The following is a 56,241-nucleotide window of genomic DNA, read 5'->3' as shown; positions in this document are numbered from 1 at the left end:
TTAGCAGGCCAGACCCAGCCCCACTCGAGGGCGACCTCATTTTGTTCAGATCCCGGTACCTTCTTGGCGGCATGGTTGATGCCATCCTTGAACACGCCGGTGTAAATCCAGCAGCCACCGGAGGTGGAGCCGTCGTTCTTCATCTCCACGAAGGTCGGCAGTAGCTCGCCCTTCTTAGGACCATCGAGGTAGTAGCCGTTGATCTCCTTGAGGATCTCCTCGGAGTCTGGCTCACCTTCCTCGTTTTCGGTGTAATCCCAGGTGATCTTCTGAACCGGAAGATCGCGCGGATCGGTGGAGTCGGCCAAGCGCTCCTTGATCTTCTTACCCAGCTGGTAGAAGAACCACAGGTCACTGGTGGCCTCACCCGGCGGGGTGACCGCCTGGAAACGCCACTGCAGCATGCGCTGGGTCTGGGTGAAGGTGCCGGCCTTTTCCACGTGGGTAGCTGCTGGCATGAGGAAGACCTCGGTACCGATTTCCTCGGTCTTCAACTCGCCGTTTTTAATCTCTGGCGAGTCCTTCCAGAAGCTGGCGGTCTCGATTTCTTGGAAGTCACGAACGACCAGCCACTTCAGCGCAGCCAGACCACGGCGCTGCATACCGCCGTTGGACTGTGCCACCGCTGGGTTTTGACCGAAGACGATGTAGCCCTCAACCTCATGCTCGAGCATGGCCATCAAGGTCTCATACGTCGAGTGCGCACCAGAAATGCGCGGCATGAGGTTATAACCCCACTCGTTTTCCGCCGTAGCGGCATCGCCCCAATAAGACTTCATGAGCGATACGGCATAGTTCTCGCCTATCTGCCAGAAGCCCTTCTGATCTTCCTTGCGGAAGGTATTGACGTAATCCTTCCAGCTCTGCAGGTTAACGTGCGGCATCGGCAGGTAGCCCGGCAGCGAGTTAAACAGCGTCGGGATATCCGTGGAGCCTTGGATGGAAGCGTGGCCACGCAACGCCATGATGCCGGAGCCCGGGCGGCCGACGTTGCCCATCAGCAGTTGCAAGATAGCAGCGGTACGGATGAACTGAGCGCCCAGCGTGTGCTGGGTAAAGCCCAAGGCATAGGCAAAGCAGGTGGTGCGATCCGGCTTGGAGTTATCCGCGATGGAATTAGCCAAGTAGTAGAAGTCTTCCTGCGAAATACCACAGGTCTCTTCCACCAGCTCCGGGGTGTAACGGGAGTAGTGCCGCTTGAGAATCTGGAACACCGAATTCGGGTGCTGCAGAGTCTCGTCCTTCTCCACGTTCCACGAGGAGCCTTCCGGCTTACGGACGTACTGCCACGAGTCGGTAACGTACTTGCCGGTCTCTGGGTCATAGCCAGAGAACAGGCCATCCAAGTCCTCGGTGTCCTGGTAATCAGGCGAAATGATCGAGGAAGCGTTGGTGTACGAGACCACGTAGTCGTGGAAATAAAGCTCGTTGTCGAGCATGTACTTGATGATGGCGCCAAGCAGCACCACGTCAGTACCACCGCGAATGCCGATGTGGCGGTTCGCGAAAGCCGAAGTACGGGTATAGCGCGGATCCACGTGGATGATGCGCGCGCCGCGCTTCTTGGCCTCAACTACCCACTGGAAGCCCACTGGGTGGCATTCAGCCATGTTAGAACCCTCAATGACAATGCAGTCCGCATTTGCCATATCCTGCAGCGGTTGGGTTGCGCCGCCACGGCCAAACGAAGTTCCCAAACTGGGAACGGTGGCAGAGTGTCAAATACGAGCCTGATTTTCGACCTGTATCGCGCCGGTGGCGGTAAACAGCTTCTTAATCAGGTAGTTCTCTTCGTTGTCCAAGGTCGCACCGCCCAGACCGGCGATACCCATGGTGCGGTTGAGGGTTCGGCCCTCTTCGTCGGTGTCCTGCCAGTGCGCCTTGCGGGATGCCACAAAGCGATCGGCAATCATGTCCATGGCGGTCTCGGTATCGAGGTACTCCCACTCGGTGGAGTAAGGCGCACGGTACTTGATCTTAGTCAGACGCGTAGCAGAATTAATAAGCTGCTCGGAGGCAGAGCCCTTCGGGCAAAGGCGGCCGCGCGAGATCGGAGAATCTGGATCGCCTTCAACCTGAATGACTTTGTTGTCCTTGACATAAACGCGCTGGGCACAGCCCACCGCACAATAAGGACAGACAGACTGCACGACGCGGTCCGCTTCAACGGTCCTGCCGTGGAGCTCTTTGCTCTTCTTCGACTGGGTGCTGAGATCCCTGCCGAAGGCGTCCTTGGAACGCACCTGGCGCACTACTGGCCAGTTGAGAGGACTAAATTTAGACATACAGTCAAAAGTAGTGTGCCCCATTGCCTAAATCTAGAAAGGCGTGCCTAACTTAGGACCTTCAGTTCTGGAACAATCAGCCGCCCTACAACGTTGACCAAGATATGGCTAACCCAACGCATTTCGAACTCAAAGTCCCAGGCGGCAAGCTCCTTGTCGTAGACATCGAGATCACCGACGGCACTATCTCCTCCGCGCAGGTCTCGGGTGATTTCTTCCTTGAGCCGGAAGAGGCCTTCGAGGCTCTCGGCCCCACGCTGGAGGGCTCCAAGGTTTCTGATTCCACGCAAGAGATCACCGCGCGGCTCGATGCAGCACTCGCCAAGATTGAGGCGGAGCATCCTGTAGCCCTCCACGGCTTTTCCACCCACGATCTGGCCGTGGCCGTCAAACGCGCAACGTCGGGCGGCACCGACTTTACGGACCACCAATGGGAGATCCTCCAGCCCGGCGTGCTGCCTACCCCGGTGAACGTGGCGCTCGACGAGGTCATCCTCAACGAGGTAGCTGAGGGCAAACGTGGTCCGACGCTGCGTTTCTGGGAGTGGGACGACAAAGCGGTCGTGTTCGGCTCCTACCAGTCCTATGCCAACGAGCTGGACCAGGAGGGCGTCGACAAGCATGGCATCACCCCGGTCCGCCGCATGTCCGGTGGTGGCGCGATGTTCATGGAAGGCGGCAACTGCATTACCTATTCCATCTATGCGCCTGAGTCCCTGGTAGCCGGTTACTCCTACGAGGCTTCTTATGCCTACCTCGACCAGTGGGTGCTTGCTGCACTGGCCAAGCATGGTGTGAACGCCTGGTACGTGCCGATCAACGACATCACCTCCGATGGAGGAAAGATCGGCGGTGCCGCACAGAAGCGTCGCGCGGGCGCGGTGCTCCACCACACCACGATGAGCTACAACATCGACGCGGACAAGATGATGAAAGTCCTTCGCATCGGCAAGGTGAAGGTCTCCTCGAAGGGGCTTTCCTCCGCCAAAAAGCGCGTGGACCCGCTGCGCCGCCAGACCGGCGTGGCGCGCGAGGAGATCATCGAGACCATGGCCCGCGAGTTCGCCACTCGCTACGGCGCCAAGGACGCCGCGCTTTCCGACGCCACCCTTGCCGAGGCCGAGCGTCTCGTTTCCGAAAAATACTCCACCGAGGAGTGGACGAAGCGAATTCCGTAACTCTTTCGCTACTCAACTCAGAGCTCTAAAGCAGCCCGGCGAAATCGCAGTTCCCGCTCAGCGGCATAGAGCGGGGAACCTGCGACCCCTAGAGCTGATAGATCGACCCGCTGGGCAGCCTCCAGCACTTTTCCATTGAGCCTATCTATCACCACAGAGTTAAGCCCCAGAAAAGCGGCAAAATTATCCCAATGCGTACGCTTAAGTCCCTTGGACTTCCCGTCCACAGCCAGCGCCATTGTCTTGTCGCCATAGAGTATCGTGCACGGCACGTCGTAAGCGGGGGCTACCACCCACTGACCAGAAGGCCGTTGCAATAGGGAAATATTTTTGGCGTGCAGATCTCCGTTTCCTGTAAGCCACGCATACAGAAACTGGATATAGATGGCGCGCGCTGCAGCAAGCGGCGACGACGCTTTTTCGATGAGCGCTTCAGCCACCTCTTCTGCCGAGATTCGATATTTATCTGCTGGAGGTATGCCAACGATCTGCGCTGCATCTTCCAGCGCTAAGCGCCGAACCTCCCCGGCACTATCCACGTAACGATCGAACCTTGTCACCCATAACCCCTGGGTACCTTTGCAATCGTAAACAATTGATGCTTGGGCAACCGGAATTTTCAGATTCCTCATGGCATCTAAATGCACCCATTCGTTTTTTACGAGCCCTGGGTAAGCATCCGGATTCAGCTTCAAAAGCCCGCCACCTGTGGCGCTATTTAGTGGATTAGTAATCATTGCGTCAGATGCTTTGATTTGAACACCCGGAAGTGAATGCGGGTCTACACGGTCGATAAGTTCATCGAAGTCCATCTCGTCAAAGTTCCGCACTTCGGCTTTTGGCGACGGCTCCAGTTTCTTTCCATGCGCTACTATCTGCACATCTCCCGGAGTATCAATACCTACGGTCAGTAAAAGTGTTAGTTCGTCATCGAGGGAGGTCTTTGCTGCTCTTTGCAACACGATCAATCGATGCCCCTCAGGTAACAAACCGGAAAAGAATGGCGGAAGCGCTCCGCTCCCTTCGCCCCTGACTTCCCCGCGATCCGGCAGCCCTAGCGAGACAGAAGGCCCAGCGTATTCATCGCGGTAGCGAAATTCGACGCCTCCGCCGGTACGTGAAAGCTGTCCTACAAGCACTCCGGACTTATAGACGTCAGCGCTAACAACATTCTTAAAGTCCTCCGCATTAGTCGTCATGCGTTCACAACCTCAACACGCAGCCCCACTGCGCTGAGCAGTTCTAACACGGTGGAAAAGCTTGCTTTTCCGGTCCCCAGCTCCACATCTCGGACCGTTCTGTCGCTCACTCCCACCAACTCGCCCAATTCTTCCTGAGTCAATTGATACGACTTTCGGTTTTCCCGCAGTGCGGTCCCGAGCTCAGTCAACCAGCCATCGATGCGATTCATATCGGAAATATCCTTCCCTTTTACGCTTTTCAAACTCTAGAATAGCCTCGAAATCACAAAACAGGAAGCATTTTTCCGATTTATCCATTTCCCCCGACATTCTCTTCATCCCGGCAAGTTTTCGGAAGGATATTTCCCTTTCAAATAGCCCAAACCACCACGCGACCCGAAGGCCGACGGAACGCCCTTGCGTACCCGGGCGCCCCAACTATGAGTCCGGGCCCACAATAGTTGCACGGGAATTTATAAACGTCGTACAGTGTTGATGTCATTAGTGAACCGATCAGTCCATAGTCGATGGACTAGACAGTTCAAATACATACAAAGTTGTCTACAACGCCGAACTCTCACGAGTTCGAAGTAAAAGGAATTTTCGTGTCTCAACCACAAACGCAATCACGGAAACTGCCCAGCTGGGTAACCGGCTTCGGCGCGCAGGTTATCGCGGGCCTTATCATCGGCCTGATCCTGGGATTTATCGCTTCCAAAATGGACGCTAGCCTGCCGGCCGACGATGAGAAGGGCTCCTGGCTCACCCAAACCCTCACCGGCGTGGGCAGCGCTTATGTCCAGCTGCTCAAGGTGATGGTCCCGCCGCTGATCTTCGCGGCCGTTGTTACCTCCGTGGCTAACCTGCGCAAGGTGGCCAACGCCGCCTCGCTCGCGATTTCCACCTTGGTGTGGTTCGCAATTACCGCCTTCTTCTCCGTCATCAGCGGCATCGTCGTTGCCCTCGTGCTGCGCCCTGGCGTTGGCACCACTGTCGATGCAGCGAGCGCAGCGGAGCCGTCCCACGTCGGTTCGTGGACGGCCTTCCTGCAGCAGCTCATCCCCTCGAACTTCATTGGTATGAAGGCTTCCTTCGACGAGGGCGAGGTTTCCCTGGGCTTCGGAGCCCTTCAGCTGCTGGTTATCTCCCTGGCGCTGGGCATTGCCGCCGTGAAGGCCGGCAAGGCAGCCGACCCATTCCTGCGCTTTACCGAGTCCTTCCTCAAGGTCATCCAGGTTGTCCTGTGGTGGATCATCCGCTTGGCGCCGGTTGGCACCGCAGCCCTCATCGGTAAGGCAGTGGCCACCTACGGCTGGGACGCACTGGGTTCCCTGGGCAAGTTCGTGCTCGCGATGTACGTAGGCCTGGCAATCGTCATCGGCGTGGTTTACCCGGCAGTTCTTGCCTTCAACAAGATTCCGGTCATGGGCTTTTACAAGCGCGTCTGGCCAGTGTTCTCCTTGGGTTTTGTCACTCGTTCCTCCATGGGCGTGATGCCGGTGACCGAGCGCTACACTGAGCAGGCAATGGGCGTTCCGCGCGAATACGCTTCCTTCGCCATCCCGCTGGGCGCTACCACCAAGATGGACGGCTGCGCTTCGGTCTACCCTGCTATCGCCGCCATCTTCATCGCTCAGTTCTACAACATTGACTTGACGTTGACGCAGTACCTACTCATCATCTTCGTGTCCGTCATCGGCTCTGCTGCTACCGCGGGCACCACGGGCGCAACCGTCATGTTGACCCTGACCCTATCCACCCTGGGCCTGCCTTTGGCCGGCGTTGGTCTGCTGCTGGCAATCGAGCCAATCATCGATATGGGTCGCACCGCCGTGAACGTTACCGGCCAGGCACTGTGCGCCACCATCGTCGCCAAGCGCGCCGGCATCCAGAACCAAGAGGTGTGGGACGCAGCCGAGCACGGCGTATCCGGCTTGATGGAGTCCGAAGAGCGCGAATCCGTCAACGCCTAAGAAACTTAAGTATTAACGCAGGGAGGCATCTCACTGAGTGGGGTGCCTTCTTCGTTTTGCTTCGGTTACTCTCGATGCCGGTCAGACTCGGTCAGTGCCGGTCGGCGGTGGGTTGTGTGCTAGTCGACGATCGCCCCAAGAAAGGCCGCCATGGCAGGTGCCAGGTGGACGGCCTGTTCGTTAGTGAGTACCGCGCCTTTGAGGGAACCCACACCAGAGATAGCGTCGAAGTCGAGGCCGCGGAAGTCCACGTCTTTCATCTGCGCCGCATCCACCCGCAGGGTCCGAGCACGGCAGCCCCGGAAGGCCACGCGTTGGGCCTGCACCTGGGACAAATCGACTTCGTCGAATACGCAGTCTTCAAAGAGGACATCCCGCAATGTTCCACCAGAATGGTTAGTCCAGGCGAACTTGCACCCGCTGAACTTCACCGAAAAGAAGTCCGCTTCACCGAAGTCTGCAGCGCCAAAGCGGGAATCAGCCACCTCGACGTCGCGAAGCACGGTGCGCGCCATCCTCCATCCTGGCGCATCGAGGCCGGTCAGCTCGCACTCGGTGAAAGTGGATGAGGAAAGGTCGATTCCATCGAGTGAGGAATCAGCAACCATGCACCCAGTCAGTGACATCCCTTGAAGGTTGCGCTCAAACTCGCCGGAGAACCACTCGTTTTCAAACACTCCCCTCGCGTCCAGCCCCAGGCCTTCCCGCACTTCCAGGTGCAATGAAGATAGTTGGGGCGCTTGGACGATCCGGCGAGTCACTGCTTACTTCCTTGTTGGTCGTGTTTTATTCATTTACGCGTTGCGTTCTATAGGTGCAAGCTTACGCAGCACCAACTCCGGCATCCACAAACGTGTCCCGATTGTGCGGGCAAGCATCCAGACAAGAACAAGAAGGGCTGCAACTGCCGCGAAGACAGCAGCAACGCGGAGGCTCACAAAGTCGCGGGATCGACTGGGACGCTGATCGATTGTGCAGGAAGATAAGGGCGCAACAAGGCTAGGAGGCCAAAGTGGCGCTTGTTGAGCAGTGGATTGAACAGGCTTCGTGCGCTGATCTGAAGGTCCGGCTCAGCAGTCAGCAACGCTTGGTACACCGGCCACTGCTCCTCATCCGACGCTACGGAGTGAACCAAATGAACCCATACGGTTTCGCCAAAGCGATTGACAGCGTTGGGATCGGCGCCTGCAGCGATGAGCTTTTCGATGACTGGGGCGTCCTGCGCGCAGAGCTCTGGGTTGTCCGCCAGCTCCGGCAGCAGCTTGGTTGGCGGTGCCCAACCGAACTCAAGCATCGCCGTGAGAGCCTCAACTCTTTCGGCAGTATCACGGACACGCGATGCATCGAAAAATACGGCTTCCGGGTCATGGCTCGCCCAGTCGATAGTGTCAACGAAAGTCATTACTGTGCCTCCTGGAGTTGAATCACGAGCCAATCGGGAATCCATTCCGCGGTGCGCGGGAAAGTCTCTATGTCGGCCGCCCACTGCTGCGGGCTAGGTTGTACCGACCATGCCGGGCGGTAAGCAAAGTTAGGTCTGAGGACAAAACCGTTAGGTCCTGGCTTACCGTGCAGCGAGAGCCACGCTCCACGGGGATCGTCTTTGCAATAGCGGGCATCCAAGAATTCGGCACGCTTGCCTGCTGGCAGTTCCCCACTGACCTCGTAGATTTCGCCGCATGCACGAAGTACGAACTCTGGCAGGTCGGCGTCGATGGTGCCGTAGTAAGGCTCCTCTTGGCTGTTAACAGGCGTGGCAGGAGCAACGCCGTATTTTTCTTCGGCCCACTGACGCGCGGATTCGAGTTGAGTGCGGGCCTGGAGACGCAGCTCATCCACCTCTTGCGCGGAAAGGCTCTTGCCATCGATGATGATGCCATGTTCGGCAGGAGCGAAGTCGATGAGCTCTCTCATCGTCATCTGCAACTGTGCTCCCCTGAAAGGCGCGATGTCTAGGGTATGCGCCTCCAGATGCGGTAGCTTTTTGCGGCTGCGAATCTTGAGCTGGAGCGGACGCGGCTTTGCTAGCGCCACTCCGACCAACGGGGCAAAATTGAAAGTATCGGGCTTTTTCATGGCAGTCTCCTGTCGCGTATAACTACAAAGCCGTTGACCATGTGCCGCCTAGTGTAAATAACTACTGTGACGTCCGCCTCAGGAGTTTCCGCACTGAAGTTTCACGCTGCGCAAAGCGCTAAGAAACGGCTGTGTTGCATCAGCCGCAGACCGAGGAGCTAAGCAGTGGCAGCCGTAACGTGCACTGTTTCGCCGTATGCGCGCCGACCATGCACGAAGTAGTACAGCACCGTCGCCAAGGCCACGGTTGCGGCGAGCACCCAATACATAGCGGAGTAGCCCAGCGCAGAAATCAGCATGCCCAAGACCACGGGGCCAAAGCCGATTCCGATGTCGAGGAGTAAGAAGAGCGTCGAAATACCCGCGCCCATCTCGTGCGGAGCCACGAGGCGCACGGCCACCGCTTGCGCCGCCGGCATGATGGAGCCATAGCCCAAGCCAACCAAAGCACCCGCGATGACGACCTCCCAGTCAGCTACTGCGATAGCAAGCACCACGAGACCAATCATGAACGAAGCGAGCGCACCGTAGAAGATGACGTTATCGCCGTGGCGGTCCTGGACACGGCCCAAGACAAAGCGCATCGCGAGGCTAACAATCGCATAAGCAATGAAGAAGAAGCTGGCGCCCGTCGCCAGGTCGGACGCGTCAGCATAAGCGTTGAGGTACGTGATGATGCCTGCATAAGCAACGCCGATGAGAAGCATGAAGAAGCCAAAGGGTGCGACCGCCGGGTGGACGATGTTGGCCAGGCTAAAGGTCACGCTGGGGCGCTCCTGCGTAGGAATCTTGAGTGCCAGTGCCAAAGCCACGGCACATACCGTGAGGCTGAGCACCACAACGAAGATGGTGTTGTAGCCACTCGCACCGACGATAGCCAGTCCTGCCGCCGGGCCAAAAGCGGTGGCAAGGGTAGTTCCCAAGGCAAAGTAGCCCGTACCCTCAGCACGGCGATGTTCAGGAATGACGGACTGCGCCACGGCCATGACGGCAGTCGACGCCACCGCATACCCCAGGCCATGAATGATGCGCACGACGATAAGCAGTGCCAACGAGTGCGCAACAAAATACGCGGCACATGCCACGGTCACGAGAACCAACGAGACCAAGAGGGACTTTTTACGTCCTGCCGCATCAACCAGATATCCCGAGAACAGTCGCGCAATGGTCGCACCGACCACGAAGGAGCTGGAGGCAAAGCCGCCCGCCGTGTCTGATGCACCAAACTGTTGCACCGCATACAAAGCCATGATCGTCACCAACAGGTAAAAGACCATGAATTGGGCAAAATTAACCAGCCATGCAAAGACGAATGTTGGGGTGATGAGTTTCTGCTCAGCGGACGTAGGAAACACCTTCTTGAAGCATATGGAGTTAAAATCAACCCTAAAACGGTATCAGACCCTTAATCGGCACATGGCACTAGCTGGGCAGCAGAGCGGCCACCTCGGCGTCGGAAAGCACTGCATCTTCAAAGTTTTTTAGGGTCTCCTCCGCGTTGAATTCCACGCCAATAAGCACAACTTCCGAGCCTGGGGTCACTCCATTTTGCGCCCAGAGTGAAGCGGGCTGAATCTGCAGGTTTGGCCCTGCCTGCTGCCAGGCGTGGGCAACGCGCAGATCCGTGTCGATCCAGCAATACCCCTTGGAGCGGACCAACCCGGTACTCGCGCGCAGCGCCTTGAGCAGTCGCTCACGATTGAACGGCCTATCGGAGCGAAAGACCACGGAAGAAATCCCGTACTCCTCAGTCTCCGGTGTGTGCGGATTGGCCAGTTCCTCGGCATAGCCGTGATAGGTCGCGGCGGTAGCGGGGTTATAAAGGGCGGCATCGAGAATGAGCTCGGTAGCGATGACGCCGTTGGTCACTGGCACCACCTTTGCGCGGCGGTTCATAGCCTTGACGGTAGCGATGACCCGCTCGGTCTCCTCCGCGTCGACGAGATCGGTCTTGGTAATCAAGATAAGGTCGGCGAACTCAACCTGGTCCACTAAAAGGTCCGCGATGGTCCGGTCATCTTCCGGAGTCGCTTCGATTCCCTGTGAGACAAGGCTGCGGCCCCGCCGGAGCTGGTCCATGAACGTGGAAGCATCGACCAAAGAAACCATGGTATCAATGTTCGCGTAGTCCTGCAGCTTGAAGCCGTCTTCAAATTCCCACTCAAAAGTGGCGGCAACCGGCATCGGCTCGGAGATGCCGGTCGACTCAATGATGATCTGGTCATATTTGCCTGACCTTGCAAGGCGCGCAACCGAGTCGATGAGGTCCTCACGCAGGGTGCAACAGATGCAGCCGTTGGACAGCTCCACGAAACGGTCTTCGCCGCGTTCGAGGTGGCCCTCCCCTGCAACGAGCGCCGCGTCGATATTGACCTCGGAGAAGTCGTTGACGATGACGGCGAGCTTGCGGCCTTCACGGTTAGCCAGCAGGTGATTGAGCACGGTGGTCTTGCCGCTGCCCAGGAATCCAGAAAGAACAGTCACGGGTGTAGTCATTCCGCAAATGATAATGGTTTTCAATTACGGAGACAACTACGCCCTAACCGAAGACCCTCCGCGTGTAATCAGAACCAAAGCGCCACTGCGGGTCCAGTTCCTCACGCAGGGCACAGAACTCGTCGAAGCGTGGATACAGCGCGGAGAAGTCTGCCCGCGTCAAGGTGTTCATCTTGCCCCAGTGCGGGCGGCCGCCGGCAGCCTTCAGAATGGGCTCCACCTTTGGCAAGTATTCATATGGGTTTTTGAAACGCGGGACATGGAACGCGATGTACATCGACTCGCGGCCGTTGGCGGTAGACAGCGCGACGTCGTCAGGTGCCGTGGTGCGTAGCTCCAGCGGGAAAGCAATCTGCCAGCCCTGTGCATCAATAAAACGTCGGATTTCTCGCACCGCTTCAGGCCCGTCCGCCAGTGGTCGACTTCGCAGGAGTGCGGATGGGTGAGCGCCGCGGACCGATGACCACGCCGGGAAGGTGCAAGGTGCAGTCAATGTCGATGGCCACTCGCATGCCCGGCGCGAGGAGGTCGAGCAGCTCCACGGAGTCCACCATGACCGTAATCGCTTCCCGTGCACCAGCGTCGGCACCTAACCACGCCAAGGCCGGACGGTGAACGCTGGGATAAGCCACGACGATATCGCGAAACCCTTCCTCGTAGAGGTGCAATGCCTCGGGAACGCTAAACCCCAGGATCCCTTGGTAGCCGTCGTGCTCGAAAGCCCGGTGCAACGCGGCGACGCTGCGCAACGACTTTGACGCCACGCGGATGGGAAGCCCACCCGCACGCGTCACCATTTGTTCCGCGTTGAAGTCGAAAGCGGCAATGTCAATGACACCAAGAGGGGCAGCCGCCTCGCCGGCCCTGACGAGTGGCGCGATAGTTTCCCGGAGCTGCGGGCTCGGAATTTTTGAAAGCGTTGCCATAAAGTAATGCTACTCACACTCGCACCATGATTGCGATACATATCACAATCAATTTCTGGCACTATAGACTCCATGAAAACCTTCACTAGTGCTCATCTCCCGCCGCGCGTCTCTGATTTCCTGGCCACCAACCCGGTAGGCGACGTGCGCGGTTCCGGCGCTCAACACACAGCACTCATGCCGTTTACAGGCGAAGAGCTTTTCTCCTTCCCCACGGCCACGCCCAAGGACGTCGCCGCTGCCGTCACCACCGCACGGGCCGGGGTGGGCCACGGCAATCGCGGGCGCATACTGCTCAAGCTCCACGACCTAATCCGGAAACATGAAGAGCTCATCCTCGACCTCATTCAGGCTGAGAACGGCAAGTCCCGCTCGCACGCCTACGACGAGGTGATGGACCTCTATAGCTGCGCGCGCTTTTATGGCGTGAACATACGCAAGGCCTTTGGTCCGGAGCGTCATCCCGGCGCGTTGCCGGTGCTCACCAAGACGCGCACCCAGCACTACCCACTGGGCGTCGTGGGGCTCATCTCCCCGTGGAACTATCCGCTTTCCTTGGGCGTGGGCGACGTTCTGGCGGCGCTTTCTGCTGGCAACTCTGTGGTTCACAAGCCTGATTCCCAGACCACGCTGACGGCAATCTTGGTCCGCCGGCTGGCGATTGAAGCCGGCCTTCCGGAGGCTGCTTGGCAGCTAGTACCGGGCAACGGCGCGGAGGTGGGCGACGCCTTGGTCCCCCTCGTCGACGGTCTTTCCTTTACCGGTTCCACCAAGGTGGGCAAGTCCATTGCTGCCCAGGCGGCCGGACGTCTCATCCCCACAATGTTGGAGCTCGGCGGTAAGAATCCAATGCTGGTGCTTGACGACGCTCCCCTTGAGCCCACCGCTCGCGGCGCCGTACGCACGGCCTTCTCGTCCTCGGGCCAACTGTGCATGTCCGCCGAACGTGCCTACGTGCACACGGACATTTATAAGGACTTCCTCGTTGCGCTTAAAAAGGCCCTCGATAAACAGACTCTGGGCGCAGCGTTCTCCGATGCCGCAACTATCGGCTCCCTGACTTCGCAAAAGCAGCTCGACTCCGTCCAAGCTCATGTGCGCGACACTGTGGACAAGGGCGCAACGATTGTCTACGGCGGAAAGCATCGCCCGGAACTCGGTCCGTTTTTCTTTGAGCCCACGGTGCTCACTGGGGTAACGCAGGAAATGGAGCTCTTCGCTAACGAGACCTTCGGCCCAGTGTTGGCTGTGTACGAGGTCGATTCTGATGCTGCTGCCATCCACGCAGCAAATGACACGAACTACGGCCTATGCGCCTCAGTGTGGTCGGGCAGCTCCCGCCACGGCTGGGAGGTTGCTTCCCAGCTGGAAGCCGGCATGGTCAATATCAACGAGGGCTTTGCCGCAGCATATGGTTCTATTGCCGCCCCGGGTGGCGGCGTAAAGGAGTCCGGCCTCAATCACCGCCACGGTATTACCGGCATGCGCTTGTGGGCAAATGAGCGCACCGTAGCCGAGCAAAAGCTGCACCCGCTGGCGCCCTCAGAGCTACTGCCGCCGCAGCGCTTCCAGAAGCTCATCACCACGGGCATGGCGGCCATGAAGGCGCTGCGCTTGTAGCAGCATCAAGAAAGTCCGAATAAAGTTTAAGCAATGCTCCATCTAACGCTGCCTGAACTTCGCGCCCGCCGCCTCATCGCCCAGGGCCTGGCCCCTTCGGCGGCGCGCCCAGCCACCACTTCACCGCTGGCTGCGGCCGAACACCTCATGGCAGTCCAAGGGCAGAACTATGCCGCGGGCGTGCGCGCGCTGGCCCTGCGCAGCACCCAAGGATCCGCAGCGCCAGACGATGCCGCAGTGCTCAACGCCATCGATGAGTTCCAGGTCGTGCGCTGTTGGCCGCAGCGCGGCACGGTCCACTTCATGCCTGCTGCCGACGTGCGTTGGATGTCCCGCCTGCTCTATCCCCGTGTCGCGCGCAGCCAGCAAGCCCGGCGCCCAGGGTTGGGCCTCGACGAAGACCTGTTTAACCGCGCACACGCCGCACTTCACGACGCCGCCCTTAAAAGCACGACGCCGACTCTAACCCGCGCCGAGGCCTACGAGATCTTCCGGTCAGTTGGCATCGCTCCGGATGGCGGCCGTGGATCGCACCTGCTGCGCGCATTCGGTGGCGCGGGCGACCTCGTCCAAGGACCGAAGCACGGCAAGCAGGAAACGTTCATGCACGTCGATGTCCTCCCCGTCGAGCAACGTCAACCGGAGGAGCCGCTCCGCGAGCTAGCACTGCGCTACGTCAATGGACATGGTCCGGTGAGTGCCGCCGACCTAGCTTGGTGGACCATGCTCGCCAAAGGCCAAGCAGCCAAGGCCCTCGAAAACTCCGGATTGGTGCGGGCTGAGCACGAGGGCGAAACCTTCTGGCTCAGCCCATGGCAGCAGGACGTGACCGCAGAGGAAATCTCGGTCGCATTGGCGCTGCGGCTCGAGCTTCCCGCCTTCGACGAATACTTGTTGGGCTACGCCAACAAGGAGTGGATTCTGCCCGATGAATTACGCCCAGATATTCTCACCAAGAACGGGCTTAGCTGGCCGTGGGTGATGGAAAACGGTATGGCCGTGGCTAGCCTGCGTGAACCCGCTTAAGGCATGCGCAAGATGCGGCGATGCACCGTGCCGGCGGGCTCGACGTGGATGAACACTTCGGCGCCTGAGAAAACCTCGTCGATGTTGTCCTCGATGCGATCCGCGATGTCGTGGGCCGCAAGAACTGTCCACTCGCCAGGCACGTCCATGGTGAGATAGACCAAGCGCTGGCGGCCCGATGCGATGGTACGACGGGACGTGAACAACACGTCGAATTCATCCTCAAGCTCAGCAAGTCGCGCATCAAGCTCAGCGTGCTCTTCCTTGGGCAAGGACTCGGAAAGCAGGCTGCTCAAGGATTCTTTGAGCAGCTTGTAACCGGTCCACAGGATGTTGATGCCCACTGCAAAAGCGACCATCGGATCGAGCCACAGCCAGTCCGTCAGGGCAACCAGCGCGATGCCCACGAGGACGCCAACAGAGGTCCACACGTCAGTCAGCAAGTGATGGCCGTCAGCTTGAAGCGTTGCCGAACGATATTTCTTGCCCGCTTTCAGCAACGCCAGACCGACAGCCAGATTAAGGACCGAAGCTAGCGTCGAAAGCGCCAAACCAATGCCTGGCTGTTCCAAAGGCTGGGGGTTGAGCAAGCGCAATGCAGAGGTATAAATGATGAGTGCTGCGGCGACGAAGATCATCGCGCCCTCTACCAACGCGGAAACATATTCGGCCTTGCCGTGGCCGAATTGGTGGTTCGCGTCAGCCGGCTTCGCAGCAATGCGAAGGGCGATGAAGCCCACTACTGCAGCAACGAGGTTGACTCCGGATTCCAAAGCGTCAGACAGGAAGCCGACGGAGCCAGTAAGCATGGCCGCAAGGACCTTTAAAACAATGGTGAGAACAGCCGTCGCGATGGACAGCTTCATGAAACGCTCAAGCAGGAGCTGCTCGGAAGGAAGTGCCATACAGATACCTTCGGTTAGTTTGGCGCCAACCGAGCATCCAACAACGGGGACAATCGGTCGACGTAAGAACTACGGACCGAAGGTCTCGCTCACTCACGAATTTCGCAAGCTGGGTGGCCGGGCGCAAAGGCACCAGTATGTCGACCATCCATCCGCCGCCATGGGAGGCCGCGGAGGAGCTACTCCCCTTCAGGAGGTTTTAGGTTAGCAAGCCGCCAAGTTGCCAACAACTCGGCGGCTCAAGCAATGCTGAGACTACAGCTTTAATCTCAGGCGAGCGCTAGCCGCCAATCTTGAAGTCGCAGACGTCGCCGTCCTGCATGATGTATTCCTTGCCTTCTTGACGGACCTTGCCCTCAGCACGGGCAGTGGCCATATCGCCGGCGGCATCCAGGTCATCGAAGGAGACGATCTCAGCCTTAATGAACTTCTTTTCAAAGTCGGTGTGGATGACGCCTGCTGCGGCAGGAGCTGCCGCGCCCTGTTTGATGGTCCAGGCACGCGCTTCCTTCGGGCCTGCGGTCAGGTAGGTCTGCAGGCCGAGGGTGGCAAAACCTGCTTTAGCCAGAGTTGCCAGGCCAGGCTCGGTCTGGCCGACGGACTCGAGCAGTTCCATTGCCTCTTCCTCGTCGAGCTCAAGCAGCTCGGTCTCAGTCTGTGCATCGAGGAACACGCACTCTGCTGGGGCGACGAGCTCGGCGAGCTCGGCCTTCTTCGCGTCGTCGGTAAGCACTGCTTCATCGGAGTTGAACACGTACAGGAACGGCTTCGCCGTCATCAAGTGAAGCTCACGAACCAGTGCGAGGTCGATCTCGCCATTCTTGGAAGCGGCGAAGAGCGTGCGGTCATCCTCCAGGATTTCCTGTGCCTTCTTGGTGGCCTCGACGGTCTCAGCCAGCTCCTTGTTCTTGCGTGCTTCCTTCTCCAGTCGCGGCAAAGCCTTCTCGATGGTCTGCAGATCCGCCAGGATGAGCTCGGTGTTAATCACGGAAATATCGTGGGCGGGATCGACCTTGCCATCGACGTGGATGACATTGTCATCGGCAAAGGCGCGCACGACCTGGCAGATAGCATCTGCCTCACGGATGTTGGCAAGGAAGGCGTTACCCATGCCTTCACCCTTGGATGCGCCTTCGACGATTCCGGCGATGTCCACGAAGGACACGGTCGCCGGCAGGATGCGCTCGGAGCTAAAGATCTCCGCCAAGCGGTTAAGGCGGTGATCCGGTAACTCAACGAGGCCGACGTTCGGCTCGATGGTGGCGAACGGGTAGTTCGCTGCCAGAATGTCAGAACGGGTCAGGGCATTAAACAGCGTGGACTTGCCAACGTTAGGCAGGCCGACGATTCCAAGTGTAAGACTCACAGGGGCAATCCTAACGCACCCAAGGTTTTTTAAGGCAAGATGGTGGGGTGAGTTCTCATTCGCCTTCCTCATCATCCACGCCGCCATCCGGTCACCACTCGGATCCGGACCACGCTGGGCTCGGCGATCGTTTTGACGAGTCTGTTGATGCCGCAGCGCTTGACGACGTCTCCCCTCACCCACCCGGAGACCAAGTCGACCGTTCCGTTGTAGTCGGCGAGGTAATTAAGTCTGCTTCCCTATGGGCACTGCGTCTATTCGTCATGTGTCTTTTCCTTTATGCACTCTTCCGCATCGCAGGCAACCTCTGGCGCGGCATCCTGCCTATCCTGTTGGCTCTCATCATCTGCACAGTTTTGGCTCCGATCACCCGGTGGCTGCGCCGCCACCATGTGCCAAGTTCGCTAGCAGCGGCGTTGACGATCTTAGTTTCCTTCAGCGCACTGGGCGCGCTGTTTCTTTTCATCGCGCCGAATTTCGTGCGGCAATCCCAAACGCTTTATTTGCAAACAGCCAACGGCATTCAGGCACTGCGCCTATGGGTCCAGCAGCCGCCGCTGAATCTCAATGAGGATCAGATCGGCACCTACATCGATGAGATCGCCGCCTGGGCACAAAAGCAGGCCGGCACCATTGCAGGATCCGTGTTCAACGGTATTGGGCAGGCAACCAACATCATCGTGACCTTGATGGTGGTTTTGGTCTTGACCTTCTTCTTCCTGAAGGACGGTCACCGCTTCCTGCCATGGCTGCGCGAAGCCACGGGCCGGCGCACCGGTTGGCATTTGACGGAACTGCTCACCCGAGGCTGGAACACACTGGGCGGTTTCGTGCGTGCCCAGGCGCTCGTATCGCTAGTCGACGCCATCTTCATCGGCATTGGCCTGGCCATCATCGGGGTCCCGCTGGCACTAACGCTGGCCATCATCACCTTCGTTGCGGGCTTTATTCCTTTCGTTGGCGCTATCGTCGCGGGCGCGCTTTCGGTGACCATCGCCTTGGTCTCCCTGGGAATCACCAAAGCACTGTTGGTCTTGGCGCTCGTGCTTTTGGTCCAGCAGCTTGAGGGCAACGTGCTCTCCCCCTGGTTGCAATCTAAGGCGATGAACCTGCACCCCGTCGTTGTGCTGACTTCCGTCACTGTGGGCTCTGCTCTCTTTAACCTCGTGGGTGCGTTCTTGGCTGTGCCAGCGGCCGCGATGTTCGCTGTGGCGTATCGCTACTTCCAGGACATGATGATGCTGCAGTCTGGCGAGAAAACCGCAGAGGATATGCATTTTGCCACGGTGGCAGGCTTCCTCATTGGCCGCTATACCCAAGAGCAGGGCGATCATAAGCGGGAGGCCTGGTTGGCGATGCCGGACCACGCCGCCCCGGAGGCCGTACCTGCCGATGTTGCTAATCACGGCAATAGTCCGCACCTCGACGCCGCGGTCGATATGGATGCCCGCCCTACTGGTAAGGGCGAGGGAGAAGCACCTGCTTCCCGCGGCACGCAGATGCGCGTTGTTCGAGGTGGCGTGCAAAAGGCTATGTCGCGCGTCGAACATCTGTTGCATCCACGCCGCGAAGATTAGGCCAAGACAAACGGCAATGTCCGGAGCACGTGCTTAGGTGGTGGCTATGTCTACCACCTTGCCCGTGCTTTTGTTATTTCTAGGTCTTTTCATCGGCGCCATTTTGGGCTGGCTGCTGCGCGAATACCGCAGCAATTCCGCGCGCCCCAGCGATGAGCATCGCGCGCTACAGGAATCGCAACGCCGGCAAGCGGAGCTTGCGCCTTTAGAGAAAGCTATGGACCGCTTGGGATTCAAACTGCAGGAATTAGAGGAAGACCGCGCCACTGCCCTAGCAGCATTATCAAGTCAAGTCCAGGCTGTTACCCGGACTTCATCCAGGCTGACAGATCGCACTGACAAGCTCGTGGGCGCTCTGCGTTCCCCAAACGTCCGCGGCCGCTGGGGCGAGATGCAACTAGAACGCGTCGTGGAAATCGGCGGCATGACCAAACACGTGGATTTCGATTCCCAGGTAACAGCAACACTCAACGGAAAATCCGTACGCCCCGACCTCGTAGTGCATCTAGCAGGTGGGCGCAACATCGCTGTCGATGCCAAAGTGCCGTTTTCTTCTTATTTGGACGCAATGGACACCGAAGATCCAGAGGAGCACGCAGGTTACCTCCGCCGGCACGCACACCTGTTACGCAACCATGTTCAAGCGCTCTCCCATCGCGATTACATTGAGGCCTTCTCTCCCACTCCTGAGTTCGTAGTGCTCTTCGTCCCGGCGGATCCGTTCCTAGACGCCGCATTGAGCATCGATCCTGAGCTGCTCGAGTTCGCCTTCGGGCGCAACATCGTCATCGCCACGCCAAGCACACTTTTTGCGCTCCTGCGCACTGTGGCGCTGGGATGGCGGCACGAAGACATTTCCGAGAAAGCACGTGAGGTGCAACGTCTTGGCCGCGAGCTCTATGCGCGGCTAGGTACTCTCAACGAGCACTATGAGAAAGTCGGCCGCAGCCTTGAAAAAGCAGTCGAAGCATTCAACTCCAGTCTCGGCTCCTTGGATTTACGCGTGGGGGTTACTGCACGCAGGCTCTACGAGCTGGAGATTCCGGCACGCACCGATAAAGAGTCGATCTCCCCCGCGCCCCATCGAGGCAGAACCGCGGCACCTACGCTTTGGGGAATAGCTGCATTTACCTCCTTCATGGAAATAAATTTCGCCACATTCGGGCGAAGATATAACGATAAGCCCAGCCAACGCTGTAGAATCTTCCGGCGTGTCACTTGCCAAAAATCGAAACCACCGAGCCGCGCGTGAAACTTCCGCCGCTGCGCACGAGCTGCCGCTAGCCAAGGGTCTCCTTGGCCTAGTAGCCACGTTCGTCGTAGCCGCACTGATCACGATTGCCGTGGGTTCGATTGGTTGGCTATTCTTCATCATCTCCGCGGCCGGTGCGCTGGCAGTCACCTGCTTCGCCCGCCTGCGCAGCTTGTACCTCCTAGTTGTCAGCATTCCAGTTCTGTTTACGGTCGCGATTGTGTTGACCTCCTGGGTGCTGTCCATTCAAGCCGCGCCAAAAGGCACATCGCCGTTCTCGAACACGTCACTGCTTTCCGCAGCGTTCCCTTTCATCCAGCGTTTCCCCTGGTTGCTCATCGTATTTTTGTTGTGCGCCGCTCTTGCCGTGGTCCGTCTATGGCGACACAAGAACTTGGCTCGAACCCGCGACGCCAAGGCACAGGTTGCCCGTCGCGCGGAGCAAAAAACCAATGAGCGCACTACCAACGAGCGTCTTTCCGTTGCCGAGCTTATAGCTCGTAACCGCCGTGATGCAGAAGGCTCAGGTGAAGCACTTCCCCAGAGTTCGCCGCGCCGCCGTACCCGTGCCCGCGAGTTGGACCGTGAGGTTCGTCGCCGCCGCCAGGCTGAAGAACGCGAGCAGCAAGCCCGAGAGCGCGTGGAAAAGAGCCGCTCAAGCAGTGAGGAGCTCAAGCGCGCACACGACGAGCGCGTGGCTCAAGCACGCTCCTACCGCGAGGCACGTGAGGCCCGCGAGCGGGGTACCACAGCTAGCTCCGCGGAGTACGACGATTCCGACTTCGCACCGCGCCGCCCCGACCCCGCACGCCGTGCTGGCGATGTAGATGAATCCCACGAAGCCGAAACCACCAATCCTAAGGCGTCCAAGGCAAAGCCAAAGTCCTCGTTCTTGGAAGACAATCTCTACGACGAAGACTAGTTCACCGCGCAAACCAGCTCGAATACTAGTTATCAATAAAGCACCCAGGGCAGCCATTTACTGATCTGAGTGCTTTTCTTTTGTTGTGGCTTAGGAGGGCCCCTTAAGCCTTTGGGGCCTGCGACGTGCGCGCCGGACGCAGCTCACGTGGCAGAGAGAACTGGATAGTCTCGGTGGAAGTGGTAACTTGCTCAACGTTGCTGTAACCACGCTCGTCGAGGAACTCGAGCACCTCGCGCACGAGCAACTCAGGTACAGAAGCACCACAGGTAACACCGACGGTCTCGATGCCTTCGAGCCACGCCTCATCGATCTCGCGGGCGAAGTCGACGAGGTGGGAAGCCTTGGCTCCTGCCTCTAGCGCCACCTCAACTAGGCGCACGGAGTTCGAGGAATTCTTCGAGCCCACCACAATCATCAAATCGCACTTCGGAGCAATATTCTTCACCGACTCCTGGCGGTTCTGGGTGGCGTAGCAGATGTCGTCTGAAGGCGGATTCTCGAGGTGCGGGAAGCGCTCGCGCAGCTTATTCACAATAGTGATGGTCTCATCCACCGAGAGGGTGGTCTGGGATAGCCAGATGAGCTTTTCATCTTGCAGGGACTCAGGCAGCTTGTCGACGCCCTCGATGCCATCCACCAAGTGGGTGACCTCAGGAGCTTCGCCGGCGGTGCCTTCGACCTCTTCGTGGCCTTCGTGGCCCACCAACAAGATGTGGTAGCCATCTCGCTGGAAACGGCGCGCCTCGTTATGCACCTTGGTCACCAGCGGGCAAGTTGCATCAAGGGTCAGCTGCTTGCGGCCTTCAGCCTCCTCACGCACCGCCGGGGCGATACCGTGTGCGGAAAAGACGAGGTGCGCGCCCTCGGGCGCTTCGGATGCTTCCTCGACGAAGATGACGCCGCGCTCAGCTAGCGATTCCACGACGTAGCGGTTGTGGACAATCTGCTTGCGCACGTAAATCGGTGCGCCGTACTTCTCAAGTGCCTTCTCCACGGTCTCAACTGCGCGATCAACACCGGCACAATAACCGCGCGGTGCTGCCAGGAGAACATTCTTGCCAGTCTCAGTCATGCTTTCCAGCGTATCTAAAACTGCTTTGAAACAGTAGATTGGGCCGCTTTGCAAAGGCAATGGGTGGCCTATTTCTGGCGTGGACAGCAATGTGACTTCGCTCGAACTTTCCCTGGCCCGCTGACCTTTAAATTTGCCCAAGCTGGCTGACCCCGAAGACCACATGTCCGGGCTGGGCAATAGACTAAGTGGCAATCCACTGCTGCATAGAAAGGCTGCTTTGTGAATCAACCAGCAAACTCTGCGGAGACGCCCTGGCCCGTAAGCCAGGTCAATGACCAGGTCAAGGGCTGGATCGAGCGTCTCGGGTTCTTGTGGGTCGAAGGCCAATTAACCCAGATCAACGTCAAGCGCTCTTGGAAACTTTCCTACCTCACTTTGCGCGACGTCGAGCAGGAAAAGTCCGTGCAGCTAACGTGCCCTACTGACATGGTCTTGAAAATGCCCACGCCTTTAAAAGACGGTGACCGCGTGGTGGTCTACAGCAAGCCCGCCTTTTATGCCGGCCGCGGCTCCTTTTCATTGTGGACCACTGAGATTCGCCACGTCGGCGTCGGTGATTTGCTAGCACGCATTGAGATGCTGCGCCAACAGCTTGCTGCTGAAGGGCTCTTCGATCCTTCGCGCAAGTTGGCGCTGCCCTACCTACCTAACAAGGTAGGGCTTATCACCGGCCGCGGCTCCGCTGCTGAACGTGACGTGCTAGCCGTGGCAAAGGACCGTTGGCCGGCAGTGCAATTCCGCGTCATTAATACCGCGGTGCAGGGAGCGAACACCGTTCCAGAGGTTATCAACGCGTTGGAAACCCTCGACGAGGATCCAGAAGTAGACGTCATCATCATCGCCCGTGGCGGCGGTTCTGTCGAAGACCTTCTTCCTTTCTCCGAAGAGGCACTACAGCGCGCAGTTGCCAGCGCACGCACTCCGGTGGTCTCTGCTATTGGCCATGAGCCAGACAATCCAGTGCTCGACAATATTGCAGACCTCCGCGCCGCCACTCCTACTGACGCCGCAAAACGAGTAGTGCCATCAGTTGCTGAGGAATACGCATTGGTGGATGAAGCGCGTTCCCGCATGGCAGCTGCACTGCGTGGTTGGGTCGAAAGGGAAAGGCGCGGGCTGGAAAATATTCGTTCACGCCCCGTGCTTGCGGATCCAATGACGCCGATCAACGCACGCCGTGATGAGCTTGAGCGCTCCCGCGCGTTGATGAAGCGCGAGGTCACCTACTTGCTCGAGCGGGAAAGGAACAAGGTCACTGCCCTGCGCGCACAGGTCTCGGCTCTCGGCCCGTCGGCCACCTTGGAACGCGGCTATGCCATCGTCCAAGTCGTGCCGCGTGATGGCTCGGGCCCAGAGGTTGTGACTTCCTACGAGCAATCACCACCCGGCTCGCAGTTGCGTATCCGCGTCGGTGATGGCTCGATTACCGCAGCGGCAATGGCTGCCAAACCGGCTGACTAACAAACTTCAGTAATCATTCAGTGCTAAAGCGCTTAAAAATATAGACCCGAAGCCAAAGACTTAACTAAAGGAGCAGACATGAACGAGACAATCGGTACCGGTACTCCCGGACAGGACGCATTCCCGCCAGTAGAGGAACTAACTTACGAGCAGGCTCGCGATGAGCTCATTGAAACCGTCAAGATTCTTGAGCTCGGCCAGATGGGCCTCGACGAGTCGCTGAAGTACTGGGAGCGCGGTGAAGCGCTGGCAAAGGCCTGTGAGGCCCACCTTGACGGCGCTGCGCGTCGTGTCGAGAAGGCACTAGATAGTGCCGATAACTCCGAAGATGCCACAGACGCAGAAAACGCATCATCCAACGAAGGAGAGTACTAATGCAGATTTACGGCTACCCAGGTGAGCGCGTGGACTTCGTATCAAAGTCCGGCTCTGCCGGTTCCCTGCTCTTTGGCGATCCACGCCATCTTGCAGAGGAGTTTTTCGGCACGCCGCATACGGCAAGCACTGATGAGATCTCCTATTACTCTGGCTCCATCGTGCTGTGCTTTAAAGAAGGCCGTCTCCGCGAGGTAAAAATCTACCCGCAGAACTCCAAGCGCGAACGAGTCGACGTCTACGTTGCTAAGCAGCGCCTGAGCGGCCTAGACGAAGAAACCCTCGCCCAAACGGTAGAAACCGCGGGCGAGGGTGTCCAGGTCGAGTTTGCAGACGGCCTTTACTCAGCCACCTTCAGCTAAGGCTGCTGAGAGGTCGGTGCTGTTGCACCGTCCTCCTGCGCACCAGCCTCGGCTGCCCCGTCGTCATTCACGTGCAGAACCGGCGCCTTGGCGAATGCCTCGATGGTGGTCTCGTAATCCGCTTCAGAGGCGGAGCCGGACAATACCAAGCGGGAGTCGCCTAAATCTGTGATCCATAGTGGCCGAACATTAGCGTCGTCGCTTTCTAGGATCTTGACCTTCTTGCCGGCCACCTCACGCTCGGATTCGTTGGCACGGTAGTTGGAGTCATAGCCTTTCTCCGCCTCTTCAATAGAGACTTGGGTCTGCGTAGACTCCACATAGCCTTCATCAGCAGTCAGCCAGCTCACCACGGAGGCGTTCTCCCCCGCCACAGCGGAGCGACGCGCGGCAGTAGGCGCCCAGCCTTCGGGCATCTGTGGGTTACGGATTACTGCCCCCGTAGCGCGTGCTTCCATCTCTAGGAACGTCGTGGCATCGACATCCTGGACAGGCCCCTTCTTTGTCTCCGGGTTCACGCTACACAAGCCGGTAGCTCCCACAACAAGGAGCATGGCGATGACGGTCACGCCGAGAGACAAAATAATATCCCGGGCGCCCTCAAAAATCTTGGGTTTCTCTTCTGCTGCCACGCGTCCAGTATTCCACGTACCCAAGCGCACAACGAAAAGCCGGGGCGAACTCAAATTCTTATGCTGCGAATTTTCTACTTCACTGCCCCCGGGATCGGGCAAAGCCCTCAATCGGGGGCACCAACCTGTCTAAAAATCCATTCAAAAGTGCAAGAATAGGAAACAGTGCCCTGGAAGGTTCCAGCGGCGAGACAGAAAGAGAATGGAAGGCAGCCTAAACACATGTCCGAAAACACTTCTTACATGCCAGATCGCAACCTCGCTATGGAGCTGGTTCGCGTCACTGAGGCCGCAGCTTTGGCCTCCGGCCGCTGGGTAGGCCGTGGCAAGAAGAATGAGGGCGATGGCGCAGCTGTGGATGCAATGCGCAAGCTCATCAACTCCGTCGCAATGAACGGCGTTGTGGTCATCGGCGAGGGCGAAAAGGACGAAGCCCCGATGCTGTTCAATGGCGAAGAAGTGGGCACCGGCGAGGGCGCTGCAATGGACATCGCAGTTGACCCGGTCGACGGCACCCGCCTGATGGCAGAGGGCCGTCCGAACGCTATTTCCGTCATCGCTGCCGCAGAGCGTGGCACCATGTATGACCCGTCCGCCGTCTTCTACATGAACAAGATTGCTGTCGGCCCAGCTGGCGTCGGCGCAATCGACATCAACCAGTCCGTTGAGTGGAACATCAACTCCGTCGCTAAGAAGCTCGGCATCAAGGCTGCCGACCTCACCGTCGTTGTACTGGACCGCCCGCGCCACCAGGACCTTATCGATCAGATCCGCGCTGCCGGCGCAAAGGTTCGCCTCATCATGGACGGCGACGTCGCAGGCGCAATCGCTACCTGCCAAGATTCCAACTCCATCGACATGATGATGGGCATCGGCGGCACCCCTGAGGGCATCATCACCGCTTGCGCCATGAAGTGCATGGGCGGCGAAATCCAGGGCAAACTATGGCCGAAGGACGAGGAAGAAGCCGAAAAAGCTCGCCAGGCTGGCCACGACTTGGACCGCGTTCTGGGCACCGACGATCTGGTTTCCTCCGATAACTGCTACTTCGCTGCTACCGGCGTTACCAACGGTGACATGCTGCGCGGTGTTTCCTACCGTGCAAACGGCGCCACTACCCGTTCCCTGGTTATGCGCTCCAAGTCCGGCACCATCCGCTACATCGATTCCGTACACAAGCTGGCCAAGCTGCAGGAGTACTCCGTTATTGATTACTCCAACGCAGCGGATGCCTAAAGGTTTTTAAAGACCCGCTTTTGTATTTGGTGCACGCCCTTTTCAGCATGGACGTGCACCTTGCACATTCACACGCTTTTTAGTCCATACTGGTTTTAGTGAGGCGTGACTTCCAGCACCATTATGGTGCCGGTTGATACAAATCTTATTATTGCGTTTACTGCCGGAAGGGACACGTTAGTCCGACTCCCTCCCGACACAATCGCTAAATGAACATCTTTATTCAACACATAATTTTGAGGTGGATTTCATGACTGAGTACCGCATTGAATACGACACCATGGGTGAAGTGAAGGTTCCTGTTGATGCTCTGTGGCGCGCACAGACCCAGCGTGCTGTAGAAAACTTCCCGATTTCCGGCCGCGGGCTTGAGGCCGCTCAGATTCGCGCTTTGGGCCTGCTGAAGGCAGCTTGCGCACAGGTCAACAAGGATTCCGGCACGCTCGATGCGGACAAGGCTGACGCAATCATCGCTGCAGCGAAGGAAATCGCTGAGGGCAAGCACGACGATGCTTTCCCAATCGACGTCTTCCAGACCGGCTCTGGCACCTCCTCCAACATGAACACCAACGAGGTCATCGCCTCGATCGCCCACAACAACGGCGTAGAGATTCACCCCAATGACCACGTGAACATGGGTCAGTCCTCCAACGACACCTTCCCTACCGCAACCCACGTTGCGGCCACCGAGGCAGCTGTCAACGACCTCATCCCAGGCCTGAAGGTGCTGCACGAGTCCCTGAGCGCCAAGGCCAAGGAATTCGCGGACGTCGTTAAGTCCGGCCGCACCCACCTGATGGACGCAACCCCGATCACCCTAGGCCAAGAGTTCGGTGGCTACGCACGCCAGATCGAGCTCGGTATCGAGCGCATCGAGGCCACCCTGCCACGCCTGGGCGAGCTGGCTATCGGCGGCACCGCAACCGGCACCGGCCTGAACACCTCGGCTGACTTCGGTGCAAAGGTCACCGAAGAGCTCAAGAAGCTCACTGGCGTTGAGCAGCTCAAGGAAGCAGAGAACCACTTCGAGGCTCAGGCGGCGCGCGACGGACTCGTTGAGTTCTCCGGAGCAATGCGCACCGTTGCGGTATCCCTGAACAAGATTGCCAATGATATCCGCATGATGGGCTCCGGCCCACTGACCGGCCTGGCAGAAATCCACCTGAAGGATCTGCAGCCAGGTTCCTCCATCATGCCGGGCAAGGTTAACCCGGTTCTGTGCGAGGCAGCCACCATGGTTTCCGCACAGGTCATCGGCAACGACGCTGCCGTTGCATTCGGCGGCGCCAACGGCCACTTCGAGCTGAACGTGTTCATCCCGGTCATGGCACGCAACGTCCTTGAGTCCGCTCGCCTGCTGGCTAACGTCTCCCGCGTCTTCGCTGAGAAGTGCGTCGACGGCATCGAGGCTAACGAGGAGCGTATGAAGAAGTTCGCTGAGTCCTCTACCTCCATCGTTACCCCGCTGAACTCCAAGATCGGCTACGAGAATGCAGCGAAGGCTGCTAAGCACGCACTGCACGAGAAGATCACCGTCCGCGAGGCCGTCATTGACCTGGGCTTCGTCGACGGCGAGAACCTCACCGAGGAAGAGCTGGATGAGCGCCTCAACGTCTTGTCCATGACCAACCGCGAGCGTGACAGCTTCTAAGCTTTCCACCTAGCGGTACTTTCAAGCAGTACTTTTTAGCCTCCCACTGCCTTGCCGCTCGGGCACCCACCCGAGTGCATGACAGCGGGAGGCTTTTCGCTACCCCAAAAGCATTTGTGACCAAGCGCACTGAAGGTACCTCAGGGACTCAAAAATCACGAAGTTTGCACTTGGTGCAAACTTGCACCGGGTGTAATGTTGCACAGCGTGCAAGAAGAAATGTCACTACGCGAGCAGAAGCGACTCAAGACGCGACTGCGTATCGAAGACGCCGCCACTTCCCTAGTGGACAAGCGAGGCTTCGCCGCAGTCACCATTGAGGAGATCTGCGAAAAAGCCGGGATTTCAAGGCGCACATTCTTTAACTACTTCGATTCCAAAGACTCCGCAGTCTTGGGCGCCCCTAGCGCACTATTTTCCCAAGACCAACGAGCATATTTCCTTGACACTCCAACTGAAAACCTCCTGCGTTTGACCGTGGAACTCGTCATTTCCCATTTGGACGGGCACCACGCCGACAAAACAATTGCAGCAAGGCGGCGCCGCATAGCAAGCGACCCAGATGCTGCCGCGGCGTCGTTTAGCCGCAAACGCGCAAAGTCAACCGAGATTGCAGAACTCATCACGCTTCGCCTCAAGCAAGAACCGCAGCTACAGCTCATGCCAGAAGTTGCGCCAGAGACAGAAGCATTACTCATCGGAGCCACCGTTAGAGAAGCGCTTTGGATTGCCACCGCTTCCCCCGAAATCAGCTGCGAACAACCATTTGAGCAAAAGTTCAATGATGCACTCGCACTCGTTATCACTTTCACGAAAGGACTGAAATGGTAGATACCGCCAAGTCGCCGACTAACAACGTCGGCGAGGCGCAGCCAGCACAAGCTGGCGGAAACGAAAAGAAAGAAAACAACGTAGCTCTCGTTTTCTCCGCCCTCGTTCTCACCATGTTGATGAGCTCCCTGGGCCAAATGATTTTCTCTTCGGCCCTGCCTACTATCGTGGGCGAGCTCGGCGGCGTCGACCACATGAGCTGGGTTATCTCCGCTTTCTTGGTCACCATGACCATCGCTATGCCAATCTCGGGCAAGCTGGGCGACATGATGGGCCGCAAGTGGCTCTACATCGGCGGCATCGCAGTCTTCGTCGTCGGCTCTGCCATCGGTGGCTTCGCAAATGACATGAACTGGCTCATTTTGGGCCGCGCTGTCCAGGGTTTCGGCGCTGGCTTCATGATGATTTCCTCCCAGTCCATCATCGCGGAGGTCACCACTGCTCGTGAGCGCGGCAAGTTCATGGGCATCATGGGCGGCGTCTTCGGCCTTTCTTCCGTTCTGGGCCCAGTCCTCGGCGGCTGGTTCACCGATGGCCCGGGCTGGCGCTGGGGTCTGTGGATTAATATTCCACTTGGTCTGCTCGCCATTACCGTGTGCACCATCGTGCTGCACCTGCGTGTTGGCGATACTGACCTGCGTAAGTTCGACGCTCTTGGCGCTACTTTCATCGCTATCACCACCGCTTCCCTCATCCTCATGACTACTTGGGGCGGCACGCAGTACGAGTGGTCTGACCCAATCATCATTGGCTTGGGCATCACCGTTGTCGTCGGCGCTATTATCACCGTGCTCGTCGAGGCAAAGGCCAAGGAGCCGCTGATTCCGGTTCACCTGTTTAAGAACCGCAACATGGTTCTGACCACCGCAGCCGGTACTGTCCTCGGTCTGGCAATGTTCGGTGTGCTTGGATACATGCCAACCTACCTGCAGATGGTTCATACGTTGACCCCAACCAAGGCGGGCCTCATGATGATTCCGATGATGGTAGGCCTCATCGGCACCTCGACTGCCGTTGGCTTCATCATCGCCCGCACGGGCCACTACAAGATTTACCCAATCATCGGCCTTATCATCACCGCCGGTGCTTTGTTCTGGATGTCCAAGCTGACCGTGGATACGCCCCTGGTTCAGCTCGGTGCTGAGTTCTTCGTCTTCGGCGTGGGCCTGGGTTTTGTGCAGCAGGTTCTGGTTCTCATCGTGCAAAACTCCTTCCCTATCGCGCTGGTCGGTACCGCAACGGCTGCCAACAACTTCTTCCGCCAGATTGGTTCCGCAGTTGGTGCTTCCCTCGTTGGATCCCTGTTCATCCACAACATGAAGGATGAGATGGCAGCCAACATGCCAGCTGCAATCAAGGCCATGGGCCCTGAGGGCGCGCAGTACGCTGAGCAGTTCGCTTCCGCAACGGGCGGTTCTTCCCGCCTGACCCCGAACATGGTTGCGCACCTTCCGGATGCAATTCAGTCCGTCATCCTCAACGCCTACAACGATGGCCTCACCCCAGTCATCCTGCTGATGGTTCCTATGGCCATCGTTGCCCTTCTTTTGGTTCTTCCCGTCACGGAAGAGCACCTTAAGGAAGAGATCTCTTAAATATCACTCACCAGACAAAGAATCGAAGGCTACTAGCGAGGAGCGCTGTGAGCTCCAGTCCCGCATTGCGCTAGACGACGCCACCATAGAGAACAACCTTGTCTATCCCCCCGGGCTTGCTCAAGGAAGTCTTGGCTCTAAATGTTAACTCGGTCGACGTGTGGCGCACTCGCGACTATCTGGTCGCACTCGCTGAGAAAGAAGGAATTGAAATTCCAGCTTTTATCCGCCTTTTGCTCTATCTCTCAGGGTTCCATCATCAATGATACCGGCGGCAATTGTCAGCATAGAAAATTCCCGGTCTGAAATAGGAAGCGATTTCAGACCGGGAGTTCTCTTATATCTTCAGCAATTGCGCCAACCTCAACGCCGCGACATTGACGAGGTCATGAGGACAATAATGCGCGGTACATTCCCCGCCGCCGAGTTTTTCTAGCTCTATTGCCTAGCTAAAAGTCCTAATTATTGTTGCCTCGCTCCCGCTCATCGGGCTTCGGAAGCAGTAGCTCGTAGACGTCGGTGTCGCGCCACTGACCAGCCATCTCGCCGTAGGTCATCTTCGCCATGTGGGAGTAGGTACCGACCTTGACGAAGCCGCGAGACTTATGCAGGCCTGCGGAACCCTGGTTTTCTGGGAAGATCCACGCGTGGATTGCCCATTTGTGGAGGTCCTTGCAGGTTTCGATGAGCTTATCGAGCAGGGCACCGGCGATGCCACGGCCTTGAGCCTCCGCGCTGATGTAGATGGAATCTTCCACCACACCATGGAAGACTGAGCGGGAGGAAATCTGCGCTGCAGAAACCCAGCCCAATACCTTGGAATCATCGTCTTCCTCAACCGCAACGAAGACCGAGGACATGATCTTTGCACGGGTAAACTGCTCCAGCGTCAAAGAACGCGTTTCATACGTGGCGTGACCGGTGTTTAGGCCCTCTTCATAAATTGTCCGCATCTGGGGATAGTCGGCCGTGACAAAAGGTCGAATCTTAAAGTTCTTCGCGGGTTTGTTTTCTGCCATGTGATTCATTATTACAAGACAACAACCTGTACGGCTATATAAACCGGAAAAAGTTAGCTAGCCGCGATCGAGGAAGACGGTTTAACCTTAAGCCTCGCTTTCGAGTAAGTCCGTGACAAGCTCGGCGATTGCGGAACGCTCTGAGCGCTGGAGGGTCACGTGTGCAAACAGCTCATGCCCTTTGAGCTTTTCAATGACAGCCTGCACACCGTCATGGCGGCCCACGCGCAGATTGTCACGCTGGGCGACGTCGTGTGTCAACACCACGCGCGAGCCCTTGCCCAACCGAGACAGGACGGTGAGCAAGACGTTGCGCTCAAGCGACTGCGCTTCATCGACGATGACGAAGGAATCATGCAAGCTCCGACCACGGATGTGGGTCAGCGGCAGAACCTCAAGGAGGCCGCGGTCATGGACTTCCTCCATGACGTTGTCAGAGACAAGGCCTTCGAGGGTATCGAAGACGGCCTGGGCCCAGGGATTCATCTTCTCGGACTCGCTACCTGGAAGGTATCCCAGCGACTGCCCGCCCACTGCATACATGGGGCGGAAAACCACGATGCGGCGGTGCTCACCGCGCTCCAGGACTGCTTCAAGGCCCGCGCACAGCGCCAGCGCAGACTTACCAGTGCCGGCACGGCCGCCCAGGGACATGATGCCCACGGAGGGATCTGACAAAAGGTCAAGTGCCACGCGCTGCTCCGCGGAGCGGCCCTGCAGTCCAAACGCATTGACATCACCGCGTACGAGCTGGATGGTGCCCTCTGCCGTCATGCGGCCAAGCGCGGACTGCCCTGCCGCGTCCAGCTTGATGCCGCAGTGAACTGGAAGCTCTTCGATAGCAGTGCCATCTTCAGTCAGTACGCCGTCTACCATGACTTCCCCATCACGGTAGAGAGCATCGATGACTTCAGCAGAAGTATGAACCACAGCCATGCCGGTATAGCCGGTAAGAACTACGTCCTGCGCGTGGTACTCGTCGGCTTGCAAGCCAACTGCACCAGCCTTGACACGCAGTGGGACATCCTTAGTCACAAGCACGGTGTCTTTGCCCTCGTGCGCCAGGTTGAGTGCGCAAGCGAGAATGCGGTGGTCACCTTCGGGACCCCGGAAGGAGGATGGCAGCAAAGACTGATCCTGATGATTTAGCTCAACGCGTAAGGTTCCGCCCTCAACGTTGACCGGAACCGCTTGGTCTAGGCCGTCGTATGCACCACGCAGGTCCTCCAAAAAGCGAAGAGCTTGGCGGGCGAACCAGCCAAGCTCAGGGTGATGACGTTTTCCTTCCAATTCGGAGATGACGACGATGGGAAGGATGACCTCGTGCTCTGCGAACTTGCGCAGGGCCCATGGGTCAGAAAGGAGGACTGAGGTATCAATAACGTAGGTCTTAGTGGCCACTGCACTGGGGCTCATAGGCTCGGTCAGAACAGAAGGATTGGACATGATTGCGGGGTTCTCCCTTTAGATCGTGTTGCTTGATCTCTTCCCAAGCTAAGCGCCAAAGGTTGAAATTACATGGGTGAAAGATGAACATTGCGAAAACGCAAGGTTCATGCCAGCCAAAAGCTCGTGAATTGGTACTGCAACCATGAGGACCACCAGTGATCACAAAAGCCGGCTAGGTAGAAACCTAGCCGGCTTTATTAAATTAGCGAGATTTACTCAACGGTAGCCTCGTACTTACCGGACTCACCCTTCATCCACTTGATGGTGCCGTTGGTGAACTCCTGAACCCAGCCGTTACCTTCAGCCTGCTCTGGAGCGGTAGGCAGGCCAACCTTGTTTGCCAGGCCGCCCTCGCCCTTCCAGGTCTCAGCGATCTTGCCGATGATTGGTTGTGCGCCGGACTCCTCGTTGAAGGCAATCAGCTTGTCCTCAGCGAAGGTAGCCAGGGAACCATTCTCGGAGTTTTCTACATCCTGAACGTCGCCCCACTCAGCGGACTTCTCATCGATTGCGGAAGCCAGAGCGGCCGGAACCTCAACCTCGCCAGCCGGGGTGTTGATCTTCTTCATCTCACCGGAAGCTGCGCCGTCCTTGGAATCATCGGAGCTCATCTTGTCGGAAGCATCAGCGGAAGTATCGCCGGCCTTGTCCTTGGCATCGTTGGCAGCGTCGCCAGCTTTGTCGGTAGCCTCGCCGGCCTTATCCTTGGCGTCCTTAGCAGCGTCACCGGCCTTGTCGGTTGCCTGGCTTGCTGCGTCCTTTGCGGCATCGCCAGCGTTGTTTGCTGCATCCTCAGCGTCGGAGCAAGCAACAACTGCCAGGGACAGGGAAGCTGCGGTCAGGCCAGCGGCGAAACGACGGGAAATCTTGTTCATGATTAATAATCCTTTTCTAAATATGTGAATTTCTTCTGCCTTGCGGCAACTCAATTAACGCTATAGACGGATCACTCACAGCAGCCACCCAGTTTTCAACAATTTAGGCGAAAAATATCGTTATTTGCGTCGTTTTCCCCGCTGAGAGGATTTCTTACTTTTTGGTAACGGTTTGGTTTTTCGGCCTTGATCAGCCCGCTTGTTACCGGACCGTGACCTAGAGCTTGTCGTTTTCTGGGCACTTTGCTGGCCTTTTCCTTGGCCACCTTGGCCCTTGGCCGCGGCTTCCCGGCGCGCTTGCTTCGCCTTAGTTTTCTCGCGGGCGCTAAGCTTCACCGCAGTACCGCGGGAGGAGTTTTTGGTTCGTCCTTTAGCTACCCCGACAAATGCTTGGATGTCCTCGCCATCGCGGTCCTTTCGCCAGACCAAAGCAATGGCAGTGCGCGCCACTGTCGGATCATTGAACGCCAAAGGCACTACTTGCTTTTTGCTGAGCACCTTCAGCAATGGGCGCGGGGCAATGACAATACCCACGTTGGCGCCCACCACCTGAAGACCTGTACGCACTGCTTCGACGTCGACCTGGGCGTCATCGCCAATGCGGTAGTTCAGATGCTCCTCAGAAACATCGGAGGGCTCAATCTCTTCGCCTACCTCTGCATAAACAGAATCCTTGGGAACGGCAATTCCCGGGGCTTCTTCATATAGACGCACTAGATGGAAGGAATCATCGATGCGCGGATCCGCGCCCTCTGCGGGGATTCGGGTCAAGGCAAGGTCGGCTTCGCCTTCGAGCAAAGTTGCAAGAGCATCATCAGCGTCTAAAGTGACTAGCTCCCCATAATCCGGGTTGGAGCGGTATCGTTCAAACCATTTTCCTGGTTCGGTGCCCGTGGCAAAGACTAGTCGCAGCATGCAGCCAATAGTACTGTCTTGCTTGCTCAGTACTAGTTCCTGCACTTTATGGGCAGTGACACCTCCCCCGCCGTGCTGCTACCGTAGGGAGAGTGAATGAGATGAATAAACAGCCTTCTGGCACCGCGATGCGTGCGCAAACCGCAGCGAAGAAGCTCGGCATCTACTTGCCCGCTACCCCGGAGGAATTCCAGAACTCCGCTGTCAGCCATGCAGAGCTACGCGAGCTGCAAGACAACCCACCACAGTGGTTGGTCGACCTGCGCCTGAACGGCCCACACCCACGCCCCGTCGTGGCACAGAAGCTCGGTATCTCCGTTACTTCTCTAAAGAAGAACGAACTTGACCGCCCGATGACCACTCCAGAGATCAAGGAACTCTTGGTAGAAATGCCGGAGTGGCTGGCTGCTGCGCGCAAGGCACATGCCGAAAACCGTGACGGCAATGGGCAGCCTGCCTATGAAGACTCTCCTGCTAACGAGTCTTAAATCTTAAGGCCCTAGCGCCACCTCAGAACCAAGGGCTGAGAAAATCTAGGAATAGTCTTCTGCCAGTGGCACGGCGGACTGCCACAACTGTTCGTTGAGCTCCGCAGCGCTTTGACATTGTTTGCCCAATGCTGGGTGCTCTGCTCCGGCAAGCGTTTCACCGCCGATGAGCCACTTCGTTACCGGCGTCCAACCATGCAGTGCACTGGCACACCAGGCTGGCAGCTGAAGAGCTTCCTCCACTGAAAGTTCCACTCGGCGCGGTTGATCAATAAGCCCCGCCTCGACGGTGGCGCGCACGGTGGTCGAGAGCAGAACAGAACCATGTGGGCCCATCACGAGACCCTTCTCATCTTTGAACACGATTGCCGCATTTGCGGCCTCATGGACAACCCCACGGGCCGAATGCAAAACCGCATCATCCGCACCATGGTCGCGGGCCTTTTGTCTTAGCTCCGCGAGCTTAGGCAAATCCGGGCCTTTAAGCAATGGATGCTCCCGCGGATCCACAGTCTCTGGAACCCACAACGTCGAGTGGGTGCGCAGGGCTGGGGCTAGACGCCATTCCACAGCATTTTCTGTAATTCGCGGAAACCATTGCCCCTCCTGCGGGATTTCGCCGAGTACTGGATAACCATCGCCGAAACGTTTGCGGTGGAGGTCGGGGCGGATAGCGCGCCCTTCACGGACCAGAAAAGAATCCACCAGGCAGCAATCAACGTGATTCATCTAAGGTCTCCGAGCTTTCAGCATGTGGTTCCTTCCGCGCGTGAAGATCGCTTGGAGTCATGCCCAATTGATTAAACAGCGGGCGCGCTTTGACCATGGTTTCTTCCCACTCCGCGGAAGGCTCGCTTACAGCCAGCACTGCCCCGCCCACACCGTAATAAGCGCCGCGTTCGTTGCTGACCACTGAGCGAATCACCATGGAAAAATCCGCCGTACCGGTCAGCGAAAGGTAGCCAAAGGCGCCAGAGTAGACGCCGCGCCAGGTGTCCTCAAGCTCGTCAATTATCTGCATCGTGCGTTCTTTCGGCGCACCGGTCATGGAACCGCCGGGAAACGCGGCCTCAATCGCATCTATGGGGCTAGACTGCTGCTTCAGGCGCCCGGTTACCTCACACATGAGTTGATGCACCGTGGAATAAGAGTGCACCTGAAAACCATGGGGCACCCGCACATCGTCGCAGGCGCGGGCTATGTCGTGGCGGACCATGTCCACCACCATGAGCAGTTCCGATGTGGTCTTTTCTCCCCGGAGACTACGCGCATTCGCCGCATCTATTTCTGGGTCCGTATCGCGCGGGCTCGTTCCTTTAATTGGCGTCGAGGAAACGTTTCGCCATGCGTCAATGCTTAAGAATTGCTCCGGCGACGTCGATAGCAGCGCGTTGCCGGCAAACCCCAGGAAGCCGGTGCGCTTGCTCGGATTAGCCGCGCGCAGTTGGAGGAAGGTCGCCAAGGGATTTGGCACAGGTTCCAACTCAATGCGATTGGTCAGACACACCTCATAGGACTCGCCGCGCACCATATAGTCCTGAGCGGCAGCGATACGTTCTAGATATTCTTGTTCGCCGTGGACCAGCCGGCCAGGGCTTTGCCAGGGAGCTTGCGGTACCGAATCCGTGGCGAGCTTAAGCTGCCACTTGCTGTCGTCGGCGAAGCTTAAGAGGTGAGTTCTGCGCTGTTCATGGTCCACCACTATCGCCCGGTCGCAGAAAATAAACTCTGCGTCTGGCCCCGGTGACCTATGTCTTTGGGACTGGGCGAAGCGCTGCTTTTCGACGCCGACTTCATAGCCGAGGTAGCCCACCCACCCTAGGGCGAAGTCGCAACCGGGAATCGGAGCTCCAACGCGCGCGGGGAGAACGTGGCGTTCATACTCGCGTTTAGCCACTTCGAAGAAGTCTTTGCCCGGCTGACAGTTATAGCTGAGATGTCGGGCCCTGTGACCAGAGTCATCGCCAAGAATGCTAAAGCGGCCAAAGTCGAGCCAAAAGGCATTTCCGGTCAGCGCACGAGCTGCATCTTCAAGTGAGACTTCTTTATCCACAGTGCGTACGCAGAAATACTGGCGTGCATAATAGCGTCTGGCAAGGCCGAGGAAATTCTCGATGAGCTGCGGGCCAGAATCAGTAAGCAGTGACTCCGGGTGGAATTGCACGCCCCACTGGGGTTTTGTGCGGTGTGCGATGGCCATTGTGAGCGTCGTGCCAAAAGTGTCGGCGCAGGTGGCGGTCACATCGAAGCATTCGGGAACACGGTGGGCTACCAGCGAGTGGTAACGCACCACGCGATGTGGGCTGACAAGGCCTTCGAAGAGCCCAGAGCCATCGTGGTCTACTTCGGTAACAATACCGTGTGCCGGGGCGGAAGCTAGGCCCACTTCCCCACCTGCAAGGTGCACCATAGCTTGCATGCCAAGGCACACGCCGAGGATTGGGCCGGTGAATTCACGCAGCACATTGGCACTAATTCCCAAGTCGGCCGGATTGGCCGGGCTACCAGGCCCCGGCGAGATGATAGCGGCGTCGTAAAGCGCCAGATCAATGCGAGCCCACGGGATGTCATTCGGGACAACCGTGGGCTCGCACCCGGTTACCCGCCGAACGTAGTCCACGAGATTGAAGGTGAAAGAATCGTGGTTATCTACGATCAGCAGGTTCATAACCGGAATTTTATAGGCGGCGGATGCGCGGGGTAGCGCTTGGCTGCCTTAGACCATCTTCCAATCCTCAAGACCGTCGTAGAGCGGGTACTGCTCAGCGATCTTGGAAACGCGACCGCGCAGGGACTCAACATCAGCGTTCTTGCCCTGTGCGAGTGCGGTACCGATGATGTCAGCGACCTCTTCGAAGGCTGCTGCATCGAGGCCACGGGTGGCCAGCGCAGGGGTTCCGATACGCAGGCCGGAGGTGACCATTGGTGGGCGTGGATCGTTCGGCACAGCGTTGCGGTTGACGGTGATGCCAACCTCGTGCAGCAGATCCTCAGCCTGCTGGCCATCGAGCTCAGAGTTGCGCAGATCTGCCAGAACCAGGTGAACATCGGTGCCGCCGGTCAGCACGTCAACGCCGGCTGCCTTGGCATCGGATGCGGTCAGGCGCTCAGCAAGGATGCGTGCGCCCTCAAGGGTGCGCTCCTGACGGTTCTTGAACTCCTCCGAAGCTGCGATCTTCAAAGCGATTGCCTTTGCAGCGATGACGTGCATCAGAGGGCCACCCTGCTGACCTGGGAAGACGCTGGAGTTGAGCTTCTTAGCGTAGTCCTGCTTCGCCAGGATGAGGCCGGAGCGTGGGCCGCCCAGGGTCTTGTGAACCGTGGTGGAAACGACGTCAGCGTGCGGTACCGGAGAAGGATGCAGACCAGCAGCAACCAGACCTGCAAAGTGAGCCATATCGACCCACAGCTTTGCGCCGACCTCGTCCGCGATGGAGCGGAAAGCAGCGAAATCGAGAGTACGTGGGTACGCGGACCAACCGGCGATGATGACCTTCGGCTGCTCCTTGATAGCCTGCTCACGCAGCTTATCCATGTCGATACGCATGGTCTCTGGGTCGACCTCGTAAGCTGCGACGTCGTAAAGCTTGCCGGAGAAGTTCAGCTTCATGCCGTGGGTGAGGTGGCCGCCGTGCGCCAGGGACAGGCCCAGAATTTTGTCGCCCGGCTCGGCGAGGCTGGACAGTACCGCAGCGTTAGCCTGAGCGCCGGAGTGTGGCTGCACGTTGGCGAAGTCAGCGCCGAAGAGGCTCTTGGCACGCTCACGTGCCAGATCTTCGATGACATCAACGTGCTCGCAGCCACCGTAGTAACGGCGGCCTGGGTAGCCCTCTGCGTACTTGTTGGTCAGAACGGAGCCCTGTGCCTGCAGAACGGCACGCGGAACAAAGTTCTCAGAGGCGATCATCTCGAGAGTCTCGCGCTGACGGGCGATTTCGCCGTTGATGGCGTTGAATACGTCCGGATCCAGCTCGCGCATCTCCTGATAGCGCACGTCTGCGGAATTATTGGCAGTCATGGAAGCGTTGATTCCCTTCTCGGTTGCTTAACTGGTCGTTTCAAACCTGCCCTACATATTAACTGCCACGCCCCCACGCGGGGGACGAAAGTACCATTTCATCCCCCAAGGTTTTCCCAGAAAGAAATAAGGTGCGACAATGTGGCCATGGCGCGTGCAACCGATTCCAGTCCATACCTTGACTTCGACCGTGAAACCTGGCGCCAAAGGCGCTTGTCGATGCCCCAGGTTCTCACCGCTGCAGAAGTCGAGGCGCTTCGTGGTATCGGTGATCGCATCGACCTAGACGAGGTCGCTGACGTTTACTTGCCATTATCGCGTCTTATCCATCTGCAGGTAGCAGCCCGCCAGGAGCTCACGGCTGCTACGGAGGAATTCCTGGGAAACAGCGCAAACCACGTGCCCTTCGTCATCGGTGTCGCAGGCTCCGTTGCGGTGGGTAAGTCCACCACTGCCCGCGTTCTACAGTTGCTTCTGCAGCGCTGGGAGACCCACCCAAAAGTAGATCTAGTGACCACTGACGGATTCTTGTATCCGGCAAAGGTGCTCCATGAGCACGGATTGATGCAGCGCAAAGGTTTTCCGGAATCCTACGACCGGCGCAAACTCATGCGTTTTGTCACCGACGTGAAATCAGGCAAAGCGGAAGTCAAAGCGCCGGTCTATTCGCATATTTCCTACGACATCCTGCCTGACGAGCATCAGGTGGTGCAAAGGCCCGACATCCTTATCCTAGAGGGCCTCAACGTCCTCCAGACTGGGCCTACCCTAATGGTCTCTGACCTTTTCGACTTCTCGGTCTACGTCGATGCGCGCGTCGATGACATTGAGCATTGGTACATCGAGCGCTTCCTGCAACTGCGGCATACCGCTTTCCGTGAGCCGGGCGCGCACTTTGCTGCCTATGCAGAGATGAACGATACGGAGGCCCGCGCGCAGGCTCGCGAGATTTGGCAGTCCATCAACCTGCCCAACTTGGTGGAAAACATTTTGCCCACCAAGCCGCGCGCTTCCCTGGTTTTGCGCAAGGGTTCCCACCACTTGGTGGAAAAGGTACGCATGCGCAAGCTCTAGTAAACGGGGGTTTCTAGGCGCGCAGATGAGGCCCTATTTGCCGAAGCGACGCGAACGCTGGGAGTAATCCCGCAGCGCGCGCAGGAAATCCACGCGGCGGAAAGCCGGCCAATAGGTATCGGTGAACCAGATTTCGGAATACGCCGCCTGCCACAGCAAGAAGCCGGAAAGGCGCTGCTCACCGGAGGTACGGATGACAAGATCTGGGTCCGGAAGGCCCTTGGTATACAGGTGGCTCGTGATGGCCTCGGCGGTAACATTGCCCGCGATTTCCTCCGCGCTATGGCCTTTCCCGGCCTCGTCACGGATAAGGTTTTGCACGGCGTCGACGATCTCCTGACGCCCGCCATAGCCGACGGCGATGTTAACGATGACGCCCTTATTACCCTCAGTTGCCTGCGCTGCTAGGCGCATGCGCTCGGTGACCTTAGCCGGTAGGAGATCCAGATGGCCCACCAAGCGAATCTGACAGTCCAAGTCGCCCTTGGAAAGATGGGTGACAACGTCCGAGATGATGTCGAAGAGAAGCTGCACCTCTTGGGTGCTGCGCTTCAAGTTCTCCGTGGACAAAAGATAAATGGTGACGACCTCAATATCGGTGTCTTTGCACCATGAGATCATCTCGCTGATCTTCTTCGCACCTTGGCGGTGACCGTGGCTGATATCAGTGAATCCAGCCTCCCGCGCCCAGCGGCGGTTTCCGTCCGCCATGATGGCGACGTGCCGGGGCTGCGGGGTTCCCTTGATAGCGCGCGTGAGGCGAGCCTCATACAGGGGATAAAGCAACTGGCTGAGGAAGTTCACGGTTAGTCCTTAAAACACAATCCAAGACGAGGGACAGGCCGCAATTGACCTACAAGAAGGAGCGCTTGCTCTGGTCGAAGATGCCCGCTTCCTTCATCGCGGCGTCGACAGCCTGGTCATCGAAAGGGTCGATGCCGTGGTCTTGGGCGAACATGGTGCGACGACGAAAGCGCGAGTAACGACGGTGGAAATTCCACCCCGCAAACAAGACGGCTGCACCCATCAACGCCAAGATGAGAAGGCCAATTGGCGAGGCCTTGCCAAACTCAGGCCCCATCGGGCCTTCCTGGGCACCCTGGGCTAGGTAGTTAACTTGTGCGTGGACGTCACCTGCTGCAAGAATCAGCGAATCAAATGCGCTCATGCTTCTAAGACTCCCCTACTTCGGCAATTCCTGCAAATAAATCCGACTCCGGCAGCTCAGTAGCAACGCGGGTCTGCGCGAGCTCGAACTCCTCAGTGGGCCATAGGCGCTGCTGTACATCGACGCTCGTCGCCAAGAATGCTCCTGCCGGATCAATCTGGGTGGCATGCGCGCGCAGGGCATCCTCGCGATTTTGGAAGTAGTCTGCGCACTCTACCTGAGTGGTAACGCGCGCCATGATGTCCCCAAAGGCCGTATCCCAGCGTGCCAGCATCGGGCCATAGGGGCTGGTCTTTCCCTCTTCTTCCAAAAGATCATGGAAGAGCTTCATGCGCTGGTAGACAAAGCCATGCGAGTAATAGAGCTTTTGCGGCGTATAAGGTTCGCCCAGTTCTGGGTGGTAGGAAGGATCTCCGGCCTTTTCCCAGGCGATGATGGAAGCTCGATGGACCATCAGGTGGTCTGGATGCGGATAGCCGCCGATCTCGTCATAAGTGACGATGACCTGGGGACGGAACTCACGAATGGTTTTCACGAACTCTTGCGCTACTTCATCATCTGGAATAAGTGCGAAGCAACCTTCCGGCAGCAGATTCTTTAGATCCGGATCGAATGGATCACCGCCTGGCAGGCCGGAATCGACATGCCCCAGCCAGCGGTGCTCTACGCCCAAGGCTGCGGCGGCCTTCGCCATCTCTTCGCGGCGAATCTCGCCCATGTTTTCTTTCACACCCGGCTTATCCATCGCTGGGTTGATGACGTCACCGCGCTCGCCGCCGGTACAGGTCAGCACCAGAACCTCGGCACCTTCAGCCGCATATTTCGCAGTGGTTGCAGCACCCTTGGAAGATTCGTCATCTGGGTGCGCGTGAATGGCTAGTAGGCGCTTGTCGCTCATAGTAGGGTTCATCTCCTCTAGCGCTGAATTTCGGAACAGAGGTCCATCCTAGTGGATAGTTTGAAAATCTTGACTGTTGGTTAGACTAAGATGCATGACTTCCGCCGGTACCCCTCGTTCAGGTGCTCGCTACGGTGCCCGCCCCACGGCAGACAGCTCTGCGAATAATACCTCGAGCATTACAAACAAAGCCATCGTTTTGGTCTTCGCCGCCATGTTTATTGCCGCGATTATCTATGGCGTGCAGTACTTCCAGAAACAGGAGAAGGTCAACGCGGACATCTCCTACGTCACCCACGAAGTTCTTTCCGACGATTCCACCCGTGTGTGGGCGGATGTCACCCGCAACCACATCGATGAAGACGCATACTGCATCGTGCAGGCCTTCGATTACTCCAAGGCAGAGGTCGGACGCCGTGAGTTCGCGGTCCCTGCCGGCGGCCCGAAAACCCAGCGCATTGCTGTCGACGTCCCCACTAACCACCGCGCAGTAGCCGGTGGCGTTTATGGTTGCTCGGGAAATATTCCTTCCTACTTGGATATGGAGCACCCTGACTACGTTGAGCAGTCCAGCAACTAAATAGCTTTATCAATCTATATTGCTCAAGGTGGGCACCGTCTTCTTCTTACTCAGTAGCTTGGCGATAGCCGCCCGCCCCGCAATTCGCCTGCGAATTCACCCCTTAAGTGCGGAGCCCTACGCGCTAGTCGACGCCGTGGCAGACGCAGCGCATGTGCTAGGATTTGTAGCGCTTAGGACAGGTCGCGGCTGCAAATCGCAGCTTTGGAGCTGACCTTATCCATATAATTTTCATTTCTTCACCCCCGCTTTACGGAAGGTTGCACTATGGCTGAGCAGCAGAAGCAATACATCACCCCGGAGACCAAGGCCAAGCTTGAAGCTGAGCTGCAGGCTCTCATCGACCACCGCCCGGTCGTTGCTGCCGAGATTAACGAGCGCCGCGAAGAGGGTGACCTGAAGGAGAACGCAGGCTACGACGCAGCCCGCGAGATGCAGGACCAGGAAGAGGCCCGCATCAAGCAAATCTCTGAGGTCCTGGCTAACTCCACCACTGAGCGCACTGCCGTTCAGGAGGGCGTTGCAACCGTCGGCTCCGTTGTTCACGTTTACTACAACGGCGATAAGGAAGATAAGGAAACCTTCCTTATCGGTACCCGCGCTGCCGCTTCCGATAACAAGGACCTGGAGACCTACTCTGAGCAGTCCCCGCTGGGCGCTGCACTGATTGGTGCTCAGGAGGGTGAGACCCGCGAGTACACCGCACCTAATGGCAAGACCATTTCGGTCACGGTGGAATCCGCAGCGCCGTATGATTCAGCTAAGGCCGCAACTCCGCGCGAGTCCTAATTTCTTTTCTTTTATTTCAATTCATTCTGGAGAAAGAGCACCCATGAAGAAGTTCTCCCGCTTCGCAACTGCTGGTTTGGTTTTCGCTGCAGGCCTGTCCCTGGCAGCTTGCCACCCACCGAACCAGCAGGATTCCACCAGCGAGAAGATCGATAACGCCTCCACCTACACCGGCAAGGCTCCAAAGCCAGCAGAGTCCGGCTCCCAGTCCGAGGCTTCCGCTACCCAGGCTCCTGAGGCTGAGGCTACCGGCGCAGAAGCAACCGGTGCTGAGGCTACTGGTGCTGAGGCCGCCAGCTCCGAGGCTCCTGCCGCTGGCGACCCGAACGTAGTTGTTGAGACCCAGGTAGTTCCGGCTCAGTAAACATCCCGGCAGATGCTGCACACCAAGCAGCAGCTAGCAATCACTAGCAGTAAAGCGCCTAGGCATTCCACCTGGGCGCTTTACTCATTCTTCGACAATCGACTTAACTTTCTTCGCGGGCCCACGCCCCAATGACACCCGGCAATGCTGCCGGTGGCTCACCAAGCAGATCACGACGGTTGGGATCGCGTTCGACTTTGCTGGTCACCGATTTGATGCGCCGGTCTTGCCCGCCGCCCCGGCCGGCTCCTGTCATCAACGGCATCATTCGGCCACCCATCGCACCGCGTGTATTGCCCGCACCCCGGGCCGAATTAACGCCCGCTGCGGCGGTACCTGCCGTATTACCCGGACCGCCTACTCCGCCAGCACCCAATGCGCCTGTGCGTGCACTCGGCGCCGCGGTTGACCCTGCCGAGCCTGCCAGCCCGGCGCCGCCAATGCCTCCCGTGCCGCCAACTCCACCGGCGCTAAAAGCTCCACCTGGTCCAACAGCGCCAAGACGTCCCGCTCCACGGCCGCCGGCGTTCGATGCTCCGAGGCCCAGCCCTTGCCCGCGGCTATGCCCTTGCCCGTTTACCGACGCACTACCTGCTAGCGCCGGTACGCCTCCAAAGGCACCCATCATTGGGCCAGTGCCTGCACCCGCGCCAAGACCACCGGTAGCTCCCGCACCTGCGGTCATAGTCGCTGGGTTTAAGGTCGCACCGCTACCCGAAGCCAGCGATGGCGCCCCGCCAAGAGCACCCGCTCCTACACCAGGGCCCATGCCCATACCGGCGCCCGCACCTCCTGGCGCAACAGGAGCAAGATTGACACTTGCTCCCCTAGTGCCGACATCACCGGCAGCGATCGGGTTGAAGCCTCCCGCGCCTAGTTCCGCAAGTGTATTCCGACCATTGGTGACCAAGTCATTATTGAACTTCTGAATGTCAGCATCGCTCATGCCTAAGCCCTCAAGGCCTTCGACCTTGCCATTTACAATCCCGAAAGAACCTGGGCCAAGCTCTCCGCGCGAGATTGCTTCAGCGATATGCTTCGGCCACGCTACGTTGGCAGTGCTATAACGCTGCCCGCTCCCGTTTACTCCGCCGAAGTTGGTGCTCACGTCTCCGCCGCCTGAAGGCGGCATCGTGGTCATCAGTGGATGCTGGAACGGCATCGCGGCGACCACTTGGGTTTGGAGTGCGCTTTGCATAAATGCCAGGCCTGCCTGCTCGGCAGCCTTGCGTGCTGCTGGATCAGGAATCGCCATCGCGGACATGGCCAAGCCCATCGCCTTTGGCTGCGACGCCATCAGATTGGCTTGGAAGCCGAAAAGTTTCTGGCTCATCACCTCAGCATTAGCAATGAAGTGACTACCCGATTCCGCCACAGTCCGGATCTTTTGTGCTGCCCGCGCGGTTGCTTCACTATCATTTTCGGATTCCAGCGAAGAAGCCGCCTCATTCAATCCGTCCACAATCGCCGCAACTTCAGTAGACAACGTCCGCCACCGCGAGTTCGTCTCCGAAACACTCCAGATCTTGGTATTCAACAAGTCCATCGCCAGCCCGAACAAGTCAGAACCAACATTGACCACCGGCATCACGAAGCCAAAAGGGCTATAGCCCGGGTCAGGCTGATTCATCACCGGCATCGCCTCACCCGCCACAGAACCGCCCGCGTCAGCGATGTCCAAACCACGACTATTAGCCAAGTCTTGTGATTCAAAACCGTGAGCTTCAGCCATAAGCGTCTTAGCCAACCACTGAATTTGTTCGTTGAAGCTACGAAGCGAGTTACTGGCTGAGCCAGGATCTGTAGCAATTACTCGCTGATGAATCGCCCCCACATCACCTACCCCATTGACGCTGGAGAAGCTTCCATCAATTGGCGAAGTCGCACGTGCCGCAATTTCCGCCGTCCTTCGAGCCATCCCTTTAACGCGGTCATAGACATCCAACAAATTGCTAATCCTAATTTGCATTATTCCCCCCTAAATTCAGCGCTATTCAATAATTCTGTTTAGAATCTGTTCTGCTTGCCAGCAATTCTGTCGACTATCTTCTAGCAAAGTAGTATCCCCGAAACCGACGCTAACCATTCCCCTAACTGTCTTCAGGTTGACGGTACAAACTAGATCCGAACCGAGCTCTTCCTCGTAGGCAACGACTGGCAAGACCTTTCCTCGATAGATTTCAGAACGCCCCAACGGCACTTCTACTTCCTCGTAAGAAGCATTGCTGGAAGACAAAGAGACCATTGCACCATCAGCCGCACTAGTCGAGCTGTGAAAACTACATCGATTCATGTCAGGAAAGTGCAGGTCACGCCCTATACGCTCTTGAAGTCCAGCCTCCTTTAACTTCTCCTCTGGAATTTCTGTGCAAGGATCAAATAGATCAAAATCTGGGTCGGTGCGATCGAAATTGCCGAATGGTGGCAGAACGCCGTTCCCCTCCCCTTCTGCGGTGATGCTGGAATCCGCACCAGCATCACCGCTGTCGCTCGTGTCATTGGAATCCTTGAAGCCCCCATCCCCAATAGCCTCCACAGCATCCCCCGGATTGTCGGCGTTTTCTGCCGCCTTTTCCATACTTGTGCCGACGGTATCCCCAGCCTCCTGAACGGAATCTGGCTGGTTTTCCTTCGCGCTCCATGGAGCAAGGTCTATAGCGCAGCCCGTCAGCACCCCCATGCTGACAATCAGCGCTACAACAATCCCCTGCTGTTTCATGACTACCCTTCATCAGACTTCAATGACGAGCCGGAGGCCGCTGTTGTGGCTGCTAGCCGCTGGCTGCCTCCCGCAAATAGGATGCACGAATCTGCACGGCCTGTCGCGCCAAGATGTGAATTGGGTCAAATTTGCCCTGCTGTGGGAGACACTAAGACACCTTGCCGAAACCCCAAATAAGAAAATATTTCCTGCTCAAATCATATTAAAAGACTGTAAAAGAGTTGGAAGAACCATAAACTCTCAACCATTTATTGATTCCCCCATTTCTACACCCGAATTACAAAAGTGTGAGTTATCAAACTTAAGCCTCCAGTTGCGCATAAAAGAACCCCCAGCCGTCAAGGACTCACCTTGGAGGCTGGGGGCTAAGTAAAGCTGTTTAATCCAGAACGTCGTTAGCGGTTCTGGATGTAGGACAGCAGGCGCAGAATCTCGGTGTAGAGCCAGACCAAGGTCACGGTCAGGCCAAGGGCTACACCCCAAGCGGTCTTGCTCGGTGCACCCATGCGGATCAGACGATCTGCATGGTCAAAGTCCGTCAAGAAGGACATTGCAGCCAAGACAATGCAGACCAGGGAGAAGATAATGGAGATAACGCCACCATCGCGCAGCGGATTGAAGTCGAAGAAGATTGCGGTCAGGAAGTTGCCCAGTGCCAGAACAGCCACACCTGCAATCAGACCAAACATAATCTTGTTGAACTTCGGAGTGACCTTAACGGCGCCAGTCTTGTAGACAACGAGCATGCCGATAAACACACCAACAGTGCCCATAATTGCCTGGCCGATCAGAGCCATGCCATCGGAGCCAGCAACATTAACACCAGCGAAAAGCAGCGAGAAACCGCCGACGAACAGTCCGTCGAGAACCGCGTAGGAGATGGTCAGAGGCGCAGAGCCAAACTTCTTACTGAAAGCTGCGATTAGGGTTACGACGAAGCTGCCGATGCCGCCCACGATGGTCAGAATCAGCGAAAGACCGTAGCTCACCTGAACACCGATGAAGAAGTTGACGACGGCCATGACGATCAGCACAGCAAGCGTGATGCCCGTCTTCGTAACGACGTCGTCAACAGTCATCGGACGCTCGGCAGACTGGCCACGGCCCTGCTGATCAAACGGGTTTACGTTTTGGTCGGCAGCATACGGATTGTTTCCGCCGTACTGCGAGGTCGAACCCTGACTCTTAGTCAAGGTGTTCATTACCGGATTGCTAGAACGCATTAAACTCCCGATTCCTTTCACTGGATTAGTCGCTGGGGGCAACGGGCCCAGCCTAACAGCATCAACTAACTGATGGGCTGGAGAATTATTTGAAGATTTCACTAAGTTCAACGCTTTTGATTCGAATTAAGTTCCCGAAGCAAAGCCTTTCGCTGAACTATTCAAAAATTAGCTGTCTTCGAGGCACCCAGCGGCTATCTCTCCAGATGCGGTGGAATTTGGACTCCTCCGCTTAATGCGAGCTATTTAGAACGCAATGCGCAATTAGATTATCGATACGTCGGACATCGATCTTCTTGCCCAACTTAATCTTGAGATGCCCCGCTCGCGTCCACAGCTCGACTTCCGCATTGAAATCAATTCTTCCCGCATTTTCAGTGGACCACATGGTGATAACGGAGTAAGGAATTGAGTAGATTTCTACCTTCTTGCCGGTCAACCCTTGCGCATCGCGGATAATAAGGCGCTTTGAGGTAAAGATCGCAGAGTCGCGGAAAGTCTTATACGCAGCATGCGGCTGTTCACCCGCAATCAGCAATTCCGTAACATCGTTTGGAATTGGGACTTCTTCAAAGAAAGTCCACTCAGCAATAGGAGCGGTCTCCATTTTCTTCCTTGCTTTTGAAAGGACCAATAATTTGTGAATCGGCGGAGCTATCCCCATAAGAGGTCACGTAACTGCCTCGTCTAACTGTAATAGCGGTTACATGACATTTTCCGAGAGAACTAGTTCACCCACCGCAATTTCGTTTCCATAGCGGCACACTTGTCCCGGCGGTGACAGTCAGACAGCAAAAAGCCTATAAACGAGTCCAGCAATGCCGCGGCTGAACATCGAAATTTCAAACCAGGCGTTATGCGAAATCTTCTCAAAAGAAGATGATGCGCCATATATTTTTGGCCACTACTCCTCTTTCGTGACGCCAAAGTTTTCAATCGTTCTTGGCTACTAATCGCGACCGCTTCTCGCGGTCTCATTCGGGTTCACTCAAGGACTTGAGACCTTGGTATTCTTTCTCACCGCTCTCTCCAAAGGAGTCTTGCAATGACTGCTCCAACCACTGGTCCAGAAAGCACTGGATTCCCGAACAGCCCTCAGATGGCGTACCCAGCGCAAAGCGCGGCGACGCCTGCCGAGACTCCAAAAGGCCACAACACTCGGCATCATCGCGGTAATCATGTTCATCGCAGTGATTGGCTCCAGCATCAATGAGGCAACCGGCGGCGACACCACTGTCTCCAACAATGCCGATGGCGAGTCCGCAGATGTCCGCACCGTCAACACATTCGACACCATGGCTGTTTTGGGAAACCGCTTCGACAACACCAGCCCCCTGTACCAAGGTGGCACCGCTACCGGCGATCTTGCATTCGCTGTTCCGGCTGACACGGCAGACCAGGGCGTTCTCGCAGTTCGCCCGGACATGCTCGCGGGCAAGGAATTCATCGCACTGCAGTAGTGCCCATACCGTCACGGGGTTGAGTGAACCCTAGCTTTAGGCTCGGCCTTTCAAGACCGGGCCTTTCGCGTTCTTTCTGGGCTTCTAGATGGCAAATCCGCTTGTTATGAGCCGCGACAACTGTAAAAGTCGCTGACAGCTGAGGAATGGAGTTTGTCATCTAGTTTTACCGTCTGGGTATGTGCCGTCAGCGGCCCTTGAGCGTGTGCCTGCAGCTGCCGCAAGCCCACGACCAAGGCATAAACAAAAGCCTCAAGACACCATCCAAAAGGAATGATGCCTCGAGACCTCACACGGTGCCCCCACTGGGACTCGAACCCAGACTGAATTGATTTTAAGTCAACTGCCTCTGCCGATTGGGCTATGGGGGCTTGGTGCGGTTCTATTTTAAGCCACCCCGTCAGCACTGCTGCGCAATAGGGTGGCTTCAGTGCGAATCGCTAGAGGTCAGCGGCGATGCCGGCGATGATTCCGTCGAGGATATCCTTCTCGCTGATAAAGAATGAAGAGGCGTCGCTGTTGCGCTCAATCATCTTGATGATGCCCTCGACAGCCACCGAGCCACCGCCGATTACGTCAGCGCGGCCTGGGTGGATGACTGGGTTGAGCGCACGGGTAGCCGAAGGCTTCCCCATCAGCTGGCGCGTGAGCACTCGCAGCGCATCAAAACGCAGCTCCGAGCCATGGATTGCATCGGGGTCATAGCTTTCCAGGCCTTGTGCCAAAGCAGACAGCGTGGTGAAGGTACCCGCGCAGCCAACGAAAGTCTTGGCCGAGGAAATCGGCACAATCTTTTCAACTTCCTGCATGCGCTCTTCCACGTAATCTTCCGCGATTTCGATCTCAGAATCCGTTGGAGGATCTGTGCGCATGATGCGCTCTGTCAGGCGCACGCAGCCCATCTGCGCGGAATGCGCGCCGAGAATGTCACCGTCGATAGTTCCGACGACGAATTCCGTCGAGCCGCCGCCTAAGTCGATAACGCAGTATGGCCCGCGCTCAGAACGCAGGTCCGCCACTGCCCCCTTGAAGGACAGCAGAGCTTCTTCTTCACCGGTGATGACCTCAGCCTTGGCACCGGATTCGATCTGGCCCAGCAGCTGCGCCGTCATTTCGAAGAACTCGTCCTGGTTCTTCGCATCGCGGGTAGCAGACGTTGCCACCATGCGTACGCGCTGAACCTTCTCAAACTTCATCTGCTTTACGTAGCCCTCCAGCGCCACGCGGGTGCGCTCAAGGGCCTCTGGTGCAAACTCGCCCGTGGCATCTACGCCCTGCCCCAGACGCACGATTTCCATGGTGCGGACGATATCGCGAATCTTGCCGTCAGCTTGTACTTCACTAATGAGCAGACGAATCGAGTTGGTGCCGCAATCCACCGCAGCGACGCGAGTCATGTAATACCTGCCTTCTTGGTCTCAGCCTTACCTGGAAATACTATTCAGCGTTAGAGAAATCGAACTGGCTCAGATCAATGCCCAGGTCGTTGACGCTCGGCCAGTCCTCCGGAATTGCGGTACCGCGCAAGCGACCATGGTCCGCAGCCATCGCCACCGCTTCGGTGCCTAGACGGAAATGCTGTGGTCCTTCAGCCAGCGCATAAGCAATCAGCACGTGCAGGCACTTCACGCGATCTGGCATACCCCCACCTGAGAAAGTGGTACCTAGGTCTTCAATAGCGTTGCGCTTTTCCAAGAAGTACTCATGGGCACGCTCGTAATCTTCTGCCAGCTCTTTATCTTCAGCTAGGCGGGCCTCCATCCACTTCATCACGTGCGCAACCTCAAGGCGGGAAGCCTCAGCGGTAAGACGTGGGTCGGTCAGATAGTACAACGTAGGAAATGGAGTTCCATCCGGTAGCTTCGGCGCCGTCTTCACCACAGCCGGCTGGCCATCTGGAGTGCGGTAAGCGATGTCGAGCACTCCGCGGGGCGCGCGGCCGAGTTGCTCTTTAACGATTTCTAGGTCTGCATCATTGACGGTCATGGCAGCTATTGTCTCATGCCGCAGCGCATTTGCGGTGCATAGGATTCACCGCGCCTTCATAAAGGCTTTTAGCCGGGCTAATTACGGTACGCGTTACTGGGCAGCTGGCGGGTTTTCAGGGCCCGCGCTTGGCGACGCCGGGGTTACCGGCAGGCTGCCCGGGTTTGCGTTGGTCGAGCCCGTGGCGCTGACGTCTTCATCTTCTGCGATGGAGCCCCACAGGATTTCGTACCACGGACGCTCATCGACGTCGTCAAGCTTGTTCGTGGTGACCGTGCTGTCCGGATTCATTCGGCGATCCATGATGCGATAAGCGGTCTCGCCCTCCGCGATGACGCCGAAGCGGCGGCGCGCTTCCTGCTCGAGGTAATCCTCCGACTTGTATTTATCGATCTCGTTGAGAAGCTCTTCTTTTTGGGCCTGCTTAGCAGCGATGGAATGTTGCAGGCGCGCAGTTTCAGAGCGTACGTGGTAGTAATTACGCAGCGGCACGGCGATGGTCAGCAACACGATGAGGACCACCACGAGGATGACGCTGAGACCAACAATGTCCATACGGCCCATGCGTTCGCCGCGTGCCTTCTGTGTTTTCTTGGCTTTGGCTGCAGCCTCTCGCTGGGTAGCAGCGCGCGAGACCACGGGGACGGTGGTCCGGGATTTCTTCGAAGTGTGGTTCTCGCGTGCCATAGGGTTTCTATCCTAGCGGCGCGAGCTTATTGAAACGGGTGACGCGCGTGTGAATGAAGTAAATTCTCACAAATTAAAAGGCCGCCTTCTCAAAGCCCCCGCCACCTACGTTTGAAAACCAAGGGTAGGTAGCGAGGGACCTTGAAGAGGCGACCTAACTAAAACCAGCGCGAGGGGTTTAGCCCTGGAAACGCGGGAACGCGGAGCGGCCTGCGTAGACTGCACCGGAGCCCAACTCCTGCTCGATGCGCAGCAGCTGGTTGTACTTAGCAACGCGCTCGGAACGAGCCGGGGCGCCGGTCTTGATCTGGCCACAGTTCAGAGCAACTGCGAGGTCAGCGATGGTGGTGTCCTCGGTCTCGCCGGAGCGGTGGGACATCATGGTGCGGTAGCCGTTGCGGTGCGCGAGCTCGACTGCGTCGAAGGTCTCGGTCAAGGTGCCGATCTGGTTGACCTTAACGAGCAGTGCGTTAGCAGCCTTCTTCTCGATGCCCTCGGCCAGGCGTGCCGGGTTGGTGACGAAGAAGTCGTCGCCAACAATCTGAACCTTGTCACCGATGGTCTCGGTGAGCTTGGTGTAGCCCTCCCAGTCATCTTCCTGCAGCGGATCCTCGATGGAGACGATTGGGTATTCCGAGATGAGTTCCTCGTAGACCTTGGCCATCTCCTCGGCGGTGTGCTCGCCGCCTTCGAAGTGGTACTTGCCATCCTTGAAGAACTCAGAGGAAGCAACGTCAAGAGCCAGGGCGATATCCTTGCCTGGCTCGAAGCCAGCCTTCTTGATTGCCTCGACGATAAGATCGAGTGCAGCCTTGGTGGACTCAGCCTCTGGAGCGAAGCCGCCCTCGTCGCCCAGGCCGGTGGATAGGCCCTTGGACTTAATAACGGACTTCAGGGAGTGGTAAACCTCAGCACCCATGCGCAGTGCCTCAGCGAAGGACTCGGCGCCAATAGGAGCAATCATGAACTCCTGTACGTCAACACCGGAGTCAGCATGTGCGCCGCCGTTGACAATGTTCATCATCGGAACCGGCAGGACGTGTGCGTTCGGGCCGCCGATGTAGCGGTAGAGCGGCAGGCCAGCGGACTCTGCAGCCGCCTTCGCGGTAGCGATGGAAACACCGAGGATTGCGTTTGCACCAAGGCGGGACTTGTTTTCGGTTCCATCGAGCGCAATAAGCGCCTGGTCGAGCAGGCGCTGATCGTCTGCCTCGAAGCCGGCGATCTCATCGACGATTTCCTCATTGATGTTTTCAACGGCCTTGAGAACGCCCTTGCCCAGGTAGCGGTCACCACCATCGCGAAGCTCATGAGCCTCGTGCACACCGGTGGAAGCACCGGAAGGGACGCCGGCTACGCCGCGTGCTCCGTCATCAAGGAAAACCTCGGCCTCGACGGTCGGGTTACCGCGAGAATCAAGAATCTCTCGAGCAAATACGTGGATGATGTCAGCCATGCTGCTTTCACTCCTATTGAGCCAAATTGATTTGATATGAGATTCGGGTTCCTTGCCCCAAATCACCTGAAGACAATTGTTCCAGAAAACTTCGGACGGTGTCGGGCACTATGTCACATACTTGCCTAAAAAGTTGGCTTTTCTAAGAAGAAGCAGGCTGCGGAATCGAATATGAGTTGGCAGCAGCGGCAACGCGTTCCAGATAGTCCCTGGACTGGTTGTAATTGAGGATGCCAGCCTCCCAGTCTTCAGACTTGTCCATGTTGCGCCCGCCGAAGCAAAGCAAGGCCGCCGCGCCGAGGGCGGCATCATCGATCTGATTGGGATCTGCTACTCCATCACCGTTGGCATCGCGGCCCACGTGGGACCACGAGGAAGGAATGAACTGCAACGGCCCGACGGCGCGATCAAACTCAGCGTCGCCATCGATTTGGCCATCATCCGTGTCCGGGGTATGAGCGGTACCGTTCGAGCCGTCGAGAGCAATGCCGATAATCGGCGGATCTGGGTACCCATTTTCATCCAGCTTGGAGGGGCGCAGCCAATTGCCGTTGTAGGTGCCATGGCGGGTTTCTACCCAACCCAGACCGGCCAGAGTATTCCATCGCAGGTTGCATTCAGGCCACGCATCGCGGGCGATGAGCTCGGCGTTGCCATAAGCACGTAGCGCCTGGCCGGAGATTCCTGTCTGCGATTCCAACTGGGAGGACCAATAAGAAAGCTTGTCCGCGGTGCGCCCTTCCGAATGAACGTCAATGTTAGGAACTTCCATGCCAGCAATCGGCGGCATCGCCTGCGGAACGGGCCGCAGCGGTTTCAAGGTTGCAGGCTTGCCTAAGGCAGAAAGCACCCAGCCCACGAGAGAAACCACAACGACGACAGCGAGGACTGCGGCCAGGCCGCAGCCCCCGAGTTTCCGCAGCCGCTTAGTCATGAATGCCAATCATAATGACTCCCCTAGCCACTTCCCGAACTGACACTACGGCCCCCACTTCCCTTCCAGAAATTTAACAGTAAGCAACAAGAAGTTATGTCAGGCCTTTCACTACTGCACCATCTTTAACATTTTGCGCTACAGTAACAAGGTCAGGTTTCACGCCTGCCCCTGCACCGCACACCTTAAAAAGGAGCCTTTCCATGTCCCTTCGCCGTTACGCCGCTGCCACCGCCGCAGCGCTTAGCCTTTCCCTCGCCGCCCCAGCTGCAGCACAGGCTCAAGACCTCAGCTTCTTGGGCGACCTTAACAATGTCGCCACGCAGCTCATTAGCGGCGCCGACTGCGGCACCGTTCGCACCACGCTGACTGTCATCGATCAAAACACCGAAGGCGTGCTCTTTAACGAGAACACCACCCGCAACCAGCTCGCTCACAACCTGCAGAACCTTGGCGGCAACGCGAACGCACAGGTCTCCCCGCTGACCATCGCAGCTGTGAAGTACTCCGGGCTAACCGCAGACCGCGCCCTGGCCTGCGGCATCGTCAAGCAGGACAACATCCTCACTGGCGGTACTGGATTGTCCTCCAAGATCTCGGACTATGCTCCGATGCTCTCGTCCATGCTGAACCTGCCGAAGCTCTAAGGAACTTCAGAAGAATTTCCGGCTAGTCCAAGGCCTGCGACTTTTCGCGGGCCTTTCCTTCTGCCCACAACTGCTCCTGCCGCTCAATCGCAACAAGCTCATTCGTTCCATCAAAGAGATAGGGCGCACGGGAGCGCAGCTTCGCCACGAAGGAATCCGCGACGTCGTCAAGCGTGAATGCTCCGCGCCGCGAGGCTAGCTCGGCATGAAAGAGAACTTGTAGCAGGACGTCGCCAAGCTCGCCGCGCATGTGCTCATCGCCTGCCTGGGAACGTACGGATTCGGCAAATTCCGCGGATTCTTCGGCGAGATAAGGCAACAGACTCTCGTGAGTTTGGGCACGTTCCCACTCGCCAATCCGCACTGCCTGGGCCATTGCAGTACGCGCCTGAAACATCGAATCTTTGCGCGACTCTGCTTCGATAAGACGCTCGCCAGCATCCAGCCTTGCAACGACTTCCGGTTCGTGCGCATCAGTGGAAACCAGCAGGCCAACGCCCATTGGGTCCTCTCCTTTTAGGAGATCGCTAAAGTTCCATCGCACGCGCACTGGAACCTCACCGGTGAAGCTAACAGGGCCCAAAAGCGCCCCATGTGCCTCCATCGGAATCAGCGTGGGCCAGCGTTCATCGAGCAACAGAACAGTCATGGCCACAAAGTATAGGGCAGTTTAGTAATCAGGTTTTAAATGCTGACTTCGCTCCGTGGCTTTTGCGGGGTATTTTAGTCGCATGACCTCCACTACTTCCTCCCCGGCGAACGCCGAGTCATCGGGTAATCACACGGTGACTCTGTGGACTCTCGTCGCCTTGATTATCGGCTCCACCGTGGGCAGTGGAATATTCTCGCTTCCTCAAAACATCGCCTCGGTTGCAGGTCCCGGCGCAATGCTCATCGGTTGGCTCATCGCCGGCGTGGGCATGCTCTCTGTCGCGTTCGTGTTCCAGTACTTGGCGCACCGCAAGCCGCACCTCGACTCCGGCGTGTACTCCTACGCCCGCGCGGGCCTAGGTGATTTCATCGGTTTTACCGCAGGCTGGGGCTACTGGATTGGCTCCGTAATCGCGCAGGTGGGGTATGCCACGCTCTTTTTTAACACCTTGGGCCACTATGTGCCGCTTTTCGACGCCGATCATCGCTGGGCCTCCGCCATCGCAGTGTCGGTAATGTCTTGGGCCATTTTTGCAGTTTTGGCAGGCGGCATTAAGCAGGCCGCTGTGATGAACATGGTGACCTCGATTGCCAAGATCGTCCCTATTTTGGCTTTCGTAGTCTTCATCGCGTTCCTCGGCTTTAGCTGGGACAAGTTCACTTTTGATTTCTGGGGCAAGGATTCCGGCTCAACCGTCTTTGAGCAGATTCAGGGCATCATGCTCTACACCGTGTGGGTATTCATCGGTGTCGAAGGTGCCTCCGTCTACTCCAAGCAGGCCCGCTCCCGCAAGGACGTCGGCCGTGCCACCGTCATCGGTTTCTTCTCCGTGC

Annotated in this window: 56 protein-coding genes and 1 tRNA gene (2 of these 57 only partly in view); 22 read left to right on the top strand and 35 right to left on the bottom strand. The window is 57.6% G+C overall.

Features of this window, described 5'->3' with window-relative positions; genetic code table 11:
- Positions 1–2,285 carry the 5' portion of a formate dehydrogenase-N subunit alpha gene (gene fdnG / locus HMPREF2692_RS02265; protein ID WP_246823410.1) on the bottom strand. 1,003 nt of this gene lie to the left of the window's left edge, so only the first 2,285 of its 3,288 coding nucleotides appear in the window; it begins with the start codon at positions 2,283–2,285; its stop codon lies beyond the left edge, outside the window.
- 104 nt (positions 2,286–2,389) lie between these two features.
- Between fdnG and HMPREF2692_RS02255 the strand changes: the two genes are divergently transcribed.
- Positions 2,390–3,463: a lipoate-protein ligase small subunit gene (locus HMPREF2692_RS02255; protein ID WP_070822595.1), complete on the top strand. Its 1,074-nt coding sequence runs from the start codon at positions 2,390–2,392 to the stop codon at positions 3,461–3,463.
- 17 nt (positions 3,464–3,480) lie between these two features.
- On the opposite strand, the gene HMPREF2692_RS02250 is transcribed toward HMPREF2692_RS02255, so the two are convergent.
- Both HMPREF2692_RS02250 and HMPREF2692_RS02245 read right to left on the bottom strand, forming a co-directional pair.
- On the bottom strand, positions 3,481–4,662 hold the full coding sequence (locus HMPREF2692_RS02250) for a type II toxin-antitoxin system HipA family toxin (RefSeq protein ID WP_070822593.1): 1,182 nt from the start codon (positions 4,660–4,662) through the stop codon (positions 3,481–3,483).
- A complete protein-coding gene (locus HMPREF2692_RS02245) occupies positions 4,659–4,874 on the bottom strand; it encodes a helix-turn-helix domain-containing protein (protein WP_062035493.1) in 216 nt (71 codons plus the stop codon). Before HMPREF2692_RS02245 ends, HMPREF2692_RS02250 begins: the two co-directional genes overlap by 4 nt.
- A gap of 375 nt (positions 4,875–5,249) precedes the next feature.
- On the opposite strand from HMPREF2692_RS02245, the gene HMPREF2692_RS02240 reads away from it, so the two are divergent.
- Complete coding sequence (locus HMPREF2692_RS02240; RefSeq protein WP_070496823.1) at positions 5,250–6,617, top strand: dicarboxylate/amino acid:cation symporter; 1,368 nt, start codon at positions 5,250–5,252, stop codon at positions 6,615–6,617.
- 119 nt (positions 6,618–6,736) lie between these two features.
- Here HMPREF2692_RS02240 and HMPREF2692_RS02235 read toward each other — a convergent pair whose 3' ends face one another.
- The 7 genes from HMPREF2692_RS02235 to HMPREF2692_RS12890 all read right to left on the bottom strand — a co-directional run bounded on the left by HMPREF2692_RS02235 (position 6,737) and on the right by HMPREF2692_RS12890 (position 12,115).
- A complete protein-coding gene (locus HMPREF2692_RS02235; protein WP_070496826.1) occupies positions 6,737–7,378 on the bottom strand; it encodes a pentapeptide repeat-containing protein in 642 nt (213 codons plus the stop codon).
- Between the two features lie 173 nt (positions 7,379–7,551).
- On the bottom strand, positions 7,552–8,019 hold the full coding sequence (locus HMPREF2692_RS02230; RefSeq protein ID WP_070496827.1) for a hypothetical protein: 468 nt from the start codon (positions 8,017–8,019) through the stop codon (positions 7,552–7,554).
- Positions 8,019–8,693, bottom strand: coding sequence for a hypothetical protein (locus HMPREF2692_RS02225; RefSeq protein ID WP_070433441.1), 675 nt, complete (start codon positions 8,691–8,693; stop codon positions 8,019–8,021). Before HMPREF2692_RS02225 ends, HMPREF2692_RS02230 begins: the two co-directional genes overlap by 1 nt.
- 158 nt (positions 8,694–8,851) lie before the next feature.
- Positions 8,852–10,048, bottom strand: a complete 1,197-nt coding sequence (locus tag HMPREF2692_RS02220; protein ID WP_082787611.1) for an MFS transporter — start codon at positions 10,046–10,048, stop codon at positions 8,852–8,854.
- Between the two features lie 67 nt (positions 10,049–10,115).
- A complete protein-coding gene (locus HMPREF2692_RS02215) occupies positions 10,116–11,189 on the bottom strand; it encodes a GTP-binding protein (RefSeq protein ID WP_070822591.1) in 1,074 nt (357 codons plus the stop codon).
- A gap of 43 nt (positions 11,190–11,232) precedes the next feature.
- On the bottom strand, positions 11,233–11,583 hold the full coding sequence (locus tag HMPREF2692_RS12525) for a D-arabinono-1,4-lactone oxidase (RefSeq protein WP_070496830.1): 351 nt from the start codon (positions 11,581–11,583) through the stop codon (positions 11,233–11,235).
- Between the two features lie 4 nt (positions 11,584–11,587).
- Entirely contained in the window at positions 11,588–12,115 is a 528-nt protein-coding gene (locus HMPREF2692_RS12890) for a type III PLP-dependent enzyme domain-containing protein (RefSeq protein WP_246823408.1), read from the bottom strand.
- Positions 12,116–12,187: 72 nt separating this feature from the next.
- Here HMPREF2692_RS12890 and HMPREF2692_RS02200 point away from each other — a divergent pair, with 72 nt between their 5' ends.
- Entirely contained in the window at positions 12,188–13,735 is a 1,548-nt protein-coding gene (locus tag HMPREF2692_RS02200; protein ID WP_070822589.1) for a succinic semialdehyde dehydrogenase, read from the top strand.
- Between the two features lie 33 nt (positions 13,736–13,768).
- Complete coding sequence (locus HMPREF2692_RS02195; protein ID WP_070496836.1) at positions 13,769–14,761, top strand: winged helix DNA-binding domain-containing protein; 993 nt, start codon at positions 13,769–13,771, stop codon at positions 14,759–14,761.
- Here HMPREF2692_RS02195 and HMPREF2692_RS02190 read toward each other — a convergent pair.
- Together HMPREF2692_RS02190 and ychF are read right to left on the bottom strand one after the other, a co-directional pair.
- Positions 14,758–15,666 carry a cation diffusion facilitator family transporter gene (locus tag HMPREF2692_RS02190; RefSeq protein ID WP_070732828.1) on the bottom strand — a complete coding sequence of 303 codons (909 nt, stop codon included), beginning with the start codon at positions 15,664–15,666 and terminating at the stop codon, positions 14,758–14,760. The two genes, HMPREF2692_RS02195 and HMPREF2692_RS02190, sit on opposite strands and share 4 nt — an antisense overlap.
- 280 nt (positions 15,667–15,946) lie before the next feature.
- A complete protein-coding gene (gene ychF, locus HMPREF2692_RS02185; RefSeq protein ID WP_061921651.1) occupies positions 15,947–17,032 on the bottom strand; it encodes a redox-regulated ATPase YchF in 1,086 nt (361 codons plus the stop codon).
- 47 nt (positions 17,033–17,079) lie between these two features.
- Between ychF and HMPREF2692_RS02180 the strand changes: the two genes are divergently transcribed.
- From HMPREF2692_RS02180 to HMPREF2692_RS02170, 3 genes are read left to right on the top strand one after another with little or no spacing between them, the layout of a single operon-like run.
- Entirely contained in the window at positions 17,080–18,609 is a 1,530-nt protein-coding gene (locus tag HMPREF2692_RS02180) for an AI-2E family transporter (RefSeq protein ID WP_061921648.1), read from the top strand.
- Between the two features lie 46 nt (positions 18,610–18,655).
- On the top strand, positions 18,656–19,861 hold the full coding sequence (locus HMPREF2692_RS02175) for a DNA recombination protein RmuC (RefSeq protein ID WP_083323795.1): 1,206 nt from the start codon (positions 18,656–18,658) through the stop codon (positions 19,859–19,861).
- Entirely contained in the window at positions 19,821–20,783 is a 963-nt protein-coding gene (locus HMPREF2692_RS02170) for a DUF6542 domain-containing protein (protein WP_062041370.1), read from the top strand. Before HMPREF2692_RS02175 ends, HMPREF2692_RS02170 begins: the two co-directional genes overlap by 41 nt.
- 103 nt (positions 20,784–20,886) lie before the next feature.
- Here the strand turns inward: HMPREF2692_RS02170 and HMPREF2692_RS02165 are convergent, their stop codons facing one another.
- Positions 20,887–21,858 carry a 4-hydroxy-3-methylbut-2-enyl diphosphate reductase gene (locus tag HMPREF2692_RS02165; protein ID WP_061921639.1) on the bottom strand — a complete coding sequence of 324 codons (972 nt, stop codon included), beginning with the start codon at positions 21,856–21,858 and terminating at the stop codon, positions 20,887–20,889.
- Positions 21,859–22,080: 222 nt separating this feature from the next.
- Between HMPREF2692_RS02165 and xseA the strand changes: the two genes are divergently transcribed.
- From xseA to HMPREF2692_RS02150, 3 genes are all read left to right on the top strand, one after another.
- Positions 22,081–23,322 carry an exodeoxyribonuclease VII large subunit gene (xseA, locus tag HMPREF2692_RS02160; protein ID WP_070822587.1) on the top strand — a complete coding sequence of 414 codons (1,242 nt, stop codon included), beginning with the start codon at positions 22,081–22,083 and terminating at the stop codon, positions 23,320–23,322.
- A 78-nt stretch (positions 23,323–23,400) separates the two neighbouring features.
- The gene (locus HMPREF2692_RS02155; RefSeq protein ID WP_061921633.1) at positions 23,401–23,697 is read left to right on the top strand and encodes an exodeoxyribonuclease VII small subunit; all 297 of its coding nucleotides are present in this window, start codon (positions 23,401–23,403) and stop codon (positions 23,695–23,697) included.
- Positions 23,697–24,059, top strand: a complete 363-nt coding sequence (locus tag HMPREF2692_RS02150; RefSeq protein ID WP_061921631.1) for a hypothetical protein — start codon at positions 23,697–23,699, stop codon at positions 24,057–24,059. Before HMPREF2692_RS02155 ends, HMPREF2692_RS02150 begins: the two co-directional genes overlap by 1 nt.
- On the opposite strand, the gene HMPREF2692_RS02145 is transcribed toward HMPREF2692_RS02150, so the two are convergent.
- Positions 24,056–24,745: a DUF4245 domain-containing protein gene (locus HMPREF2692_RS02145; RefSeq protein WP_246823406.1), complete on the bottom strand. Its 690-nt coding sequence runs from the start codon at positions 24,743–24,745 to the stop codon at positions 24,056–24,058. The genes HMPREF2692_RS02150 and HMPREF2692_RS02145 overlap by 4 nt on opposite strands.
- A gap of 168 nt (positions 24,746–24,913) precedes the next feature.
- Here HMPREF2692_RS02145 and glpX point away from each other — a divergent pair, with 168 nt between their 5' ends.
- From glpX to HMPREF2692_RS02125, 4 genes are all read left to right on the top strand, one after another.
- On the top strand, positions 24,914–25,927 hold the full coding sequence (gene glpX, locus HMPREF2692_RS02140) for a class II fructose-bisphosphatase (RefSeq protein WP_061921624.1): 1,014 nt from the start codon (positions 24,914–24,916) through the stop codon (positions 25,925–25,927).
- A 250-nt stretch (positions 25,928–26,177) separates the two neighbouring features.
- Complete coding sequence (locus tag HMPREF2692_RS02135) at positions 26,178–27,578, top strand: class II fumarate hydratase (RefSeq protein WP_070822585.1); 1,401 nt, start codon at positions 26,178–26,180, stop codon at positions 27,576–27,578.
- A gap of 207 nt (positions 27,579–27,785) precedes the next feature.
- Complete coding sequence (locus HMPREF2692_RS02130; RefSeq protein WP_061921879.1) at positions 27,786–28,409, top strand: TetR family transcriptional regulator; 624 nt, start codon at positions 27,786–27,788, stop codon at positions 28,407–28,409.
- Entirely contained in the window at positions 28,403–30,004 is a 1,602-nt protein-coding gene (locus HMPREF2692_RS02125; RefSeq protein ID WP_061921621.1) for an MDR family MFS transporter, read from the top strand. The genes HMPREF2692_RS02130 and HMPREF2692_RS02125 overlap by 7 nt, the downstream gene beginning before the upstream one ends.
- Before the next feature lie 458 nt (positions 30,005–30,462).
- Here HMPREF2692_RS02125 and HMPREF2692_RS02120 read toward each other — a convergent pair whose 3' ends face one another.
- The 4 genes from HMPREF2692_RS02120 to HMPREF2692_RS02105 form a co-directional block, all read right to left on the bottom strand.
- Complete coding sequence (locus HMPREF2692_RS02120; protein ID WP_201040681.1) at positions 30,463–31,023, bottom strand: GNAT family N-acetyltransferase; 561 nt, start codon at positions 31,021–31,023, stop codon at positions 30,463–30,465.
- Positions 31,024–31,110: 87 nt separating this feature from the next.
- Positions 31,111–32,469 carry a PhoH family protein gene (locus HMPREF2692_RS02115; RefSeq protein ID WP_061921615.1) on the bottom strand — a complete coding sequence of 453 codons (1,359 nt, stop codon included), beginning with the start codon at positions 32,467–32,469 and terminating at the stop codon, positions 31,111–31,113.
- A 215-nt stretch (positions 32,470–32,684) separates the two neighbouring features.
- The gene (locus HMPREF2692_RS02110) at positions 32,685–33,347 is read right to left on the bottom strand and encodes an LGFP repeat-containing protein (protein WP_070822583.1); all 663 of its coding nucleotides are present in this window, start codon (positions 33,345–33,347) and stop codon (positions 32,685–32,687) included.
- Between the two features lie 120 nt (positions 33,348–33,467).
- Positions 33,468–34,262, bottom strand: a complete 795-nt coding sequence (locus HMPREF2692_RS02105; RefSeq protein WP_070822581.1) for a LysR family transcriptional regulator substrate-binding protein — start codon at positions 34,260–34,262, stop codon at positions 33,468–33,470.
- A gap of 101 nt (positions 34,263–34,363) precedes the next feature.
- Here HMPREF2692_RS02105 and HMPREF2692_RS02100 point away from each other — a divergent pair, with 101 nt between their 5' ends.
- Entirely contained in the window at positions 34,364–34,750 is a 387-nt protein-coding gene (locus HMPREF2692_RS02100; RefSeq protein WP_210386662.1) for a DUF5997 family protein, read from the top strand.
- A 45-nt stretch (positions 34,751–34,795) separates the two neighbouring features.
- Here the strand turns inward: HMPREF2692_RS02100 and HMPREF2692_RS02095 are convergent, their stop codons facing one another.
- Genes HMPREF2692_RS02095 through glyA form a run of 3 tightly spaced genes read right to left on the bottom strand, consistent with a single transcriptional unit; the run spans position 34,796 to position 38,768 of the window.
- Complete coding sequence (locus tag HMPREF2692_RS02095; RefSeq protein WP_070433414.1) at positions 34,796–35,479, bottom strand: aminotransferase class IV; 684 nt, start codon at positions 35,477–35,479, stop codon at positions 34,796–34,798.
- The gene (locus HMPREF2692_RS02090; protein ID WP_070822580.1) at positions 35,466–37,418 is read right to left on the bottom strand and encodes a chorismate-binding protein; all 1,953 of its coding nucleotides are present in this window, start codon (positions 37,416–37,418) and stop codon (positions 35,466–35,468) included. The genes HMPREF2692_RS02095 and HMPREF2692_RS02090 overlap by 14 nt, the downstream gene beginning before the upstream one ends.
- Before the next feature lie 48 nt (positions 37,419–37,466).
- Complete coding sequence (gene glyA / locus HMPREF2692_RS02085) at positions 37,467–38,768, bottom strand: serine hydroxymethyltransferase (RefSeq protein ID WP_061921596.1); 1,302 nt, start codon at positions 38,766–38,768, stop codon at positions 37,467–37,469.
- 147 nt (positions 38,769–38,915) lie between these two features.
- Between glyA and coaA the strand changes: the two genes are divergently transcribed.
- The gene (gene coaA, locus HMPREF2692_RS02080; RefSeq protein ID WP_070456265.1) at positions 38,916–39,842 is read left to right on the top strand and encodes a type I pantothenate kinase; all 927 of its coding nucleotides are present in this window, start codon (positions 38,916–38,918) and stop codon (positions 39,840–39,842) included.
- Between the two features lie 33 nt (positions 39,843–39,875).
- On the opposite strand, the gene HMPREF2692_RS02075 is transcribed toward coaA, so the two are convergent.
- The 3 genes from HMPREF2692_RS02075 to mca are packed head-to-tail and all read right to left on the bottom strand — an operon-like array spanning position 39,876 to position 41,908.
- The gene (locus HMPREF2692_RS02075; protein ID WP_062035523.1) at positions 39,876–40,646 is read right to left on the bottom strand and encodes an isoprenyl transferase; all 771 of its coding nucleotides are present in this window, start codon (positions 40,644–40,646) and stop codon (positions 39,876–39,878) included.
- A 49-nt stretch (positions 40,647–40,695) separates the two neighbouring features.
- Entirely contained in the window at positions 40,696–41,010 is a 315-nt protein-coding gene (locus HMPREF2692_RS02070; protein WP_061921590.1) for a hypothetical protein, read from the bottom strand.
- 4 nt (positions 41,011–41,014) lie between these two features.
- Positions 41,015–41,908 carry a mycothiol conjugate amidase Mca gene (mca, locus tag HMPREF2692_RS02065; protein ID WP_062041415.1) on the bottom strand — a complete coding sequence of 298 codons (894 nt, stop codon included), beginning with the start codon at positions 41,906–41,908 and terminating at the stop codon, positions 41,015–41,017.
- A 94-nt stretch (positions 41,909–42,002) separates the two neighbouring features.
- Here mca and HMPREF2692_RS02060 point away from each other — a divergent pair, with 94 nt between their 5' ends.
- From HMPREF2692_RS02060 to HMPREF2692_RS02050, 3 genes are all read left to right on the top strand, one after another.
- Entirely contained in the window at positions 42,003–42,488 is a 486-nt protein-coding gene (locus tag HMPREF2692_RS02060; RefSeq protein ID WP_062035526.1) for a DUF4307 domain-containing protein, read from the top strand.
- 267 nt (positions 42,489–42,755) lie between these two features.
- Complete coding sequence (gene greA, locus HMPREF2692_RS02055; RefSeq protein ID WP_061921580.1) at positions 42,756–43,277, top strand: transcription elongation factor GreA; 522 nt, start codon at positions 42,756–42,758, stop codon at positions 43,275–43,277.
- A gap of 43 nt (positions 43,278–43,320) precedes the next feature.
- Positions 43,321–43,641, top strand: coding sequence for a hypothetical protein (locus HMPREF2692_RS02050; RefSeq protein WP_061921577.1), 321 nt, complete (start codon positions 43,321–43,323; stop codon positions 43,639–43,641).
- Positions 43,642–43,744: 103 nt separating this feature from the next.
- On the opposite strand, the gene HMPREF2692_RS02045 is transcribed toward HMPREF2692_RS02050, so the two are convergent.
- The 4 genes from HMPREF2692_RS02045 to HMPREF2692_RS02030 form a co-directional block, all read right to left on the bottom strand.
- Entirely contained in the window at positions 43,745–45,340 is a 1,596-nt protein-coding gene (locus tag HMPREF2692_RS02045) for a hypothetical protein (protein ID WP_246823404.1), read from the bottom strand.
- Positions 45,341–45,631: 291 nt separating this feature from the next.
- On the bottom strand, positions 45,632–46,360 hold the full coding sequence (locus HMPREF2692_RS02040; protein ID WP_070822578.1) for a DUF3558 family protein: 729 nt from the start codon (positions 46,358–46,360) through the stop codon (positions 45,632–45,634).
- Between the two features lie 398 nt (positions 46,361–46,758).
- Entirely contained in the window at positions 46,759–47,586 is an 828-nt protein-coding gene (locus tag HMPREF2692_RS02035; RefSeq protein ID WP_061921565.1) for a Bax inhibitor-1/YccA family protein, read from the bottom strand.
- A 232-nt stretch (positions 47,587–47,818) separates the two neighbouring features.
- Positions 47,819–48,193: a PH domain-containing protein gene (locus HMPREF2692_RS02030; protein ID WP_070822576.1), complete on the bottom strand. Its 375-nt coding sequence runs from the start codon at positions 48,191–48,193 to the stop codon at positions 47,819–47,821.
- Between the two features lie 571 nt (positions 48,194–48,764).
- On the opposite strand from HMPREF2692_RS02030, the gene HMPREF2692_RS02025 reads away from it, so the two are divergent.
- Positions 48,765–49,046 carry a hypothetical protein gene (locus HMPREF2692_RS02025; protein WP_070822574.1) on the top strand — a complete coding sequence of 94 codons (282 nt, stop codon included), beginning with the start codon at positions 48,765–48,767 and terminating at the stop codon, positions 49,044–49,046.
- 297 nt (positions 49,047–49,343) lie between these two features.
- Here HMPREF2692_RS02025 and HMPREF2692_RS02020 read toward each other — a convergent pair.
- The 6 genes from HMPREF2692_RS02020 to HMPREF2692_RS01995 form a co-directional block, all read right to left on the bottom strand.
- A tRNA-Leu gene (locus tag HMPREF2692_RS02020) sits at positions 49,344–49,417 on the bottom strand.
- A gap of 69 nt (positions 49,418–49,486) precedes the next feature.
- A complete protein-coding gene (locus tag HMPREF2692_RS02015; RefSeq protein ID WP_070822572.1) occupies positions 49,487–50,443 on the bottom strand; it encodes a Ppx/GppA phosphatase family protein in 957 nt (318 codons plus the stop codon).
- A 40-nt stretch (positions 50,444–50,483) separates the two neighbouring features.
- A complete protein-coding gene (locus HMPREF2692_RS02010) occupies positions 50,484–51,032 on the bottom strand; it encodes a DUF501 domain-containing protein (RefSeq protein WP_062035532.1) in 549 nt (182 codons plus the stop codon).
- A gap of 93 nt (positions 51,033–51,125) precedes the next feature.
- Positions 51,126–51,719, bottom strand: a complete 594-nt coding sequence (locus HMPREF2692_RS02005) for a septum formation initiator family protein (protein WP_070496865.1) — start codon at positions 51,717–51,719, stop codon at positions 51,126–51,128.
- Between the two features lie 178 nt (positions 51,720–51,897).
- Positions 51,898–53,175, bottom strand: a complete 1,278-nt coding sequence (eno, locus tag HMPREF2692_RS02000) for a phosphopyruvate hydratase (RefSeq protein WP_061921551.1) — start codon at positions 53,173–53,175, stop codon at positions 51,898–51,900.
- A gap of 142 nt (positions 53,176–53,317) precedes the next feature.
- Positions 53,318–54,109: a lysozyme family protein gene (locus HMPREF2692_RS01995; RefSeq protein WP_062035534.1), complete on the bottom strand. Its 792-nt coding sequence runs from the start codon at positions 54,107–54,109 to the stop codon at positions 53,318–53,320.
- 203 nt (positions 54,110–54,312) lie between these two features.
- Between HMPREF2692_RS01995 and HMPREF2692_RS01990 the strand changes: the two genes are divergently transcribed.
- Entirely contained in the window at positions 54,313–54,756 is a 444-nt protein-coding gene (locus tag HMPREF2692_RS01990) for a hypothetical protein (protein ID WP_070496870.1), read from the top strand.
- A 22-nt stretch (positions 54,757–54,778) separates the two neighbouring features.
- Here the strand turns inward: HMPREF2692_RS01990 and HMPREF2692_RS01985 are convergent, their stop codons facing one another.
- On the bottom strand, positions 54,779–55,405 hold the full coding sequence (locus tag HMPREF2692_RS01985; protein WP_070822570.1) for a MazG nucleotide pyrophosphohydrolase domain-containing protein: 627 nt from the start codon (positions 55,403–55,405) through the stop codon (positions 54,779–54,781).
- A gap of 82 nt (positions 55,406–55,487) precedes the next feature.
- Here HMPREF2692_RS01985 and HMPREF2692_RS01980 point away from each other — a divergent pair, with 82 nt between their 5' ends.
- Positions 55,488–56,241: the 5' portion of an amino acid permease gene (locus HMPREF2692_RS01980; RefSeq protein WP_062035537.1), read on the top strand. 746 nt of this gene lie beyond the right edge of the window; the window shows 754 of its 1,500 coding nt (coding positions 1–754); its start codon is at positions 55,488–55,490; its stop codon lies off the right edge, out of view.

Source organism: Corynebacterium sp. HMSC036D03 (genome assembly GCF_001836185.1).
Lineage (GTDB): Bacteria > Actinomycetota > Actinomycetes > Mycobacteriales > Mycobacteriaceae > Corynebacterium > Corynebacterium simulans.
This window is presented reverse-complemented; position numbering and strand designations above follow the sequence as displayed.

Coding starts and splice junctions, on each gene's coding strand:
- HMPREF2692_RS02030 (WP_070822576.1), bottom strand. CDS start 48,193: ATGGAGACCGCTCCTATTGCTGAGTGGACTTTCTTTGAAGAAGTCCCA.
- HMPREF2692_RS02060 (WP_062035526.1), top strand. CDS start 42,003: ATGACTTCCGCCGGTACCCCTCGTTCAGGTGCTCGCTACGGTGCCCGC.
- HMPREF2692_RS02120 (WP_201040681.1), bottom strand. CDS start 31,023: ATGGCAGAAAACAAACCCGCGAAGAACTTTAAGATTCGACCTTTTGTC.
- HMPREF2692_RS02195 (WP_070496836.1), top strand. CDS start 13,769: ATGCTCCATCTAACGCTGCCTGAACTTCGCGCCCGCCGCCTCATCGCC.
- HMPREF2692_RS02015 (WP_070822572.1), bottom strand. CDS start 50,443: ATGACTCGCGTCGCTGCGGTGGATTGCGGCACCAACTCGATTCGTCTG.
- HMPREF2692_RS02135 (WP_070822585.1), top strand. CDS start 26,178: ATGACTGAGTACCGCATTGAATACGACACCATGGGTGAAGTGAAGGTT.
- HMPREF2692_RS02010 (WP_062035532.1), bottom strand. CDS start 51,032: ATGACCGTCAATGATGCAGACCTAGAAATCGTTAAAGAGCAACTCGGC.
- greA (WP_061921580.1), top strand. CDS start 42,756: ATGGCTGAGCAGCAGAAGCAATACATCACCCCGGAGACCAAGGCCAAG.
- HMPREF2692_RS02040 (WP_070822578.1), bottom strand. CDS start 46,360: ATGAAACAGCAGGGGATTGTTGTAGCGCTGATTGTCAGCATGGGGGTG.
- coaA (WP_070456265.1), top strand. CDS start 38,916: ATGGCGCGTGCAACCGATTCCAGTCCATACCTTGACTTCGACCGTGAA.
- glpX (WP_061921624.1), top strand. CDS start 24,914: ATGTCCGAAAACACTTCTTACATGCCAGATCGCAACCTCGCTATGGAG.
- HMPREF2692_RS02245 (WP_062035493.1), bottom strand. CDS start 4,874: ATGAATCGCATCGATGGCTGGTTGACTGAGCTCGGGACCGCACTGCGG.
- HMPREF2692_RS02230 (WP_070496827.1), bottom strand. CDS start 8,019: ATGACTTTCGTTGACACTATCGACTGGGCGAGCCATGACCCGGAAGCC.
- HMPREF2692_RS02250 (WP_070822593.1), bottom strand. CDS start 4,662: ATGACGACTAATGCGGAGGACTTTAAGAATGTTGTTAGCGCTGACGTC.
- HMPREF2692_RS02255 (WP_070822595.1), top strand. CDS start 2,390: ATGGCTAACCCAACGCATTTCGAACTCAAAGTCCCAGGCGGCAAGCTC.
- HMPREF2692_RS02225 (WP_070433441.1), bottom strand. CDS start 8,693: ATGAAAAAGCCCGATACTTTCAATTTTGCCCCGTTGGTCGGAGTGGCG.
- HMPREF2692_RS02215 (WP_070822591.1), bottom strand. CDS start 11,189: ATGACTACACCCGTGACTGTTCTTTCTGGATTCCTGGGCAGCGGCAAG.
- HMPREF2692_RS02005 (WP_070496865.1), bottom strand. CDS start 51,719: ATGGCACGCGAGAACCACACTTCGAAGAAATCCCGGACCACCGTCCCC.
- HMPREF2692_RS02190 (WP_070732828.1), bottom strand. CDS start 15,666: ATGGCACTTCCTTCCGAGCAGCTCCTGCTTGAGCGTTTCATGAAGCTG.
- HMPREF2692_RS02165 (WP_061921639.1), bottom strand. CDS start 21,858: ATGACTGAGACTGGCAAGAATGTTCTCCTGGCAGCACCGCGCGGTTAT.
- HMPREF2692_RS02125 (WP_061921621.1), top strand. CDS start 28,403: ATGGTAGATACCGCCAAGTCGCCGACTAACAACGTCGGCGAGGCGCAG.
- HMPREF2692_RS12890 (WP_246823408.1), bottom strand. CDS start 12,115: ATGGCAACGCTTTCAAAAATTCCGAGCCCGCAGCTCCGGGAAACTATC.
- HMPREF2692_RS02200 (WP_070822589.1), top strand. CDS start 12,188: ATGAAAACCTTCACTAGTGCTCATCTCCCGCCGCGCGTCTCTGATTTC.
- HMPREF2692_RS02095 (WP_070433414.1), bottom strand. CDS start 35,479: ATGAATCACGTTGATTGCTGCCTGGTGGATTCTTTTCTGGTCCGTGAA.
- HMPREF2692_RS02025 (WP_070822574.1), top strand. CDS start 48,765: ATGTTCATCGCAGTGATTGGCTCCAGCATCAATGAGGCAACCGGCGGC.
- mca (WP_062041415.1), bottom strand. CDS start 41,908: ATGAGCGACAAGCGCCTACTAGCCATTCACGCGCACCCAGATGACGAA.
- HMPREF2692_RS02115 (WP_061921615.1), bottom strand. CDS start 32,469: ATGTCCAATCCTTCTGTTCTGACCGAGCCTATGAGCCCCAGTGCAGTG.
- HMPREF2692_RS02105 (WP_070822581.1), bottom strand. CDS start 34,262: ATGCTGCGACTAGTCTTTGCCACGGGCACCGAACCAGGAAAATGGTTT.
- HMPREF2692_RS01985 (WP_070822570.1), bottom strand. CDS start 55,405: ATGACTGTTCTGTTGCTCGATGAACGCTGGCCCACGCTGATTCCGATG.
- glyA (WP_061921596.1), bottom strand. CDS start 38,768: ATGACTGCCAATAATTCCGCAGACGTGCGCTATCAGGAGATGCGCGAG.
- HMPREF2692_RS02150 (WP_061921631.1), top strand. CDS start 23,697: ATGCAGATTTACGGCTACCCAGGTGAGCGCGTGGACTTCGTATCAAAG.
- HMPREF2692_RS02050 (WP_061921577.1), top strand. CDS start 43,321: ATGAAGAAGTTCTCCCGCTTCGCAACTGCTGGTTTGGTTTTCGCTGCA.
- HMPREF2692_RS02070 (WP_061921590.1), bottom strand. CDS start 41,010: ATGAGCGCATTTGATTCGCTGATTCTTGCAGCAGGTGACGTCCACGCA.
- HMPREF2692_RS02155 (WP_061921633.1), top strand. CDS start 23,401: ATGAACGAGACAATCGGTACCGGTACTCCCGGACAGGACGCATTCCCG.
- HMPREF2692_RS02110 (WP_070822583.1), bottom strand. CDS start 33,347: ATGAACAAGATTTCCCGTCGTTTCGCCGCTGGCCTGACCGCAGCTTCC.
- HMPREF2692_RS02090 (WP_070822580.1), bottom strand. CDS start 37,418: ATGAACCTGCTGATCGTAGATAACCACGATTCTTTCACCTTCAATCTC.
- HMPREF2692_RS01995 (WP_062035534.1), bottom strand. CDS start 54,109: ATGACTAAGCGGCTGCGGAAACTCGGGGGCTGCGGCCTGGCCGCAGTC.
- eno (WP_061921551.1), bottom strand. CDS start 53,175: ATGGCTGACATCATCCACGTATTTGCTCGAGAGATTCTTGATTCTCGC.
- HMPREF2692_RS02175 (WP_083323795.1), top strand. CDS start 18,656: ATGTCTACCACCTTGCCCGTGCTTTTGTTATTTCTAGGTCTTTTCATC.
- HMPREF2692_RS02100 (WP_210386662.1), top strand. CDS start 34,364: ATGAATAAACAGCCTTCTGGCACCGCGATGCGTGCGCAAACCGCAGCG.
- HMPREF2692_RS02035 (WP_061921565.1), bottom strand. CDS start 47,586: ATGCGTTCTAGCAATCCGGTAATGAACACCTTGACTAAGAGTCAGGGT.
- HMPREF2692_RS01990 (WP_070496870.1), top strand. CDS start 54,313: ATGTCCCTTCGCCGTTACGCCGCTGCCACCGCCGCAGCGCTTAGCCTT.